This window comes from Lentzea sp. NEAU-D7, assembly GCF_026242055.1.
Classification (GTDB): Bacteria; Actinomycetota; Actinomycetes; order Mycobacteriales; family Pseudonocardiaceae; genus Lentzea.
In genome coordinates this window covers 54,823-109,659 of record NZ_JAPJDL010000003.1, presented here as the reverse complement: position 1 = coordinate 109,659, position 54,837 = coordinate 54,823, and the positions used below count along the sequence as shown (strand labels likewise).

The following is a 54,837-nucleotide window of genomic DNA, read 5'->3' as shown; positions in this document are numbered from 1 at the left end:
GACGACGAGGCGGGCAACTGCGACCTGATCGACGCGCTCGGCGCGGTTGGTGGTGGCCGTGGCCCGGCCAACGTGACCGACGCCAGGTCCGGGTTGAACGTCGTGGCGTTCTCGACGGGCTGGGGTGACGGGGTCTACCCGACCTGGGTCGGCCGCAACACCGCGGGCGAGCCGGTCGCGTTCGTGACTGACTTTTTCGTGATCACCCGCATCTGAGAAGCGTGGCGCTGCCTGCTTTTGGCGTTTCAACGCGTCAAAGGTGGGTACGCGTTGGTGATGAGCGAAGCAGAGGAGTCCGACCAGCGCAGACTCGCCCGCAACCTCAACGAGCTGCTCCAGGAGCTCCGCGTGGCCCAGGCCGGCGTGCAGATCCTGTTCGGCTTCCTGCTCTCCATCGCGTTCACCGAGAAGTACGCCGCCGTCAGCGGCTACATCCGCGTGACGCACCTGGTCACCGTGCTGTGCGCCGCCGTGGCCGTCGCGTTCCTCACCGCCCCCGCGGCGTGGCACCGCGTCCTGTTCCGCCAGGGCCGCCGCGAGGAGGTGGTCCGCTCGGGCAACACGTTCGCCCTGACCGGCCTCGCCTTTCTGGCGCTGGCGATGACGGGCACCGTCCTGCTGCTCGCCGAGGTGATCCTGGGCGGCTGGCCGGCGGTGATGGTCGGCGCGCTGGCGTTCGCCATCTTCACCGGCCTCTGGTTCCTGCTGCCCCTCGCCTCAGCCCATGGTGCTCAGGACGGCGAGCGCCCCTAGTCCCATCGCCACCGGCACCGCGATCACCACGTCCCTCCGCCTGGGTCGCGGCTGCTCCCGCAGTACCTGAACCCCCAGCGGCACCAACGCGACGCACAGACCGACAGTGCCGACGACCGACAGCGCCTCGGCGCCCTTGAGGACCCCGAGCGGCAGCAACCCCGTGGTCGCCAGCGCCACCGCCCGGACCTTGCCGAGCACGCCGCCGCGGTACGTCCCGATGGCCAGCACGAACCAGCCGAACATGATCGTGAACGACAGGAAGCTGAACAGGTGCAGGTCTCCGTACCCGCGCGCCACCAGCTCCGTCGCCCCCTCGACCCCCAGGTGCCGCGTGGCGCTGAACGCCGCCTGGTCGATCCCGGCGTGGAACGTCCGCGCGAAGAGCCCGACGGTCACCAGCACCCCGCCCCAGGCCGCCCACCGGGGACTCCGAGCTCCGATCCGCTGCGCCAGGTGCGCCACCGCCGCCCACATCACGACGTTGCCCGCCAGGAACGCGGTGTAAGCCGCCTTCACCAAACCCGGATGCTCGGCCACCGCCCGCAGCTGGTCGGGGAAGAAGAAGTGGAACGGCGACCGCAACAGCGTGCCCGCCAGCAACAGCACAGGCCCGGCGATCAGTGCCGCGCCACCCACCCACCCGTTCGGAAACCTCATGGCGTTAGACGCTGTCACCGTCGTGGCGACTTCTGATCGGCCCGCGGTCCGAACGCCCTCTCGGCCCGTGGTCCTAGACCCCTAGGTGGCACCCTGCTTTGTCCCTGATTCCCGCAAGCGTTTCCCCGCAACGGGTCGCGCGCTCTCTACCGTCAGCGCATGAGAGCCGCCGTGCACACGAGTTTCGGCCCGCCGGACGTCGTCCAGGTGGTGGAGAAGCCACTGCCGACCCTGCGTCCCGGCGACGTCCTGATCAAGGTCCACGCCACGACCGTGACCTCGGCCGAGTGCGCGATGCGCCGCGGCGAACCGTTGTGGGGCCGCGTGATCCTAGGCCTGCGCCGGCCGCGTGCGGCGCTGCGCACCCTAGGCCTCGAAGTGGCGGGCGTGGTGGACTCGGTCGGCTCCGCGGTGACGGGTTTCCAGGTGGGCGACGAGGTCTTCGGCTTCACCGGTTTCGCGGTGGGCGCCCATGCCGACTACGTCCGACTCCCCGCCACCGGCTCCCTGGCCCTGAAGCCCACGAGCCTCACCTTCGTCGAAGCCGCCGCCGCGGTGGACGGCGCCACCACCGCACTGTTCTTCCTGCGCGACAAGGCAAAAGTCCAGCCAGGCGACCGGGTCCTGGTCAACGGCGCGTCCGGCAGCATCGGCACCTACGCCGTCCAACTGGCCAAACACCTGGGCGCCACCGTCACCGCGGTCTGCGGCCCGTCGAACGTGGAGTGGGTGAAGTCGCTGGGCGCCGACGAGGTGATCGACTACACCGAGCACGACTTCACCACCGACACCGACAGCTACGACGTCGTTTTCGACACGGTGACCAAGTCGTCGTTCCGCGCGTCCCGGCGTTCTCTGCGCGCCGGCGGCAAATACCTTCCGACCACCGGCCTAGCGAACAACCTCTGGGCCCTGTGGACGGCGCTGCGAGGCGGCAAGCGCGTCCTCGTCGGCATGTCCGTCAACAAACGCGCGGCCTTGCCGGTGATCAGTTCCCTGGTGGACGAAGGCAAGCTGCGCGTGATCGTCGACCGCACCTATCCGCTGGCTCGGATAGCCGACGCGCACCGGTACGTCGACGCAGGGCACAAGCGCGGCAACGTCGTGGTCACCGTGGCGGAGTGATCCGGTAGGCCGCCGACCCGTTGTGCAGGAACATCGGCCGCCCGCTTTCGTCCTCGCCGACCAGCGAGAACACCTGATAGCCGTCGCTGGTGGGCGTCACGGCGATGACCGAGCTGTCACCGTGCCGCACGACCTCGACGCGTTTCGCCCGGCCGAGTTCGGTGCGCGGCCGGTAGAGGAGGACAGTGCGGTCGTCCTCGGCCGTGAGCGTGATGTCGTACAACTGGTTGCGATAGGTGCCGAACATCCGAGCCGGGATCTTTCCGGGGTTCACCGCGGGCGTTGGCGGCGTGTCGGCGCTCTTCAACACCTCCGTGAAGACCTCGTGCGCCAGCGGTTCGCTGTCCGCGCTGTTGGTCAGCACGGCCACCGCGGTTCCGAAGTCCGGCGCCACCCGAAGAAAAGCCTTGTGTCCCTTCGCAACCCCGGTGTGGCCGACAACGCCGTCCCGGTGGAGCATCCATCCCAGACCCCACCCGACGACCCCGCTGCCGAAGTCCGGAACGGCCTCGACCTCCGTCTCCCGCAACACCGCGAGCCTCGGGTCGTCGAGGTGCAGTCGCACGAACAGCAGCAACTCGCGAGCGCTCATCGCGAAGTCCGACGCGCCGGGCGCCGTGCCGTGACCTACCTCGGTGACCACCGTCCGCAGCCCCAGCGGTGTGAGCAGGCGTTCGTGCAGCACGTCGTGGAACGGCTTGCCGCTCAACACCTCCACCAGCCTGCCGAGCACCACGAACCCGCTGTTGGAGTAGGAGAACACCGTCCCGGGCGGGATGGGGTGCTCTGCCGCCGCGAGTGCGTCGGCGTACCTCGCGAGCGCGTCGCCGCCGCGTCCGATGCCGAAGAAGTGGTTGCTGTCGAGCCCGCCCATGTGCGTGAGGAGATGACGCGCCGTGAGTGACGGCGTGAACCCCGGCAAGTACTGGCAGACCGGAAGATCAAGATCCAGGAGCCCTTCGTCCACCAACCGCTGCGCGAGCGTCGCCGTCCAGATCTTGGTGATCGAACCGACCCTGAACGCGGAGTCGCTCGTGACATGATCGCCGGCGTCCGACACACCCGCGGACTCGTCCCGCACCTCCCCGTCCGTGAGCACGGCCACCTGGGCACCCGGCACGTCGTACTTCGCGATCAGCTCCCCCAGCCCCATGCGGAAAAAACTACGGGCGACCGTGTCGATTCCAGGTCTGGCCGTTCGACGCACAGGTAGACGGACCGAAAAACCGGGATGAGACCAACGCGGCGATGAGAGAGACTCGGGTGTACCGATGAGTTCCTTCGACGCTGCAGGTCTTCTCCGGTGTCACGAAGAACCTGATGCCAGCAACCTAGTGAGGGCCTGACATGCCTGCTGCGATCCAAGACCGACCCACCGCGCAAGCGGGTAAAACACCGCTGGTGGTGCGCCTGCTGGTGCTGGCGACGTTCGTCGTGATCCTCAACGAAACCCTGATGATCAACGCGATTCCGCGCCTGATGGAGTCGCTGCACGTGACCGAGCAGGCGGCCCAGTGGGTCTCCACCGCGTTCATGCTCACCATGGCCGCCGTGATCCCCGTCACCGGCTGGTTCCTGCAGCGGGTCACCACCCGCCAGGGCTACGCGATCGCGATGGGCGTCTTCCTGGCAGGCACCGCCCTCTCCGCCGTGGCACCGACGTTCGCGATCCTGCTGCTGGGCCGCATCGTCCAGGCCGCGGGCACCGCCGTGATGATGCCGCTGCTCATGACCACGCTGATGACAGTCGTCCCGGAAAATGACCGAGGCCGAGTCATGGGCAACGTGACCCTGGCGATCTCGGTGGCACCAGCCCTGGGCCCGGCCTTCTCCGGCCTGATCCTGCAACTGGGCTCCTGGCGCCTGCTCTTCGTCGCCGTCCTCCCGATCGCCGGCGCCGTGACGTACTTCGGCCTCCGCCAGCTGAACAACATCGGCGAGCCCCAGGTCAGCACCCTCGACTGGGCATCGGCCGCCATGGCCACCCTGGGCTTCGGCGGCCTGGTCTACGGCTTGAGCCTGTTCGGCGAACGCGAGTCCCACCTCGGCCCGAGCATCGGCATCGTCGTGTTCGGCGCGGCCCTCATCGCGTTCTTCGTGCTCCGCCAGCTCAAGCTGCAGCGCACCGGCGCCCCGCTGATGGACCTCCGCACCCTGACCCACCGCACCTTCGCCCTGTCGCTGGCCCTCATGTGCATCGCGTTCCTGACGATGATGGGCTCGATGATCCTGCTGCCCCTCTACCTGCAGAACCTGCGAGGCCTCACCCCGTTGCAGACGGGCCTGCTCCTCATCCCCGGCGGCCTGGCCATGGGCCTACTCGGCCCCACCGTGGGACGCCTCTACGACCGTCTCGGCAGCCGCCCGCTGGTCCTCCCGGGCTCGATCGGCATCGTGCTCTCCCTGGCAGGCTTTACCCAGCTCTCGATGACCATGCCGTACTGGCAAATCCTGGCCCTGCACGTCCTGCTGATGGTGAGCCTGGCAGCAACCTTCACCCCGATCTTCACCCTCGGCATGGGCGCCCTCCCGCCGAACATGTACCCGCACGGCAGCTCGATCCTCGGCACCCTGCAACAGGTGGCAGCGGCCCTGGGCACCGCCCTGGTCGTCACCGTCATGTCGGCCCGCGCCAGTTCCCTGGTCGCCGAGGGGACCGCCGCGGGGGCAGCGCAGTTGAGCGGCATGAGGCTCGCCTTCGTGGTCGCGACCGTCCTGGCCGTGGTGACGATCGTGGTCGCGTACCTGCTGCCGAGCCGCACCACCACGTCCGGCGACGTGGTCGCCCACTGACTCGTCGGTCGTCGCCTACCTTGAGGCCGTAGGAACCGTGCTGGCCCTGCACGGTTCCTACGGCCTCTACCGTTTTCACGCCGGTGTCGGGGTGGTCGATCCGTGTGAGGAACTTGGGCAACGTCTAGTCGAAGCCGAAGGCGAGAGGTTCAAGCGTGAGGTTGTGGGCGGCTTACGACCGCGGCGGCTATGAGCGCGACGAGGTTGTCGGTCCAGCAGTCGGACTCCTTGGTGGCGACCTCGGCACCGCAACCTGCGCAGACGACGTTGGGACCGTCTTGGCCGTCAAGTCCGCAGCAGCCGTTGCGCCGCCTGGCCTCGGGATGCAGAGCAGTGCCCGGCACGTCGTCAGGATGCAGGATGAACAGCGTGGCATCGTGGTTGATCACGTAGGTGCCCTGCGCCACCAGCGGGTCTGCGATACGCGGGAGGGACAAGTCATCAACAGCCAGGAATGCCTCTGACTGCAGGAGATCGCCGGTGAGGGGATGCTCGCAGTTCGCGCAGACGTAGAGGGTCACCGGGACATTGTGCGGAATCATGACCCACGCCTGGGGCGAGATCGCTCACCTGACCGGCGCAGCGGGCCGTCGCGGACCAACGCGGGCACGCGTGGCGTCCATGATCCAGGGCATCAAAGGTGTGCCAGTGATCTTGAAATACGAAACCCCCAGGTCTGTGACCTGGGGGTTTGGTGGGCCGCCAGGGACTCGAACCCTGAACCCGAAGAGTAAGAGCCTTCGCTTGGTGTTGTTCGCCGATCTTCCTCGACAGTGCTCGCTAGCTGCACAGATGCGGTGTTGATCTGAGCACTGTAGACAGTGGGTTCTCGACGTCTGTCGTCGTTTTGTGAGAGTTAGGTGTGGGTTGATCTTTACTCTTCCAGTCCTGGCCATCTCCCTGCCAGACACTGAAGTCGAACGCGTTGGTCGATCGAAACCCCGCTCAAGCGGAGCAGGGAACTCCAAGATCAACTTCCAAGGCTAGTTACGAAACATTACGTCCCGATGCACTTGGTGCAAGTGCACTCGTATCCTGCGGAAGTAACGGTTTTAGTGTCGGATACTACGTCTTCATGAATTGGTGTAGGATTCGACAACTCGATACGGCCGCTCGATTAGGACAAGTATGGCGCGCAAGAAGTTTAACCTTAAATATTGGGCAGGTGACGCCCGGCAACTCGTCTTCTGGGTCACGGTCGCCCTGACTGTTGGCGCAATCCCCGATCTATCGGTCAACGTCAGCGTTGTACTGCTACTTGTTCTATGGATCGCGGCGGTCATCGTCGCGGCTGTGATGTGGCGCCTTGATAAACGAAAAGAAGGAATTGGTGTCTTCGTCCAACTTTCGCGTCCCGGAGATAAAGCCGCATCCGCTGAGGTCCCCCTAGTCGATATACACGAGAAGATGGATCGAAGGCATAGGGACTGGTTCCGTTCGGGGCCGGATCGTGTGGCTGGCGATGTACGCGCGCAAGTCGACTGGGCGCTTACTAGTATCGAGTTTCGACTTGACGAGACCAAGATCCAGGCCGACTACGACCCTAAAGTATTTCTATATTTGCACTGCCGCCTTGAAGAAGCCTTCATTCTGGGGCAGCGAGTGGCGGCAATTTGGGACAATCCTAGCCCATTTTCGTCGCTCAGTGATGAGGTGTCGTTTAGGGGGCAGCTTAATCTTGCTGTCCGTGTACGGTCGATCTCAACTTATGAGAGAGAGAAGGGCGAAGTATTCGAACTGGACTTCAATAAGGTGAGTCAGGCGGCGGTGCCTGGTCTGGTAGCCGTTCAGGCTGAGACCGAGGAGCTCTCCCCGGAGTCGGACTCGCAAATCAAGAAGCCGCGGCTTGCGGTCGTGCTCTATGCGGCTGAGCAAGAAGGAAACTACAAATCTTTCAAGAACGCGGCGCTCAGTGCCGCGAGTGGCAAGCACGCTAGCGGATATGCCATGAGTGCGGACGACCTATGCGATCACGCACTAGTGCTCTCTATCACCTCGGATTCTCTAATTACAAGTCTCCGCAACGGCGATGGCGAGAAGTTTGTTCGAGAGATCAGAAAAGTTTGTCGGGAGTACAGCAAGCAAGCTTATGGAAGCGAAGATGTCCCGATTCGCCTGTTCATGAAAGGGCCTTCGATTCTTGCCTTCGCGGCTGGGGTGATCTTCCCGGAGGGAAGCAAATTGATCCCGTGGGATCCGCGCATGGCTGAAGCGACGGTGGAGGACGCTCCGGCCGAGCATGAAATCATCGCGATAATTGATGGAGATGACGTAGGCACCGGAATGGAACGAAGCTTGCTAGCCGGAGATTTGATTGCTGCCGCGCAATATAGCAAGCAGGTCGACCTTGTTCTCAAGGAAGTCATCGAGAAGGCCGCCAGTGTTCACGGCGTTAAGCTGATATCGTCTGGTGGCGACAGTGCCATTTTTGGCCTAGCGCGGACCTCTCTGAATGCTTTCGAACATGCGATCAGCGCATTCCGAGCAGAGAGCGGATTTAAAGTATCCTGTGGGTACGGGGCCGATTGTCAGCAGGCATTTTTTGCGCTGCGGCTAGCGAAGACTTCGGGTAAAAATGTCACTCTTGGTGCTCTGTGAAAGCGAGCTATACGCGCAGCCGGTGGTAGCTCGTTGAGGTGGCCGGTTCCTCCGGTCTTGACGCACCGATGGCTGCTGTCAGGACCGGGGAGTCTGACAGCAGCCATCGAGGTATTTCCGCGGCTTCGTCTGGACACCTGATCGGTGGCAAGGCGGCGCAGCCGTCGCGGCAGTCGAGCGCCGTGCGCAGCCGGCCTGTGGTGACCGCGCTGGCGCTCGTCGGGAGCCGGGGACGATATTAGGCTCGGATCGGGTGGGCTGTCAGCTGGCGCTTGAGGTCCGGCGCGCAGCGCCGCCCGGTCGACCGGCGCAGCGAAGCGGATGCCGGGAGTGCCGGGATGGATGCTGGTGCAGCGCCAGACCGCACGCGCCGCCAGCGGCGGCGCCTTGATCCCTTAGAGGGTAATTCGGCAGTAGATTGACTTGCTTCCGATGGTCGATCGCAGTCATCGTTGCGGGCCAAGATTTCGTGTAGAAGGGACCTGGGTGTCTGGTCGTAGCGGCGAAAAAGAACCGCAAGAGAAAACTGCCCTTAGTAACCGTGCAGAATTGATAGTCGCAATATCTATTGTTGCGGTCACTGCAGTAGCGCTGTTTGTGGTGTACTTCTGGCCGGTCCCGCCTGACGCAAATATAGCTAGAGTCCAGTTGGAGGCTGTCCGGACTGCGCTTAGCTTTGGTGCTGCGCTAGTCGCTGGCGTCGCGCTATGGCTAGCTATTCGACGCCAAAGGTCCACTGAAAAAGATGTGTCGCAGAAGGAAGCCGCTCATGAGCTTCAGGTTCAGGTTGCGGAGACTAATCGGTTGCATCAAGAGCGTGTGGCGGACGCAAATGAACGCGACTCAAAAGAAAGACGATTGGTAGAAGTTTATGCCAAGTCTATTGAAGAGCTGGGAAGTGACAAAGCTGCGGTTCGACTAGGTGGAGCGTATGCCTTGGAGCGGCTTGCTGATAGCGAAAAAGCCTTGCGGTCGAATGTTCTTGAGATATTGTGTGCCTACCTTAGGATGCCGCTTGAAATAAACCCCGCGATCCTGCATAAAGACATGGATAGGCTTAGCGGAGGGCAATTTGATCGCCTCGAAACCTCTCTTTCTGTTCGCGAGGAGGTGCAAGTTAGGATCGCGATCCAAAGAATAATACGTCGTCATTCTGCGCGGGCTAAGATCCAGTCTTGGGTAGCGAAGGAGTTTTCTGACACCAGATGGAATGGGGTGAATCTGGATCTTACCGGCGCTACTCTTATCGGATTTGATCTGTCGCATTGTGAATTGGACGGCGCATCGTTCGCGGGTGCGCACTTTGTTGGCGACACGAATTTCGACGATGCAGAATTCTCGGGCTTCACTCACTTCAATTCGGCCAAGTTTTATGGCTATTCCACCTTCGACAACTCCCTGTTTTCCGGTCCTTCGCTGTTTAGTGGATGCACCTTTGTTGGTAAGGCATATTTCGACAAAGTGCGGCTCAGGAGCGACGATCTTGCTTTCTACTCATCGGAATTTCACAGCGGCATAGAGGTGCGAGACGCTCGCAAAGCTGAAGGTTTGAAGATTGATTTCGGTAACTGTCGATTTGAAGGACCTCTAGCTATTGAGCGAGTAGAGAACGTTGATTTGGACGGCGCGCGAGTCAAGGTTGATAGCTCAGAACGCATCTGGCCCACGGGATGGGTCGAGCTGCCGTCGGATAGTGCAGATAATGACGGGTATGTGGCGATTGTGTCGGTAGACGGGTACTCTGTCTCAGACTTTGAATAATAAGCCACTGACTGGGCTGGTGTCGTGATCGCATCTGTTAGGGCTCACGAAATTGCGCGGAATTTGCTGTCTGGGGTCCTGCCTCAAAGATGGGAGCATGTTCAGGGCGTCGCGCTAAGGGCGCGAGAAGCTGCTCCGCTATTCGAATCGCTTGAGGGCGAATTGCTGGTTTCGGCGGCGGTTCTGCATGATATTGGGTATTCTCCAGACATCGCGGTCACTGGCTTCCATCCACTTGATGGTGCTGCCTTCCTATCTTCGAATGGGGTGGATCGGCGGCTCTGTGCTCTCGTAGCACATCACTCATGCGCTTATCGCGAGGCTGAGTTGCGCGGTCTATCTGCGAAGCTCGCGGGATGGACTGATGAGGCAACAGCGCTTCGCGACGCGCTGTGGTGGGCGGATATGACTACAACGCCTAGTGGAAAAACGACCAACGTGCATGATCGAATCGAGGAGATCCAAAAGCGCTACGGCCCCGAAGACCTGGTAACGTTCTTCGTTAGGCAGGCCAAGCCGGAGTTGGTCGCTGCGGTCGAGCGTACGGAAAGGCGACTTCGCGCGGCTGGCGTCGACTATATTGCAAAATAGGGCGTGGTTCGGCTCTCGAACCCATGCTTTATTCGGAGCCAAATAGATGGGTGGATTTTGAGCGCGTCGAGGTCTCCGCGGTTTACCCAGCGAACTTCGCTCGACTCGTTGCTAGTCCGCAGTTCGCCGCCGATCGGCCGTGCCCGGAAGCAGATGGAGAACTGCTGCCGTACCTCGCCGTCGGTGTACGCGATGACGTGAGCAGGGTCGGAGTACACGCCGATGATGTCGACGGGCTCGACGTCGATCCCGGTCTCTTCCTTGACCTCGCGGATGACGGTGTGGCCGATGGTCTCGCCGACGTCCTGCGCTCCGCCGGGGATCGAGTACAGGTCGTTGTCGGTTCGCCGGATCATCAACAGCCGGCCTTGCTCGTCCTGCACGAACGCCGTCACCGCCACGACGATGTTGGTCGCCTTCGGTGCGTTCGGGTCGTTGTAGTGATCAGTGCGAGCCATGCCTACCTGCCTACCACTTCGGCGGCTTTGCGCCATCCCAGACGCCCTGGAAGCTCTCGGCGTACGTCTCGAACAGGTCGCCACCGGACAATCGGCGCAGGTGCAGGACCGGGGCGTGAGCTGCCATGAAGCCGTGCACGTGCGTGTTCACGAGCATCTCGTCGTCGAAGCGGTAGATCGAGTTGTAGAGCGTCGTACCGTGAAGTCGGATCTCGACTCCTGACACCTCGGCCAACGGCTTGTAGATCGCGAGGGCGTTCCGGATCTTCGCGCCAAGCGTGGTCTTGCCGATGCCCTCTTCCTCGCTGCGGCGTGCGACTTCCCGGCTAGCCGGGTCTCCGAGCAGCAACCGGATCCGAACGCCGTTCTCCGCCTTCTGGCGCAGCGTCTTGATCAAGGCTGGGTTGTCCACGAGGAACATGCCGGCATAGACCAGGATCGAGATGCTGATCTTCGACTGTTCGATCAGGTGACGCCAGATGTCGTGAGACACCGCGTGGCGGTGTGCGTAGACCTGGACGACCTCGGACTCGTTGATCTCTTTCTTCTTCTCCGGCGCGACGGCATCCGGCCAGAGGTAGGTCTCCGTCTCGCGGACCATCGCGGCGATGGCGTGCCGGTGGCGCGGGTACGGCGTCCGGTCCTGCGTGATCCACCGTTCAACCGTCTTCGGGTCTACGCCAGTTGCCTTGGCGACTTCATCGAAGCCCAAAGTGTTGCGCAGCAACGCATCTCGCAGGCGTTGGTTCGGCATGGCCCACCCTCCGTACAACTAGGGACGACTTCAATGTAGTCGAGACGTCTGTAGTTGTCCTGATGTGTGGTGTTGACGTCCTGCCGATTCGTCGAAAGTCGTAGGTGTCGAAACGTCGGGGACCAGCCCCGACCGGTACGAACGACAGGAGAACGACGATGGCGATCACAGGTGGGAGCAGGCTCCCGGCGGGTCACGACTTCGTGTTCCCGAGGGGCGCGCTCGTGATGGGCGTCGAGCCGGTGCTCAAGTTCCAGTCGGCGGAAGACCGCGCCAAGGGGCTCCCCGTCGAGCAGGAGGTCGACAAGGACAACGGGCTGCTCGTGTGGTCCGTCCTCGTGATCGACCAGGCGGCGGAGCGCAAGACGGACGCGGCGGTCACGGTCAAGATCTCCGCGCCTCACCGGCCCGTTCCGCCCGAGGCGATCCCCGGCACGGACATCCGGCCCGCCGTGTTCGAGGGGCTGACGGTCACGCCGTGGATCGATGACAAGGGCTGCCGTGGGGGCCACGTCGGCGAGCGTCACCGCTGCCGGGCCAAGCTGGGCTACAGCCTGCGCGCCACCGGCATGAAGGCGGCCGTTGCGGCCAAGCCCGCACCCAAGGCGGCATGATCCGTGGCCGACTTGATGCGCCTGCACCTGACGGCGAACCTGCCGATTCGAGTGGAACCGCTCGTCTTCGCTGGACGAGTTGAGTTCCGGCTGGGCAACGCGTTCCCGGCCGTCCTGGTGGTCGACGCGGAGGCACTGCCTCGCCTTGCTGAGGCTGTTGCTGAGGGACAGACGGCTCTCGATGCGGCGCGGGGTGGTCAGTGATGGGGTTCAACGCCACCTGTACGCCCGGTCAAGACGCTGGCGCGGCCATGATCCGAGTGACGCCTGAGGTCCCGGCGCTGGCCATCTACCTCGACCCGGTCAACATCGCGATCCAACTCCCGCCCTTCCCCGGCGGCTCGGACGTGCTGATGCGGTTCTGCTGGGAGTTGTCGCGGGAGGCGGCCAAGCTGGCTGACCACCTCGGCAACCAGGAGGGGCGTCACGCGCTCGCGGAGGAGGCTCCCGATGTCCGCGGTTAACGCCATGCACTGGGGCTTGGCGGAACAGGCTCGGACGCTGAGCGAGGCGCACGACGTCTTGAGCAAGCTCCTGCCCAATCCCAAGTCCGCGCCCGAGGTGCTGAGGAACTACTACCTCCGCTCGGCCGCCATTTACGCCCGCGTCGCCGAGACCGATCGCAGCCACCACCACGAGGCCATGTACTGGGCGAACCGTGAGCGCGAGAAGGGGGAGGCGATCAAGGTCACCAAGACGGCGAAGAAGTAGCGGAAGTCCTCATTGGACATAGCGCGTGACTCTGCTGGGTCACGTGGCGATGCCGCACGTCTTGTTGCGGCGCAAAGAGAACATGAGACACAGGAGCGGAAACCGGCTACCAACCTTGCCGCTCCTGCGTTGTCCACCCAACTCAGGAGTGAACAACGATGAGCGTAGAGCCTGAGCGCATTCGTGCGCTAGACGGGGATCAAATGATCTCCACCAGGCAGACCGTTTCCACCTACGCCGTGATGCTAGACGGCGGCTCGCTGGAGACGATGGAACTCACGGCGGCACAGGCTCGGGGCTTCGAATGCCTCACCTGCCGGGCGCAGCACACCGCCACTTCCGGAGCGTTCCAGCCTGTTGGGCGCATCCCGAGTGTGGGCAGCGTCTTCCAGTGCCTCAAGTGTGCTGGTGGTGCGCGATGAAGGGCAACCGTTGGGTTGATCCCGCACCGTTCGAGGGCGCACGTCCACGGGTTCCGTGGTGGGTGTGGCTTCCCGGCTGGATCAAGGTTCTGCTCGCGCCGGTCGCGGTGATCTGGTTCGCCGGCCGACTGGCCGTGAAGCTCGTTGTAGTGACGGTCCGGTACCCGGTCGCGGTCACGGCCTGCCTCGGCGGGTACATCGGTTATCGCGAGTTCGGGCTGTCGCCTCTGGTCCTGGCGCTGTTGTCGCTCGTGTGCGCCCTGGCGGTCTGGTACGGCCTCGATCGCGGCTCGTTCCTGCGGCACGGCTGGTACCGCGTCCTGACCGAGTGGCGGCGGCTCACGGTGTACGTGCCGCACTGGCGCACCGTGATGCGGCTGGCAGAGCTGGCCAAGGACAACCGAGACAGGGAGTACCGCCCGAAGCTGCGCCGCGTCCGGTCAGAGGGCTGGCGGGACAAGGTCCGGGTTCGCATGATCCCGGCGCAGTCTCCAGAGCAGTGGGAAGCGCGGCGCGACAACCTGGCGCACTCGTTCAACGCGCGGTCCTGTCGTGTGCGGGTGCTGCGGCCGAGCGTGCTTGAGCTCGACTTCATCCACTCTGATCCGCTGTCGCGTCCGGTCGTGGTGCCGCAGCTCGCCGCAGTCGGGGACGTTGACCTCAAGCGCGTTGTCGTCGGCCGTACCGAGACCGGGAAGCCCTGGCGGCTCAAGCTGCTCGGCTCTCAGGTGCTTGTGGTCGGGGTGCCTGGCGCTGGCAAGAGCTCGGTTCTCTGGTCGATCGTCTGGCAGCTCGCCCCGGCTATCAAGGCGGGCATGGTCCGGCTCGTTGGGATCGACCCCAAGGGCGGCATGGAGCTGGGTCAGTGTCCCGACGCGTTCGAGAAGGTGATCTACGACAACGGGCCGGAAGCTGTTGCGCTGCTCGAAGAAATCGCGGCAGAGGTCAAGGAACGTGCGGCGCGGTACCGGGGTATCCGGCGTCTGTGGGCGCGCGGCACGGGTGAGCCGTTCACGGTCCTCATCGTGGACGAGTTGGCGGACCTGATCGCCTACCAGCCGGACCGGAACCTCCGCGAACGTGCGACGCGTGCCGTCCAGACGATCACCTCGCAGGGGCGCGCTCCGGGCTACGCCGTCGTCGGCCTGGTCCAGGACCCGCGCAAGGAGGTCGTCTCCTTCCGGCACCTGTTCACCACCCGCGTTGCGCTGCGGCTCGACGAGCCGGTTCAGGTCGACATGGTGCTTGGCGATGGCGTTCGGCAGCGTGGCGCGGCTGCTCATGAGATCAGCGAGAACACGCCTGGTGTCGCCTGGCTCAAGGAGGACGGGCAGCGCGAACCGGAGCGTGCGAGGGCCTTTCACGTCACGGATGCGGACTTGGTCGAGCTGGGTGTTTACCTCGCCCCGGCCACCGTGCACGAGTTCCCGGCCAGCGGTGAAGGGAGGGCGGCAGCGTGACCGAGTACCTGACTCGCTCGGAGCGGATGAAGCAGCCGGCCGCGCTCGACATCGCTCGGGCCGTCGCTGAGGAACACGGCGTCTGCATCCGGCCGTTGGCCAAGGAGCGGATCGACCTCGACACCGGACGCGTCGACATCGTGCCTGTGCCGTGCGGCTCGACAGTCGCGAGTGTCTGCCCCACCTGCGCTGAGAAGAACCGGCGTCTGCGGATGGCGCAGTGCCGCGAGGGTTGGCACCTGACGGAGGAGCCCGACTTCACGCCGGACGCTCCGAGTGACGATCAGCGGGAGCTGACCGCCTACCGGGCCGACCTCGTGAAGGCATTCCGCCTGGCCCTCGATGAGGGTGACGAGGTCGGAGCCGAAGAGGTCCGGGAGGAGGTCGCGGAGGTCGACGCCGAACTTCGGCAACTCGGAGTCCGCGGTTCACTCCCCTCTCTGGAAGTGCCGCTCAAGGCAGCTCGTAAGCGGTCGACCAGGCGGCGGCAGGACGCGCCCAACCTGCCTCGTCGGCCGGTCAGCAAGCGCACGGTCGGCAAGGTGTTCGGAGGCAAGTACCAGCCCTCGACGTTCCTCACGCTGACGCTCGATACCTACGGCAAGGTGCGCAGCGACGGCACGCCCGTTGACCCGGCGACCTACAACTACCGGCGTGCGGCTCGGGACGCGGTGCACTTCGCTGCGCTGCTCGATCGGTTCGTCCAGAACCTCCGGCGCTGTGTCGGCTGGGAGGTCCAGTACTTCTCGACGGTCGAGCCACAGAGGCGGCTGGCTCCGCACTGGCACGCGGCGGTTCGGGGCTCCATCTCACGGGCTGAGCTGCGGGCAGTCGCTGAGGCCACCTATCACCAGGTCTGGTGGCCTGCACATGACGAGATCAAGTACAGCGGCTACAACCTGCCGGTCTGGGATGTCCGGGCCAAGGGCTTCGTTGACCCGCAGACGCGGAAGGCCCTGCCTACCTGGGAAGACGCGCTCGACCAGGTGGAGCGGCCCGCGCACGTCGCGCGGTTCGGGGTGCAGGTGCACTCCAAGGGCATCCTCGGCGGGACCGAAGAGGCTGGCCGCCATATCGGCTACCTGACGAAGTACCTCACCAAGAGCATCAACGAGTGCTTTGAGGCGCAGACCGAGCGGCAGGAGGACCACGCCGAACGCCTCTGCGCTGAGCTCGCGGTCACGCCCTGTTCGCCGCAGTGCCCCGTGTGGCTGTTCTACGGCGTCCAGCCTCGGGGAGCGCGGCTGTCCACGGTGCCGGGTAAGTGCAAGGGGAAGGCACACAAGCGGACCACGCTCGGTGTTGCTGGTCGACGGGTGCTCGTGTCGCGGAAGTGGTCCGGGAAGTCGCTCGCCGACCACAAGCACGACCGGAAGACGTTCGTTCGGCAACTGCTCGCGGACGTCGGCATCAAGCCCGAAGACCAGCCCCAGCGGGTCGTCTGGAACAACGTCGAGCCCGGCGACCCGAACGTGCCGCCTCGAGCACACCTCCTGCTGAGTGCCGTCGCTGAGCGGCGCAGGTGGAAGGCCGAATACACGGCCGCGCTGCTCGCATCTGCCGGACCTCCGGGGAGTTCGGCAACTCCGCACGCTGCTTGATCAAAGGGGGAACATCATGGAGACACACCAGTTTGAGCCACTGTGGACAGTCAGTGATGTTGCGGCTTACCTGAACGTCCCGGTTCACACGCTCTACGGCTGGAGGACCAAGAACTACGGGCCGCCTGCTCGGCGAGTCGGCAAGCACCTGCGGTACCTGCCGTCCGAGGTGCGGAGCTGGTTCGAGCACCTGCTTGAGGAGGCGGCCTGATGGGACGTCCACCTCTGGACCTCGGCACGTACGGCGCGATTCGTTGCTATGAAACGGATTCAGGCTGGCGTGCCACCACGAAATATCGCGACTACGACGGCAAGACGCGGCCGGTCGAGCGGTGGGGGAAGACCAAGAGCGCAGCAGAGCGGAGCCTCAAGAAGGCGCTCGCGGAGCGGAAGGGACCGTCCGGCAGTTCGCTGACCCGCGAGAGCCGGTTCAAGGAGGCCTTGGACCAGTGGTTCACGAAGTTCCAGGCGCTGGCTGACGCTGGGAAGAGGTCTCCGAGCAGCGTCGACACGTACCGCAGCATCATGGATCGGCACGTGCTCCCTGGCCTTGGTGAGCTGCGGATTCGTGAGATGACGGTGGCGCGGGTCGACGCGTTCCTGGGCGCGTTGTGGCGGTCGGTCAGCGTGGACACGGCGAAGACGGCCCGGTCGGTGATCTCGGGTGCGCTGCGGATCGCTGTCCGGGACAAGGCGCTGGACACGAACCCGGTCAGGGAGGCGGAGCCGCTGGAGGCCGGCCGCAAGAAGAGTCCGCGGGCGCTCACGAGGGAAGAACGGGTCCGCTGGCTGGAGATGCTGGAGTCGGACCCCAAGGCCGTGAAGCGGGACCTGCCTGATCTGTCGCGCTTCATGATGGCCACGGGCGTCCGCATCGGTGAGGCACTGGCCGTCTACTGGGAGGACATCGACTTCAAGGCTGGCACGGTCGCCGTGAACTACACGGTGATCCGGGTCAAGGACATCGGGCTGATCCGGAAGTCGACCAAGACGGAGGCCGGTGAGCGAACGCTCCTGCTCCCACGATGGGCGCTCGACATGCTCCAAAGGAGGCGCAAGACCACCAGCTTCCCGAACGGGCCGATCTTCCCGGATGCACTCGGTGGGCTCCGCGACCCGTCCAACACCCGGAAGGACCTCCGGAAAGCGCGGGGCGGGGACGAGTTCGCGTGGGTGACCTCGCATGTCTTCCGGAAGACGGCGGCGACCATCCTTGATGAGGCGGGGCTCTCCGCGCGGCAGGTCGCGGACCAGCTCGGCCACGCGCGGCCGTCCATGACGCAGGACACCTACATGGGTCGGAAGCTGGTCGACCGGCGGGCCGCTGACGCCCTGGAGGACGCGCTCGGCGGACCAAAAGATGATCAAGCCGAGGACGACGAAGTTGAATGACCAGCGGTTTTGTGTGGGTTAAGTGTGGGGCCGCCCGGACAAAGCGAAACCCCCAGGCCTGTGACCTGGGGGTTTGGTGGGCCGCCAGGGACTCGAACCCTGAACCCGAAGATTAAAAGTCTCCTGCTCTGCCAATTGAGCTAGCAGCCCTCGCCGCGACAGCCTACCGATCTCCGCCTCCGCATGTCCTCCGGGTTCCCAACCTCACGGTTGACGCACCGCCGCCACGTCGAGGAGCACGACAAGAGCCCGCCGCGAAGAGGATCAGGCAAGAAGGCAGCTGGACCCGGAGGCGTCGAGAAGACGGGGTAGAGCCTGCTCCACCCCAACAACGGAGGCGTACGTGACTGCGCCGGCACCCCCTTCATTGGAAATCTGTCCTCACCACGGCAAGGGGAGGCACAGGATGAAGAAGACGCTGGTTGGAGTGCTGGCAACGGCGATGCTGTTCACCGGGACGGCGATGGCCGCGCCGGCGAGCGACGTTCAGAAGCAGCTCGACGGGCTCACGAAGCAGCACGAGTTCCCGGCCGCGCTGGCGACGATCACCGACGGCAACGGGCGGGCGACTGCCTACACCTCGGGTACGGCCGAAGTGGGCAAGCGGACGCCTGTCCCCAGGAACGGGCAGGTGCGCGCCGGGTCGAACACCAAGGCGTTCGTCGCCACCGTGGTCATGCAGCTCGTCGGTGAGGGCAAGGTCGAGCTCGACAAGCCGATCAACCACTACCTGCCCGGCGCGATCAAGGACGACCGGATCACGGTCCGGCAGCTGCTCAACCACACCAGCGGGCTCGCGAACTACACGAACTACCTGGGGCTGGAGAAGTTCGAGGAGGTGCGGCACCGCTACCTCGAGCCGCGTGAGCTGCTCGACATCGGCAACGCGCATCCCGTCACCAACCAGCCCGGCGAGAAGTTCAAGTACAGCAACACGAACTACGTGCTGCTCGGTCTGTTGATCCAGAAGGTCACCGGGCGTCCGGTCGCGGAGAACGTCGACCAGCGCATCGTGCGGAAGCTGAACCTCAACGACACCTACTGGCCCGGTGTGGGTGAGCAGGGCATTCGGGGTAAGCACGCGCACGGGTACGCCAAGACCGGCAACGGGATCGAGGACGTGACCGTGCTCGACCCCAGCTGGGGCTGGGCGGCCGGGCAGATCATCTCCACGACCAAGGACCTCAACACCTTCTACCGCGGTCTGTTGAAGGGTGAGCTGCTGAAGAAGGCGCAGCTGGACGAGATGAAGAAGACCGTCGACACCGCCGGCGAGATGTGGCCGGGGGTCGAGTACGGGCTCGGGATCGCCAGCTCGCCGCTGTCCTGTGGTGGCCGGTCCTGGGGTCACGGGGGTGACATCCACGGCTACGAGACGCGGGGTGGGGTCACGGACTCCGGTCGCGCGTTCTCCGTTGCGATCACGGCGCTGCCCGGTACGTTCCAGGACACGGCTGAGGAAGCCGGCAAGGCACACGACGCTGTTCTGGCCACTGTGGACGCTGCTCTGTGTGGTGCCAAGTGATAGCCGTCGCCGCGGTCACGGCGCTCTCGCTGCTCGTTCCCCAGCAGCTCGACCAGATCGTCCACGAGGGCACGCCCGGCGTGGAGGCTCATGTCAACGGACGTGACCACGTGGCGGGCAAGGCGCCGCTCAACGGGCAGGTGCGGATCGGCAGCATCACGAAGTCGTTCGTGGCGGTCGCCGCCCTCGAGCTGGTCGCGGAGAACAAGGTCACGCTCGACGGGCCCGTGAACAAGTACGTGCCGCACATCAAGGACGAGCGCATCACCGTGCGGCAGGTCCTGCAGCACACGAGTGGGTTGCCGGAGTACGTGCTCGAGATCGGCGTCCCGAAGATCGCCGACATCCGGGACCGCTACTTCGCGCCGCACGACCTGCTGGACGCCGCTCTGCGCCTGCCGCCGAGCTTCCAGCCGGGCGAGAAGTACTCGTACAGCAACACGAACTACGTCGTGGCCGGGCTGCTGATCCAGAAGGTGACCGGACGCCCGATCGGCGAGGCGATCCAGAAGGTCGTCACCGAGGCCGGTCTGAAGGACACGTACTGGCCGAGCCAGGGCGAGCAGCGCATCCGCGGCCGTCATGCGCAGGCGTACGCGCTGAGCGACCTGCTCGACCCCAAGTCCGCGGTCGTCAACGCCACGGAGATCGAGACGTCCGCTGCCTGGGCGTCCGGTGCGATGGTCTCGACGCCGGCGGACGTCGCCAAGTTCTTCAAGACGCTGCTGAGCGGCGGGCTCCTCCCAAAGGCGCAGCTCGACGAGATGCGCAGGACCGTCGCGATCGACGAGAAGAGCGCCTACGGGCTCGGCCTGGAGAGCACCAGGCTCAGCTGCGGCGGGGTCTGGTGGGGGCACGGCGGGTCGATCCACGGCTGGGCGTCGCTCGGCGGTGCGACCGACGGCGGCAAGAACGCGGCGGTCACGCTCACCGCGCTGCCCGGCACGTTCGGTGACGACCCGGCGAAGAAGTTTCAGCGGGTGTTCGACGTGATGGACACCGCGTTCTGCAAGAAGTGACGTCAGCGGGCGTACCGGAGCACCCAGAGCATGTCCTGGTCTGTCACCGGTCCGTCCGCGACGCACGCCAGCAGCCAGTCCGTCAGCGCCTCCGGATCGATGCCCGCCCCGATCAGCACCAGCTGCGTCGGGGCGTCGTCGACCGGCTCGAAGGAGACGTAGGCGCCGACGGTGTGCAGCATGAACGTGCCGCCGGGGAACCTCACGAAGCCCTTGGCGCGGAACAACCCCTCCGGCCGCGCGCTCAGGAAGTCCATGAACAGCTTGGGGTGCAACGGATCCGGTGACTCGAACGACACGCTGTCGTAGCGGGCGTGCGCGTGCGTGGAGTGGTCGTCCAGGTCGTCGAACGACAGCTGCCGCGGCCCCAGGTCCGGCGGCCGCACCTCGAACAGCAGCGCCGGGTCGATCTGCCCGTACGTCACGGGGAGCACGGGAGCCGAACACGGCAGCGAAGGCAACGACGGGACCCGGTCGACCTTGTTCAGCACCACCAGATCGGCCAGCGCCAGGTCGCGCGAGAGGTGCGGCACGGCGTCGAGCTCCACGGCGTCGACCACGTAGATCAGCCCGCCGTAGGACACGCCCGGCGCCTGCAGCACCATCCGCACCATCGCCGCCGGCTCGGCCAGACCGGACGCCTCGATCACGATGACGTCCAGGTCCGCCGAAGCGAGCTTCGTCAGCATCCCGTCCAGCTCGGTGCCGTCGACGGCGCAGCACAGGCAGCCGTTGGACAGCGACACCATCGAGTCGACCTGGGCCGAGACGGCGAACGCGTCGATGTTGATCTGCCCGAAGTCGTTCACCACGACGCCGATCCGCGTGCCGCCGGACGTGCGCAGCAGGTGGTTGAGCAGGGTGGTCTTGCCGGAGCCGAGGAAGCCGGCGAGCACGACGACGGGGATCACGACGTTCCAGGCTAGCCGGTGAACTCCGCGTTCCTCTCCAGCACCTCGTCCACGGTGCCGTCGAACATCGGCGGGTAGATCACCAGCTCGTCCACGCCGAGGTCCTCGTACTCCCGCACGACCGGGGCGGACAGCGGGACCTGCGCGGACACGCTGATCCGGAAGCCGTCCGGCCGTGCCGGGAACCGGGCCAGGTGGCCGCGGACGTCGTCAGGCGTGCCGATGCCGAACCAGCCCTGCGCCCGCGTCACCGCCCGCCGGAACGCCGCGGGGCTGTGCCCGCCGACGACCACGCGCACGTTCGACGGACGCGGATGGGCGTCGACGCCGGAGAACGACACGAACCTGCCCGAGAACGACGGCGCCGGCGCGTGCCACAGCTGGTCCATCGCGTCCAGGTACTCGTCGGTCCGCGCGCCGCGGTCGTCGAACGACACGCCGATCGCGTTCATCTCCTGCGGGAGGTAGCCCGCGCCGACGCCGAGCGTGAACCGCCCGCCGCTGAGCAGGTCCAGCGACGCCACCTGCTTCGCGAGCACCAGCGGGTTGCGCTGGGGCAGGATCACGATCCCGGTGGCGAGCTCCAGCGAGGACGTGACCGCCGCCACGTAGCTCAGGTGAGTCAGCGGATCCACGATCACGGCGTCCGGTTCGGACGGTGACGGGTCGACGCGCGGTGACGGCAGCACCACGTGATCGGACGCCCACCACGATCGATAGCCGAGCGACTCGGCCAGCTGGGCGAGCCTCCGCGTCTCGTCCGGCCCTGCCGTGTCACCGATGTTGAGCCCCTGCACCCCGATGTCCATGACCGGGCCAACGATCGATTTCCATCGATCATTCCCGAAACTGCAACGGAACAGGCACCTCGCGCATCAGAATGACGAGAAGGGGGGCGATGATGACGGAGTTCCTGGCTGCCGCAGTGGCGTTTCCGACCGTGGTGTTCAGCTTCCTGTTGCTCGTGGTGCTGGCGTACTGGCTCACGGTGGCGTTGGTGGGCCTGGACTTCGACGCCCCGGTGATGCCGATCTCGGTCTCGATGTTCGTCGTGGTCACGTGGTTCGCCGCGCTGGTCGGCACGGTGCTCACGCCCGAGGGGTCGCTCCGGTACGCCGTCCTCGCCGGTTCGCTGCTCGTGGGCGCGCTCGTCACGAAGATCCTTCTCATCCCGGTCAAGAACTGGACGAAACCGGAGAAGCCGGCGTCCCGCAACGACTTCGTGGGCCGCACCGCGATCGTCAGGACCTCCAGGGTCACCGAGCAGTACGGGCAGGCCGAGGTGACCGCCGACGACGGCGGCACGGCGGTCGTGCAGGTGCGAGCGGCGCAGAGCACCGAACTGAGGGCGGGACAGACCGCGCTGATCTTCGACTACGACGCAGAGGGCGAGTTCTTCTGGGTCGTGGACATCACCACAGGGGGCTGACATGGGTGCGATCTCCACCGGGCTGATCGTGATGATCGCCGTGATCGCGGTTGTGCTGATCTTGGCGCTGATCACGCTGAGCAGGCTGTTCAAGAAGTGCGAGCAGGGCAAGGCGCTGATCGTCTCGAAGATGCGCAAGGTCGACGTGACCTTCACGGGCACAGTCGTGCTACCCGTTCTGCACAGATGCGAGACGATGGACATCTCGGTGAAGACCATCGAGATCCGCAGGGCCGGCAACGAGGGCCTGATCTGCAAGGACAACATCCGCGCGGACATCCGCATCACGTTCTTCGTGCGGGTCAACAAGACCGTCGAGGACGTCATCAAGGTCGCGCAGGCGATCGGCACCGAGCGCGCGAGCCACGAGGCCACGCTGCAGGAGCTGTTCAACGCCAAGTTCTCCGAGGCGCTCAAGACAGTCGGCAAGCAGCTCGACTTCGTCGACCTCTACACCCACCGCGACGAGTTCCGCGACCGGATCGTGCAGGTCATCGGCACCGACCTCAACGGCTACAGCCTCGAGGACGCGGCGATCGACTACCTGGAGCAGACGCCGCTCAAGCAGCTCGACCCGGCGAACATCCTGGACGCGCAGGGCATCCGCAAGATCACCGAGCTGACCGCGATCGAGCACGTCAAGACCAACGAGTTCACCCGCAACGAGGAGAAGGAGATCACGCGCCAGAACGTCAGCGCGCGTGAGGCGATCCTCGAGCTCGAACGGCGCCAGGCCGACGCGGAGATCAAGCAGAAGCGCGAGATCGAGACCGCCCGCGCGCAGCAGGAGGCGGAGACGCAGAAGGTGCAGGCCGAGGAACGCCTCAAGGCCAACACCGCCTTCATCCGCACCGAGGAGCAGCTCGGCATCCAGACCGAGAACAAGGCCCGCGAGATCGCCGTCGCCGAGAAGAACCGCGAGCGCGTGATCGCCGTCGAGACCGAGCGCATCGAGAAGGACCGCATGCTGGAGGTCATCGCCCGCGAACGCGAGACCTCGCTGCGCATGATCGAGAAGGACAAGGAGCTCGAGCACGAGCGCCGCGCGATCGCCGACCTGGTGCGCGAGCGCGTCGCCGTCGAGAAGACGGTGGCGGAGCAGGAGGAGAACATCAAGCGCCTCCGCGCGGTCGAGGAAGCCGAGCGCGACCGCCAGCAGCTCATCATCAGGGCCGAGGCCGAGGCGCAGGAGTCGCTGGTCAAGGACATCAAGGCCGCCGAGGCCGCGGAGCAGTCCGCGCAGCACAAGGCCAGGGAAGAGGTCGTGCTCGCCGAGGCGCGCAACAAGGCCGCCGAGCTGGACACCCGCTCCAAGATCCGTCTCGCGGAGGGCACGCAGGCCGAGGCCGCGGCCAAGGGCCTGGCGGACGCGCTGGTCAAGGAACGCGACGCCGCCGCGTCCGAGGCACTGGGCCGCGCCGAGGCCGTGGTCGACCGCGAGAAGGCCCTGGCCGACGCCGAGGGCATCAAGGAACGCCTGAAGGGCGAGGCGGAAGGCCTGTCGCACAAGGCGGAGGCGATGGCCGCGCTCGACACCGCGACCCGCGAGCACGAGGAGTACCGCCTGCGGCTCGAAGCCGAGAAGGAGATCCGCCTCAGGGGCATCGACGTGCAGCGCGAGATCGCCGAGGCCCAGGCCATGGTGCTCGCGGCCGGCCTGGAGAAGGCCGACATCGACATCATCGGTGGCGACACGATGTTCTTCGACAGGATCGCCAGCTCCATCACCGCGGGCAAGCAGGTCGACGGCTTCGTCGGCGGCTCCGACGTGGTGCAGGCGCTGGGCTCGAAGTGGATGGACGGGTCGGCGAACTTCCCCGAGGACCTGACCAAGATCCTCAGCTCGTTCACCACGGGTGACGCGCAGAACATCGCCGCCGCCATCGCGCTGACCCAGATGGCCAAGAACAACGGGCAGAACGCATGACGGTGTCCACTGCCTCCGGGCTGGACGCCGGCACTTACGAGGTGTTGCGGGCGAGGCTGGCCGACCAGGCCGGCGAGCTCGCCCGCAACACCGAGGCGCTGAACGCCCAGCGCGTCGAGACGTTCGGCAGCACCGCCCTCGAACTCCTCGCCACCGAACGCGTCCGCACCGAGAACAACTGCGTGCCGCGCGACATCGTCGCGCTCGGCGACGTGATGCTGTTCGGCTACAACGTGTTCATGGGTCTCAAGCCCGAGACCAAGGTCAGCGACGTCTTCGCGGTGCACGGCAGGGACTTCGGCACGGTCGAGGCGGAGTTCCTGCAGGACCCGAGGTTCCGCAACGACTTCGCCGAGCTGTACCGGTACTACCGCGAAACGCGGCTGCTCCAGCTGCGCACGGTCGAGTCGCGGCTGCTCGCGGTGTTCCAGACCGGCGCGCGGATCGAGGACATCCGCGTGCTGCGCTGGGACATCGAGGTCGACGGCACGGTCACCTACGTCGACAACCGCGGCGACCGCGACCACGTCTTCCCGCCCTCGCACGACTTCACGTGGGTGGAGACGACCCGCGAGCAGCACGTGCTGGGCCGGCACCCGCACATCGCGATCGACGACGAGGTCTTCGTCGAGACCGTCGGCGGCACGCTGACCGTCAAGATCGAGAACAACACCGAGTCCGGCCAGGGCGTGTACGAGGAGCCCGTCGACGAGCCCCTGCAGAGCCTCGCGGATGCCGACGTGCACTACGCCCGCGTCGGCCCGCTGATCCTGCTGCGCGTCCTGCCGTACAAGGAGACGGTGTGGCGGCACCTCGTCTTCAACACCCGCACCAAGGTGGTCACGCGGCTCGACGGCATCGGCCAGGCCTGCCAGCGCCTGCCGGAGGACCAGGGGATCATCTTCCCCGGCGGCTACTACCTGGTCACGGGCGCGGACAAGACCTTCGACGTCGACACCGACGAGCTGGAGTTCGAGCGGGTCGTGCGGTCCGCGAACGGCGAGGACGTGCTGTTCGTCTTCCACGCCCGCCGTGAGGGCCGCAGCCTCCTGCTGCCCTACAACGTGATCCGCAAGGAGGTCGCGACCCCCATCACCTGCCACGGCTACTCGCTCTTCGCCGACGGCACGCTGGTGGTCTTCCGCGAGACCGGCTCGGAAGCCGTGCGCGTGCACCCGATGCAGGTGTGGCGCACGCCGTTCGTCCTCGACGAGGTGCTGCCCGACCAGGCGGGCCCGCTCGCCCGCATCGGCAACGCCGAACTCGTCCGCGGCATCTCGGACTGCCTGTCCATCACCAGGATGAGCGCCGAGATGACCCCGAGCGTGCCGGTGTTCGAGGGCCTGATCGCCCTGTGCACCAGGGTGATCGACGGTGTCCACTGGCTCGGCGAGCTGGGACTCAAGCAGGACGTCCAGGCCGTGCGCGCCACGGCCGAGCAGGTGCTGGACGAGTTCGAGGCCGTCCGCACGCTCACCGAGCACGCCGCCGGGCAGCTCCACCAGGCCGCGGAGAAGCTGGCGAGCCTGATCAGGCTCGCCAGGTCGGCCGCGCCGCGCAGCGCCGACGAGTGGGTGCGTCTGCTGGCCGACCTGCGGTCCGCCCAGGGCCGGTTGATCACGCTCAAGGACCTGAACTACGTCGACGTCGAGGAGATCGACAGGCGCGAGGCGGAACTGGTCGAGGAGCTCGGTGCGTCCGCGCGCAGGGCCGTCGCGTTCCTCAGCGGTGAGGCCGCGTTCGCCCAGTACCACGAGGACATCGACCAGATCGCGGCCGCCGAGCTGAGGACCGCCGCCGAGGCGAAGCCGTTGCGCGAACGGCTCGCGCAGCAGCAGGCCGGGCTGGAGGTGCTGACCGAGGTCGTCAGCACCCTCGACGCCGCCGACACCACGACGCGCACGCAGATCCTGGCGAGCATCGGCGAGGTGCTGGCCGCGGTCAACCGCGCACGCGCCACTGTGGACGGTCGCCGGGCCCAGCTCGCGAACGTCGAGGGCCGCGCCGAGTTCGCCGCCGAGTTCGCGCTGCTCGGCCAGGCCATCACCGGCGCGCTGTCGGTCGCGGACACCCCGCAGCGGTGCGACGACCAGCTCGGCAGGCTGTTGCTGCAGCTGGAGAACCTGGAGTCGCGGTTCGGCGAGTTCGACGACTTCCTCGCCCAGGTCGGCGCCAAGCGCACGGACGTCTACGAGGCCTTCTCGGCCCGCAAGCAGACGCTGCTCGACGAACGCGCCCGCAGGGCCGACAGGCTCGTGCAGTCCGCGGAACGGGTGCTCGGCACGATCCGCCGCCGCGTCGGGAAGCTGACCTCGACCGACGAGATCAACACGTACTTCGCCGGCGATCCGATGGTCGCCAAGGTCCGCGCGGTGGCCGAGCAGCTCAGAGAGCTCGGCGACGTCAGGGCCGACGAGCTCGACGCGAGTCTGCGCGATGCCCGGCAAGAGGGAGGCCGGGCACTGCGCGACCGGGCCGATCTGTACGACGGCGCGTCGATCGTGCTCGGTCGCCACCGCTTCCCGGTGACGACCGAGCCGATGAACCTCACCCTCGTCCCGCGCGACGGCAGGCTGTTCTACGCGGTCACCGGCACCGACTACCGCAGCGAGGTCACCGATCCCGCGTTCGGGGCCACCAGGCCGTTCTGGGACCAGCTGCTCGTCTCGGAGACGCAGCACGTCTACCGCTCCGAGTACCTCGCGGGGAGCCTCCTCACCGCGGGCCGCACCGACGTCACGAACGCCGCCGCGGAACGCTACGACGAGGGTTACGAGAAGGGCGTTCACGACCACGACGCCGAGAGGATCCTCGCTGTCCTGCAACGGCTCCACGCCGGTGCAGGACTGCTCAGGTACCCGCCGCCGACCCGTGCGGCGGCGCAGATCTTCTGGGCCGAGCAGCCCGAGGAGCAACGCCAGGTGTGGGCGCGCAAGGCCGAGTCGCTGGCCCGCGCTCGCACGATCTTCGGTGGCACGCACGGGATTCCCGAGCTGTGCGGGCAGTTCGGGCTCGAAGAGCTCACCGCCGAGTACCTGTTCGAGGAACTCGCCTGCGAGCCTCGGGGGTTCGTCACCAGCAAGGCCGCCCGCGCGGTGATCGACAGGTTCCGCGCCGTGGTCACCGAGGAGCTCCACGACCGCGACCTGATCGAGGCGTGGCTCAGCGCGTTCCTGAAGGACGAGGACTGCCCGGAGTTCCCCGAGGTCGTGGCGATCCTGCTCACCGACCTGCCGCGCTACGACTCCAGCGCGGCGCTGACCGAGACCGTCACGGGCCTGCTCGGCACGCACCCCCGCGTGCGTGACCAGTCGATGGACCTGCGCCTCGACGAGACCCTGACCAGGCTCAGGGCTTTCACGACCGAGCAGGTGCCGGCTTTCCGCGCGTACCAGCGCCGGCGCGACGAGCTGCTGGCCGCGGAACGCCGCAGGCTCAGGCTCGACGACTACCGGCCGGCCGTGCTGAACACGTTCGTGCGCAACAGGTTGCTGAACGAGGTCTACCTGCCGCTGATCGGCGACAACCTCAGCAAGCAGCTGAACGACGGCACCGGCCTGCTGATGCTGATCTCCCCGCCCGGCTACGGCAAGACGACGCTGATGGAGTACGTCGCGAACCGCCTGGGCATGGTGTTCGTCAAGGTCAACGGCCCGGCGCTGGGCACCGGCGTCACCTCGCTCGACCCGGAGGAGGCACCGAACGCCACCGCGCGCCAGGAGGTCGAGCGGATCAACTTCGCGTTCGCCCTGGGCAGCAACGTCCTGCTGCACCTCGACGACATCCAGCACACGTCACCGGAGCTGCTGCAGAAGTTCATCTCGCTGTGCGACGCCCAACGCAGGATCGAGGGCGTCTGGGACGGCGAGCCGCGCACGTTCGACCTGCGGGGCAAGCGCTTCGCCGTGTCCATGGCCGGCAACCCGTACACCGAGACCGGCCGGGCGTTCCGGGTGCCCGACATGCTCGCGAACCGCGCGGACGTGTGGAACCTGGGCGACGTGCTGTCGGGTCGCGACGCCCTGTTCGCGTTGAGCTACCTGGAGAACGCCTCCGGCTCGAACCCGGTTCTGGGCGGCGTCGACGTGGAACCGCTGGTGCGCCTGGCGAACGGCGAGAGCGTCCGGCACGAGTACGAGACCGTCGAGCTCGAACGCATGCTGTCCGTCGTGCGGAAGCTGCGGCGGATCCAGCAGGTCGTGCTCAAGGTCAACCAGGCGTACATCGCGTCGGCGGCGGAGGAGTCCGAGCGGCCGTTCCTGTTGCAGGGCAGCTATCGCAACATGAACAGGATGGCCGCGCGGATCGTGCCCGCGATGAACGACGACGAGGTCGAGGCGTTGATCGACGACCACTACCTCGGCGAGGCGCAGCTGCTCGGCGCGCTGGCGGAAGCGAACCTGGCGAAGCTCAGGGAGCTCAAGGCCTAGTTGTCGTCACAGCTCAGCTCGAACCGGTCGAACCGGCCGCCGTCCGGCCCGCGCAGGTCGATCGGTTCGAGCTGGTGCTCCTCCAGCAGTTCGCAGAACTCCTTGGCGTTGAGCGGCCACTTCAGGCAGTGCTTGAAGTCGTCGCCGAGGAGCTTCGAGTCGCAGCGCAGCAGGTCGAGCAGGTCGGGCCGGGGCTTGCCCGGTCGCGGCGGCGGAGGCGGCGGCCGGTGTCCGGGGCGCGGAGGCGGCGGCCGGTCGGCGGCACCGGGTGGAGGCGGCGGGGGCGGTGGCGGAGGCGGAGGGTGCGGCCGCTCGGCCCCGACGGCGGAGACGGTGGTCGTGGCGGTCGCGGTGATGACCTCGGGCGGCAGGGGCGGCGGTGCGACCAGCCGGATGTCGACGGGCTTGTCCGGGGGTGCCGAGAACAGAGCCGCGATCAGGGCAGCGCCCATCACCGCGACCGCGGCTGTGAAGTAGCCGCGGCGTCTGACACCAGTCATCGCTTCCGCTCCCCAGGTTCCGCCTGCCCGGTAGCCGCCGTCCCCGTGGAATCGTTGCGCCCGCTAACGGTGTTACAGGCTCAGCCCGTCTTGTCCGGCCCGGCGGAGGTCAGCGAAATCCGCAGGATCACGCGTTGCTCGCGCTTCATCGCCGCGCGGTAGTCGTTCCAGTCGGCGTGCTCGCCGGAGATCGTCCGGTAGTACTGGACCAGCAGGTCCATGGCTTCGGGCAGCGGCACGACCGTCGCGGTCCCGTTGAGCTGGATCCAGCGGCCGAAGAAGCTGTCCGGCAGCACGCACAGCGAGACGTGCGGATCGCGCTCCACCTGCTTCGTCTTGTACGCGGTGGCTCGCGTGGAGACGAGCACGTCGCCGTTGTCGTCGAGCGCGACGAGCACCGGCGACATGGCCGGCGTCCCGTCGGACTTCAGTGCGCAGAACACCGCGCGGTGCTGACTGCGGAGAACTTCCCGTGCCTGGTCCAGGTCCATGGTCCTCATCCTGGCGAGGCGGGACGATGTCCGCATGCCCGATCCGAACTCCGTCAGCTGGCAGATGCACGCGGACCCGACGATGTGGATCGCCGGGATCGCGAGCCTCTACCTGCAGGCACTGCACCCCGAGGCGGTCGCGGGTGTCGTGCAGAACTCGAACTTCCAGGCCGATCCGCTCGGCAGGCTCAAGCGCACGGCGGACTTCGTCGGCCTCGGCGTCTACGGCACCGACGAGGAGATCGCCGTCGCCGCGGCGAGGGTGCGGGCCACGCACCGGAGTCTGCGCGGCGTCGTCGACGGCCGGACGTTCCGCGTGGACGAGCCCGAGCTGTTGCTCTGGGTACATTGCTCGGAGGTTTCGTGTTTCGAAACAGTGCTCGACCGCGCGGGGTACGGACTGTCCGACAGGCAGAAGGACCTCTACTACGCCGAGCAGCGATCCGCAGCGGCTTTGGTCGGATTGCACCCGGATGAAGTACCGGGATCCAGGCGTGAAATGACCGAGTACTTCGATCGGATGCGTCCCGTTCTGCGCCGAACGACCGATTCCGATGTGATCTACGACTTCTTGCACGGTCCGCCGGTGCGAGGCTGGGTCCGCCACGGACTGCCCGTGTACCGGGTTCTGGTGGGCCACCTGGCCTATTCGGTACTACCCGACTGGGCTCTCGAACTACACGGCCGCGAGCCGTACGCGCATGCCGACCTGTGGCTGCGAATGATGCGCCGAGCTGCGCTTTTGGTGCCTGGCAAGATCAGAAGGCTCGCTCCTCCCGGCCATCTCAGGCGCGCGATCGAGCGTCACGGAAAGCATGTGACACCGAGCAGAGCGAGGCTTCCGTAGTTGTCATACATCACAGTCGATCATCGCCGCAGGTCCGTAGCATTGCGCACGAATCCACAACACCCCCGGAAGGCCTGTCGTGATCCGTCGTGCCGCGCTACTGACTGCCATTGCGGTGTTCGCCACCGCCTGTGGGAGCGGTGACACCAGCACAGTCATCGGACGTGCCGACTCCGGGAAGCTGACGATCGGCATCCGCTACGACCAGCCCGGCATGAGCCAGCGGCGGCTCGACGGCCGGTACGTCGGCTTCGACGTGGACGTCGCCAAGTACGTGGCGAACGAGCTCGGGGTGGAGGAAGGTGGCATCACCTTCAAGGAGGCCCGCGGCGCCGCCCGCGAGTCGATGCTCGAGACCGGCGAGGCCGACCTGATCATCGCCTCGTACTCGATCACCGACGCCCGCAAGGAGAAGGTCGCCTTCGCCGGCCCGTACTTCGAGACGGGCCAGGGCATGCTGGTGCGCTACACCGAGAACTCGATCCAGGGCCCGGAGACCATGAACGGCCGCAAGCTGTGCTCGGTCAAGGGATCCACCTCCGCGCAGAAGGTGAAGACGGACTTCTCCCAGCAGGTGCAGATCGTCGAGTACGGCCAGTACTCCGACTGCGTGATCGCTCTCATGGCGGGCAACGTCGACGCCGTCACGACCGACGAGGTCATCCTCGCCGGGTTCGCCGCGGAGAACCCCGAGCTGCTCAAGCTCGTCGGCAAGACGTTCTCCAAGGAGCGCTACGGCGTCGGTGTGCCGAAGGGCGACGCCGAGTCGCGCGACGCCGTGAACAAGGCGATCGAGAAGATGATTTCGAGCGGTGAGTGGAAGCGGGCCCTCGAACGCAACGTCGGTCCGTCGGGTTACGAGATCCCGCAGCCACCCCAGATCACCGAGAAGTCCTAGCCGACGGCCGCGGACTTGGCGGTCCAGGCCGCCCAGTCGAGCGTCCACTGCCAGTAGTCGCCGTGCGCCGGCCCGTTCGGGTCGGCCAGGCCGAGCTGCACCGAGGAACCCACGACCTCGACCGGGTCGCCGACCATCGTCAGGTCGAAGAAGACCTTGGCGTTGGGACCGGACAGGTTCGCGCACCCGTGGGACACGTTCTCCTTGCCCTGCTGGGGGATCGTCTTGTCGTTCTCGTGCACGAACTCGCCGTTCTGCGAGATCAGCACCGCCCACGTGACCGCGACGTCGTAGTTGTAGACCCTGCTCTGCATCCTGCGCGAGGCTTCCTTCTGCTGCACCACGTGGATGCCGGACCGGGTCACCCTGCCCGGGTCGCTCTCCTTGCCGTACGAAGCCGGGAAGTCGTGCAGCAGAACGCCGTCGCGGTAGATCTCGAACCGCTTGGTCTGCGTGTTCGCCTTGGTCACCAGCGCGCGGTCCGCGATCTTGAACTGCGCGTGCACGTCCTCCTTGCCGAAGGCACCCCCGCCGAACGGCACGCCGTAGACGGCGACGTCGAGGAAGACCTCGGTGTTCGGCTTCCAGTACTCCTTCGGCCGCCAATGCGCCTCGGTGTCGGACAGCCACGCCCACGCGCCCTCGGTCGGCACGGACGTCTTGACGGACATCGCCTTCTGCACGGAGGCCTTGTCCTGCACGGGCGCGCTGAAGGTCACCTTCAACGGCATCGCGACGCCGTAGGTCTGGTTGTCGCCGACGTTCAGCTTCGCGCTGGTGAGCCGCTGCGGCTTGACGGTGCGGAACGACCCGGTGACCGGGACGTCGGTCCCGTCCTCACCCTTGGCCGAGCCGGACCAGGTGTAGGCCTTGCCGTAGGCCAGGTCCTCGGTGGCGACCCAGCGCCCGGTGGAGAGCTCCCCCTTCACCACCCGGCCGTCGGAGCCCGTCAGCACGACGGAGGTCAGCGCGCCACCGGTCATTCCGACCTCGAATGGTCCGGCCGGGCTGATCCCCTCGCCTGATGACGGGGTAACGGTGAGTACTGCCTTCGCCTTCTGCTCCGCGGCCGGAGCGGTGGCTTGTGAACCGGCCCCAGACGCACCATCGGGTGCGGCGCTGCAGGCGGTCAATCCCAGTAGTAGAGCCAAAACCAGTGGCCGGAACACGTTTCTCCCCAAGATCCCCTCGTCCAACGAACATGAGGACGCGCGGCCGTGGAACACGTTGCTCGGGAAATTGCGTTCACCCACCCGGACCAGCGGGTTTCCTCCTGTTGAGGCACGCAACCGGCCAGTAATGACCTGTAGTGCTATGACCAATCACACGTTAGGCTGACCCGCGCAGGCCGTGGTTTCTGTGTTCGTGCTTCACACGCTCGCGGAACGACACGCGGGCGTGCGGTGCGCTCTCAGCGAGTTTGCCTAACGCCCCCGGGACGGCCGGGGTTGCACGGTGCAGCCCCAAGCTTTCCTGCGATGGAGGCAGGTACATGGCACAGGGCACTGTCAAGTGGTTCAACTCCGAAAAGGGCTTTGGCTTCATCGCCCAGGACAACGGCGGCGCTGACGTCTTCGTCCACTACTCGGAGATCCAGGGTCAGGGTTTCCGCACCCTGGAGGAGAACCAGCGAGTGGAGTTCGAGGTCGGCCAGGGCACCAAGGGTCCGCAGGCCCAGAACGTCCGCGCGGTCTGAGGTTTGTAATACGCCGCAATTGAGTCGTACGCGAGAAGGACCCTCGACCGGGCTTGGTCGAGGGTCCTTCTTCGTCTTCGCTCTGGACTAGTGGCCGCGCTGACGCGCTTCCCACTCCAGGCGCTGCATGACCCACTCCGTGGCGAGAGCCTGCGGGGAGGTCTGGCGCTCGGCAGCGAGTTCCTTGAGCTGCTCGTTGGCCATCAGCTGCAGCCGCAGTTGGTACACCTGAGCGCTGCCGAAGCCCGAGGCGGTGGTCTCGTTGTCCGCGTCCGGGGCCAGGGCGGCCAGGTAGGAGGTCAGCTCGTCGTCGTGCGACGTCTCCGGCTGCTGCGGGTCGTCCGCAGGGCGGTGACGGCCGGACTTGGAGCGTCCGAGGGATCCGATAGGCACCGGGACACGATAACGGCTCGGTCACGGAAGCCAAACCCCTGTGAGCCGGGTCACCCCAAGGTGTCACCGGCACCCACTCTGAGTGGATCTCCCGCACCCGCCACGAGGTCGTGCGTTCCAGCGACCGCAGAGCTGCGGAGGCCCCCGCGCCAGGGGGAGGAACGCGGGGGCCGGAGGGGATCTCCACAGGCGCTGACCGGGGGTGTGTCAGCTTTTGGATTGTTGCACGCGCACGCGCTCGTTGGGGAGTGTTCGCAACGAGATTCTTATGCCGCCGATGCGCGGAAACCCCGTAGTCGCAAGCTGTTGGTAACAACGAACACGCTGCTGAAGGCCATTGCGGCGCCCGCGATCATGGGGTTCAGCAGACCCAGGGCCGCGAGTGGAAGTCCAGCGACGTTGTAGGCGAACGCCCAGAAGAGGTTCCCCTTGATCGTGCTCAAAGTCTTGCGGGACAACCGAATCGCATCCGCCGCCACGCGCAGGTCACCGCGCACCAGGGTCAGGTCGCTCGCCTCGATCGCGACGTCGGTCCCGGTTCCCATGGCCAGCCCCAGATCCGCGGCGGCGAGGGCCGGCGCGTCGTTCACGCCGTCGCCGACCATGGCCACAACTCGGCCCTGTGCCTGGAGATTCCGAACCGCTTCGACTTTGCCGGACGGCAGGACATCGGCAATGACCTCGTCGATGCCTACCTCGGCCGCGACCTCGGCGGCCACGAAGGCGTTGTCGCCGGTCAGCAACACCGGCCGCAAACCGAGTTCCCTCAGTTCCCGAATCGCTTGTGCGGACGTGGGTTTCACGACGTCCGCCACGACAATGGCGCCGACAACCTTGTCATCAAAGGAAACCGCGACAACAGTCCGAGTTGTGTGGGCAAGCAGGGCCTCAGTCAATTCCCGGGAAAGCACGACGTCGCGCACACGGCCCACGACGACGCGCCGGCCCTCGACCGTTCCGCTGACGCCCACGCCGTCCGTGGAAACGAAGTCGGACACCGGGGGAACGTCGCCGGCCGCGCGGACGACGGCCGCGCCGATCGGGTGCTCGGACGCGCTCTCGACGGCCGCCGCGAACCTCAGCACCTCGTCCCGATCCACCCCCGCCGCGGGGATCACGTCCACCAGCGCCAGGCGGCCGGTCGTGACGGTGCCGGTCTTGTCCAGCACGACGGTGTCCACCCGCCGCGTCGACTCGAGCACCTCGGGGCCCTTCACCAGGATGCCGAGCTGGGCGCCGCGGCCGGTGCCCACGAGCAGCGCCGTCGGCGTCGCGAGGCCCAGGGCGCAGGGGCACGCGATCACGAGCACCGCCACCGCCGTCGTCACCGCGAACTCCAGCGGCCGCCCGGCGAGCAGCCACGCGCCGAACGACGCCAGCGCGATCAGCACGACGACCGGGACGAAGACGGCGGACACCCGGTCCGCGAGCCGCTGCACCTCGGCCTTGCCGGCCTGGGCCTGCTCGACCAGCCTGGCCATCCGCGCGAGCTGCGTGTCCGCGCCGACGGAGGAGGCCTCGACGACCAGCCTGCCGCCCGCGTTGACGGTGCCGCCGACGACCTGATCGCCCACGCCGACCTCGACCGGCACCGATTCCCCGGTGACCATCGAGCGGTCCACGGCCGAGCTGCCGTCGACCACTAGGCCGTCGGTGGCGACGCGCTCACCCGGACGGACCACGAAGCGGTCGCCGGCCCGGAGCCGGCCGATCGGCACGCGGGTCTCGACGCCGTCGCGCAGCACCGCCACGTCCTTGGCGCCGAGCGCGAGCAGCGACCGCAGGGCCGCGCCCGCACTGCGCTTCGAACGGGCCTCCAGCCAGCGTCCGAGCAGCAGGAACACGGTCACTCCGACCGCGACCTCGAGGTAGATGTCGCCGGAGGTGCCGAGCCGGGGCAGCAGGCTGAACTCGTGCCGCATCCCTACGGTGCCGGCCTCGCCGAACACCAGCGCGTAGAGCGACCAGAGGTACGAGACCGTGACGCCCATCGACACGAGGGTGTCCATGGTGCTGGCGCCGTGCCGAGCGTTGACGAAGGCCGCGCGGTGGAACGGCCAGCCGCACACCCACACGACCACGCTCGCCAGCGCCAGCGACACCCACTGCCAGGTCGGGAACTGCCACGCCGGGATCATCGAGAACGCGATCACCGGCATGCCGAGCGCCGCGGCGAGGGTGACCCTCAGCCGCAGCTCACCGGCCTCGTCCACGTCGGGAGCCTCGGGCCGGGGCTCCTCCGCGTCGTAACCCGCCGCCCGCACGGTCGACACGAGGTCGTCGACCCGCAGGGTGCCCGGGAACTGGACGCTGGCCTTCTCGGTCGCGTAGTTCACGGTCGCGGAGACGCCGTCGAGCTTGTTCAGCTTGCGTTCGACGCGGTTCGCACAGGAGGCGCACGTCATGCCGCTGATGCTGAGCTCGACGTGGCGAGGCTCGGTCGTGGTCATGCGACCTGGTACCCGGCCTCGGTGACGGCGGCGACGACCTCGGCGCGGTCGAGCTCGCGGTCGCTGGTCACGGTGACCGCGCCGGTCTCCAGGACGACGTCGACACCGGTGACGCCCGGGACCTCGGTCAGCTCCTCGGTGACGGAGCTGACGCAGTGGCCGCAGGTCATGCCGGTGACGGTGTAGGTGGCGCTGACGGACATCGGAGCCCTTTCTCTCTTCGGGCTTCCGAGTCTATACCCCCCTGGGGTAAGCGTTCTACTGAGGACTGTCGGGTTTGGGCTGGTCCAGGTTCTGCAGGTCGCTCTCGATCTTGTTGACCAGGTCGTCGAGGCCCTCGAGCATCTTGTCGAGCTCGGCCATCCGCGAGCCGAACGCGGACTCGATGTCGGCGTCGATGGTGTTCAGATCGATGCCGCTGAGCGCCTTGAAGATCGCCTCCTGGTCGGGTGGAGGAGGTGTTGGGGACGCGTTTTGGCCCTCTGCATCGGGGGAAGGCTCCGGCGTGGGGTCGGTCATCGGTCCATCATCCACTGGCCAGTTCCCCACCGGTGCGCACGGCACCAGTACGGAAAGTAACGCTGGGTGTCGGTGGAATCACTCTGCGGGGGGCTGCGGCCGTTGTCCCAGGTCGCTTAGCCTCGCGCCAACCTCAAGTCGGGGAGGGTGCTCATGAGCGGGTCACTGGAAGTGCGGAAGTTCCTGTTCACGCAGGACGACAGCATGTCGCGACAGGGCGGGCCGAACGTGCCGGCCCAGCGCAGCGGAGAACCCTCGCGGATCTCCGACGAACAGGTCCACCGGGCCAGGCTCGCGGTCGCCAGGAGTGCACTGGGCACCGAGGACTGCCGGACGCTGCTGGACATGCTGGGCCTGTCACCGGGCGAGGACGGCGGGGTGCCCCCGGTTCAGCGGTGAACGTCGTGCACACGCGAAAGCGGCCCTGACTCCAGGCGCGCACCCCCCGGAGCGCGTCTGCAGAACAGGGCCGCATCTCGAAACATACCCACGGGTCTCTTTAGCGGCAACGGCTAACCTTCACCCATGCCCCAGCAGGACCGGGCGTACGCGACACGTGAGGCGATACTCCACGCCGCGGCGGAGGAGTTCGACCGGCTCGGGTACGAGCGCACGTCGCTGACCGCCGTGCTCGCGCGCGCCGGACTCACCAAGGGCGCGTTCTACTTCCACTTCCCCTCGAAGGAAGCGGTCGCCGATGCCCTGGTCGAACGGCAGAGCGAGCTGTGGGCGCAGGTGAGGGAGTCGTGGCGGCTGCGCGCAGTCGACCCCCTGAGCGCCCTGCACGGCATGTTCGCCGAGTCGGCCGACCGGATGGCGGCCGACGTGGTGCTGCGCGCCGGCGTGCGGCTCGCCGCCGATCGCGAGGTCGGTTATCCGGGCGTCCCGAGCGCGCACGTCATGTGGGAGAAGCTCATCGCCGCCTACGTGATCGAGGCGGCCGAGCGCGGAGACCTGCGGGCCGGTGTCGATCCCGAGGCCGTGGCGCGCACGTTGTGCGGCGCGGCGCTCGGTTCGCGGTTGATCTCCTCGGCCACGACCGCGTGCGCGGATTTCCCCGTGCGGATCCGCGAGGTTCTGGGGCACGTGCTGGCCGGCGTCGCGTCTCCCGGCTGGAAGTTGTCTGGATCACAAACTGCTTCTGAACCGGCGTGACGGGCCCGAACGGCCCTGAACAGGCATTTGTTGATCTGGGCGATCCGGCCTGGAAGGGGGTTTCAGCAGGTCAGCGCATAAGTGGGACCCCCGTTTTGGAGGTGCGCGGACCTATGGCATATGCTTACGATGCTTCCAGAGACCAGCTAGTCCCCATCATCTAGCGGCCTAGGATCCCGCCCTTTCAAGGCGGTCGCGCGGGTTCGAATCCCGTTGGGGGCACGCAGTAAAGTACGGTACGGTAAGACAGCACGAAGCAAGGCCCAGTGGCGCAGTTGGTTAGCGCGTCGCCCTGTCACGGCGAAGGTCGCGGGTTCGAGTCCCGTCTGGGTCGCTTTACTTTCTCATGGCCAGGTAGCTCAGTTGGTACGAGCGACCGCCTGAAAAGCGGTAGGTCGGCGGTTCGACCCCGCCCCTGGCCATACCTTCTTCGAAAGAAGCCCCACAGAGTTTCTGTGGGGCTTCTTTCGTCATGCGCTGAAGGTGATTCGCGCGATCGCCTGGTCGTCGTGCGTTTTGTGCCGGGGCCAAAGCCGGTGTTCCGAATCATCGCGTTCTGCTTCGCGGATTCGGTCGAGCACTTCGCCGAGCGGCAATTGCTCCAGGTCCTCCCAGGAGAAAAGCCCGTACACGGACACTCCACAGGAGACACCGTCCGTGAGAGCGATCACACTCTCGGTCTCCTCGCGGCGCCAGGTCGCCGTCAGGGCCTGGTGTCCCGCTGCGGGATCGGCCTCCGCGACCCAGTACCCGCCCGCTTTGTTCTTCCACCTGAGGATGTCCGGATCGGGCCGGAGGTCTTCAAGTCTGGTGTCCTCGAGCACTCGGGTCGACCGTCCGAACGCGACAACCGGGCTGTCGCACAGCACGAGCGCCTCGATCGTGTCGTCGTTCCAGCGCACCACCGAGGCGGTCGCGGCGGGCGAGTCGCCCGGGACGAGGTCGTGTTCCGCCACGAGGTTCGAGATGGCTCGGGCGAGCAGGTCCGTCAGCGGATCGGTGCCGTCGAGCAGCCGGACCAGTTCGTCGGCGAGTTTCGAGGCGTACCAGCCACCGTTGCGATCGGGTGGCCTGGTTCGCGAGGTCACGCCGTCGAGCACGACGACGGCGTTCGGCAGCACGCGGATTCGATCTTCGGTGACTCGGCCCGGAGCCCCCTGCTCGGCGGTCTCGATCTTCACGCTCCCACGGTACGTGTCAACTTCGGTTGACGGATGCCGGTTGTCAACGTAGGTTGACGGCATGACAGAAGCGACGGATCTCGCCACAGCGGCTGGGGATCGCGACCCGAAGGTCGGGTTGCGGGCCGTCAGCGCGTTGCGGCGACTGCTCGAACACCTGGAGGCGGCCCAGGTCCGCAGTGCGCGGGCGCAGGGCTGGTCGTGGCAGGACATCGCGGCGGAGCTCGGGGTGTCCCGCCAGGCGGTCCACAAGAAGCACGGGGGGCGATGATGATCGCGGAACGGTTCACGAAGGAAGCCCGCGAGGCGGTCAAGACCGCGGTGCGGGAGGCGGAGCAGATCCACGCCGCCGAGGTCGGGGTGGAGCACCTGCTGCTGGCGTTGCTCGACTCGCCGGCGCTGGCCGGGTTCGACCTGCCGCGCGGCGAGCTGGAGACGGCGTTCCGGGACTACCGGCGCAAGGGCGGGCTGACCAAGGCCGACGCGGAAGCGTTGCGCGGCTTGGGAATCGACGTCGACGCGGTGATCGAGTCGGTGGAGCAGTCACTCGGGACCGGGGTGCTGCGGCCAGGCCCGCGCCGGCGGTGGTTCGGGATGCCCCTCGAACCGGCCGTGAAGAAGGCGCTGGAGAACTCGTTGCGCGAGTCGCGCGACCTCGGCCACAACTACCTCGGTGTGGAGCACATCCTGCTGGCGTTGTTGCAGGGCAAGGGAATCGTGGCCGAGGTCCTGACGGAACGAGGTGTCACGTACGAGGAAGTTCGCAAGCGGGCCGCGAGCGCTCGCGCCAGGTGAGCGCGGGCAGGAACAGCTGCGCGAGCGGGCCGATGCCGAGCGCGTAGAGGACCGTGCCGATGCCGACCGTGCCGCCGAGCAGCCAGCCGGTGCCGAGCACGAGCAGTTCGAGCACGGTCCGCGTGAGCCGCAGGGAGATGCCCGTGCGGCGGCAGAAACCGGTGACCAGGCCGTCGCGCGGACCTGGTCCGAGCCGGGAACCGACGTACGCGGCGAACGCGACGGCGTTCAGGACGATGCCCAGCGTCAGGAACACGATCCGGGGCAGGAGTCCTTCCGGCGCGGGCAGGAGCCAGAGCGTGACGTCGACGCTGACCGCGATGAGCACGACGTTCGCGATCGTGCCGATGCCGGGCTTCTGCCGGAGCGGGATCCAGGCCAGCAGGACGAGCACACCGGTGATCGCGGTGATCAGGCCGAAGCTCAGGCCGGTGATCTTCGCGAGGCCCTCGTGCAGCACGTCCCACGGGTTCAGGCCGAGCGTCGCTCGGATCTGCAACGCCATGCTCGCGCCGTAGAGCCACAGCCCTGCGAACAGCTGCGGGAGGCGACGGGCTGGTGAGATCCGGACGGAGACCTGGTGGAGTGCGGTCATGGAGGCCATGTGGCTATGTTGCGCTGCGATTGGCCTGGTAATCCATAGCCAATTCGGGATAATTGGCTTCATGCTCCCACCAGGTGGACGTATATCCGGTGCCCGGCTCGCCCGGCTGCTGGGGGAATGGCGGCGCGGCGGGGCCCGGCAGGGCTCCGCCGACCTCGCCTCGGCACTGAAACTGCTGGTCGCGGACGGCCGTCTGCCCGTCGGGACGCGGCTACCGTCCGAACGCGAGCTCACCGGCGCGCTGCCGGTGAGCCGCACCACCATCACCGCCGCGCTGGACCAGCTGCGCATCGAGGGGGTCGTTGAGTCGCGGCGCGGAGCGGGGTCGTGGATCAACGGTCCCGTCGGCGCCGGCGGCGGCATCACGGGCGGCGACGACACGTTGATCGACCTGACCCGCTGTGCGCCGCCGGCGCACCCCGGACTGCGCCAGGCCATGACCGCGGCGATGGCCCAGATGCCCGAGCACCTGGGGTCCCACGGCTACCACGAGCGCGGTCTGCCGGTGCTGCGTCAGGTGATCGCCGACCGCTACACCGCGAGAGGGCTGCCGACCTCCGCGGACCAGATCGTGGTCACGTCGGGTGCCCAGCATGCGTGGGCGTTGACGCTGCGGCTGTTCGCCGGGCCCGGCGACCGGGTTCTCGTCGAGCAGCCGACGTATCCCAACGCGCTGGAGGCGGTGCGGGCGGCGTCGGCGATCCCGGTGCCGGTGCCGATGACGGACGACGGCTGGGACGTCGACGCGTACGAGGCGGCGCTGAGGCAGGTCGGGCCCCGGCTGGCCTACCTCATCCCCGACTTCCAGAACCCGACCGGCTCGCTGCTCCCCTCCGCCGGCCGGGAAGCTCTCGTCGCCGTGCTGCGGAAGGCCCACACGCCGCTCGTCGTCGACGAGACGCTGGTCGAGCTGTCGCTGACCGACGAACCGATGCCGTTGCCGATGGCGGCGTTCGGTGGAGACCTGGTGGTGACGCTGGGATCGGCGAGCAAGTCGCACTGGGGCGGGCTGCGCGTCGGGTGGATCCGGGCTCCGGTGGAGATCGTGCACCGCCTGACGTCCACGCGGGCGGCGATCGACCTGGGGACGCCGGTGTTCGAGCAGCTGGTGCTGGCCGACCTGCTCAAGGACCCGGAACCCGTGCTGCGGCAACGGCGCCTGGAGTTCGCCGCGCAACGGGACGTCGCTGTGCAGGCGCTGCGCGAGCACTGTCCACAGTGGAGCTTTCAGGTGCCGGCCGGGGGTCTTGGGCTGTGGTGCACGCTCGACGCGCCGGTCAGCACCAGGATCGCGGTGATGGCGCAGAACCACGGCCTGCGGCTCGTTCCCGGTCCCCGGTGGGCCGTGCACGGAGGGTGCGAGCAGATGCTCCGAGTGCCGTACACGCAGTCGCCCGAAGTGCTCCGGGAAGCGATCGGCCGTTTGGGTGTGATAGCTGCATCCGTTGCAGGAACGGGATTTCCGGCGGATGCCGAGCTGTCGACACCGGGCGCGTGAGCCCCGCCGGCCCGGTCTCCCGCAGCGGGGGAGACCGGGCCGACGAACTTGCCAACGAGAGGCCTGCGGCGGGGGACGTCCCAGGGATTGACGTCCCCCGTCCGCAGGTTTCCCGTGTGGTCCGAGACTGCGGGGGCAGCGCGGCACTCGGACCAGACCCGACCTGCCAGGGCGCGGTTGGCAGGTCAGGAAGACTGGGGGTTCCTTGCGTACAACGGGAAATGACAGGAGGAGTTACTGGCGCGACGGAACGAGAGGGTTACAAATCGCGCAGAGGGCAGACTTGTCCTGTCGGACTCAGTCGGGTGACGTGCTGGGCAGACCCGGATCGCTGCCGGGCGCAGTGCCGTCGCGACGCTCCTCGACCGACCACGTGGCGGGCGGGAAGAGCGAGTTGTGCGACGTCAGAACAGCGAGCACGCCGCGCGTGCCGCCGGAGTTGTCGGTGTGGCCGGACGACGCGGTGGCCGTCGTGACCACGGGGGCCTGCTGCGGTGCGGGCAGCGGCGCGTCCGGACCGGGAACGGACCAGTTGTAGTCGTTCGCCGGTGCGGGTTCGGTCTTCACGGGAGCGGGCACCGGAAGATCGGGCAGGAGCTGCACGGCCTTCTTGGCCACCAGGACGGGCGCGGGTGGCGGAGGAGGAGGCGGCGGCGGGGGGAGCTGGGCCGCGAGCCTCGCGGCGATCTTGGCGGCGCGGACCTGGGCCTTGGCCGCGATGACCTCGGGCGGTGCCTCGTTCGAGATGGTGCCCGAGCGCGAGTTGCTGTGCGAACCGCCGGTGAAGTCGAGGATCGGGCCCTCGTCGGGCTCTTCCTGGGGCTCTTCCGGCTTGGTCGGCACCGGCGGCGGGACGAGCTTCTCCGGCTGGTGCTTCTCCGTCAGCGACGCGGTGAAGGCCTTCGCCCACCCGGCGGGGTCGTCGAGGAGCTGTGGAGCTTCGGCGGCGGCCTCGGTGGCGACTTCGGTGGTGACCTCGACGGCCGGGGGTTCCTCGGGGCTGGCGGACGCGGTCGTCCCGCTCAGCAGCCAGGCGCCGGCGGTGAGCCCGCCGAGGGCAGCAGTCCGCAGCAGCAGTGCACGCACTCCACCACCAGCCACAGGATCACCACCCGTCCACCGTTTCGGGTCACCCTCAACGCACAGCGCGCCATCGGAGGTCGACGTAGAGCTATGTCTAGCACCGGTGAGTGACTTTGCGAACCCACTCCGCGCTAAACACCCGGAAGGGCGGTCTTGTGCGGCTGTCCGTGTCGCCCTGATCAGGCATGAACACCCTCAGTGTCGTCATCGGATCGAGTGACGTTGCGCGTCGGTCCCCTGTGGACCGTGTCGCGGCGGGGGATGGTGTCCGTTGTGGACGCGCCCAAGCAGGTCAACAGCCTCTCTGAGCTGGTCGATCACGCCTCCGCCGCGCTCGGTCCGGTGGTCGTGCACGATCCGGCAGGTCCAAACGAGTGCTTGGTCCGTTCGGGGGAACTGGTCGTCCTGCCCGCGGACGCACCCACTGTGCGCAAGCGCTTGCGAGGGGTCTATTCGCACGAGGAGATCGCTTCGGGCGCCATCCGCATGCACCTGAAAGCGTCCGAACGAGCACGCGTCGTCGAGGTGGCCGCCGACGTGGGTGCCACTCCGAACCACGTCCACTTCGCCTGCCCGATCATGATCGGCACCTCCCGGCCGGTGATCGGCGAGCGCGTCCCGGAGCTGTTGGGCGAGGGCACGGTCGCGTTGCTCGACACCCCTCTCGACGCCCCGCACGGCGCGTTGGTCGCCGGTGTCCTCCGCCACCACGGCGCCCTGGTGCGCCCGTTCCCCGTCCTGGGCGCCTCGGGCTTCGGCGACGACCTCACCCTCGCCGCCGCGTTGCGCGCCACCCGCGACCTGCCGGTGGTGCTGGTCGCGTCCGGCACCTACTCGTTCGACGACCTCTGCCCGCCCGTCCTGGCCGGCTGCGGCCGAACCGTGGTGGCCGCGGCGGGCAACGGCGGTTCCGAACGCCCGTGGTGGCCCGCCGCCCTGCCCGCGGTGACGGCGGTGGGCGCCTCGGCCGCCTTCTCCGGCCGCGGGCCCTGGGTGGACGTGGTCGCGTCCGGGGTCGACGTGCTGGCGACGGTCGGAACCTCTCAGCTGCTCTGCACCGGCACGTCGTTCGCCGCCGCGCTGCACGCCGCCACCCTCGTGCCGGTGCCGTAGCAGCTGAAGCCCAGGTGGGCGACGGCCCGCGCCGCCTCCACCGGGTGGTCGACGAGGCGGTGGACCTCGGCCATGGCCGCGCCGACCCGCGCGTCCGGCACCGGCAGCACGCTCGCGATCACCGCCCTGGTTCCGGCGTCGAGGAACGCGCGGGCGAGGCCCGACTCGCAGGCCGACAGGACGACGGTCTCGGGCGGGTGCGCGATCCTCGCGATGTCGTAGCCGTAGAGCGGGCCGTCGCGCAGTTCGAGGTGGGAGAACAGCGGGTTGTCCGGGTGGACGTGCCCGTGCGCCGCGATGTGCACGATCCCGGCGCCGTCGAGCCGCGCCAGGACTGATTCCACTGTGGACTCCGCGATCGTGCCGCCGTGTTCCCGCTGCAGCGCGGGCACTTCGTCGTGGAACAGCCCCGGTCCGGTGACCCAGAGCCGGTGACCACCGCGACCGGAAGGCCTCCACCTGCTCAACGACGGGACGACGTGGACTCGGCGACCCAGCGCCGCCCACGGCATGTCGTTGAGCACCCCGTCGGGGATCACGACGACCTCCTCCGCATCCGGCAGCAGGTCGGTCGTGACGGCGCGCCCGGCCCGCAGCGCGAGCTTCGCGCTGCGGACGAGTTCGGAGGGATCGGGAACCACGCGCATCCGTGCACGTCCGTCGACGAGGGTGACGGCCTTCATCTGTCCCTCGTGGACGATGAAGCTGACCAGCGGCAGGCCCGGCGGTGCGGTGTTCGCGTCCACGCTCCTCCTGGACGCGAGGGTCAGCCTTCGCACGTTGCGCTCCCACGCCTCCAGCGGCAGGCCGAACGCCTTCGCCCGGCGCAGGTCGGTGAGCGCTCGCGCGAGTTCGGGGTCGTTGTGAGGCAGCGGAACCGAGGTCCGGTGCCGTTCTGACCAGTGCAGCACCTCACGAGCCGTCCTGGCGAGCCCGAGCGCGTGGCCGGTCAGTTCCCGTCGCGGCCAGTCGCCGTGGTGCTCGTCGAGCACCTTCAGGCCCGCCCGGCACGCGGCCAGCGCACCCCGCCGATCAGACCGCCTGGCCTGCGCGAGCCACCCGAGCGCCCGCGTCTGAGCGGGTCCGCGGAACCGGTGCGCCGCGACGGCGTCCAGCTTCCCGGCGGCCAGCATGAACTCGACGTCCGTGCCGCCGTGCCGGATGGCCGGGGCCGGATCCCCGTCGCGCAACGCACAACGCGCGCTCAGCACCGCCAGCTCGGGCACGTGCCGATCGCACCGCCGCAGCAACTCCACCGCGGGCGCCAGCACCCGTCGCGCGTCCGCCGTCAGCCCGGCCGCGAGCAACGCCTCTGCCCGGTCGACCAGTGCCTCCGGCCGGCTCGCCGAGTCCAGACCGGCCTTCGCGGCCTCCTCGTACCTGCGCAGGGCCAGCGGCAGATCGCCGGCGAGCATCGCGACGAACCCCCGGTTGTGCAGGCACATCGCCGCTCTTCCCGGCTCGCCCATCGCCCGCAGCAGCGTCTCCGCGGCCCTGAAGTCGGCCTCGGCGGAAGTCAGCCTGGTCGCGTTGCACCGCGCGATCCCCCGTCCGATCAGCGCGTTGGCCAGCCACCTCTCGTCGCCGTACCTGCGCAGCTCCCGGATGACCGCGGTGAGCTCGGCGATCGCCAGCCTGGGCTCGGCCTCCTGGCAGAGGTGCAGTCCGCGCAGGCACCTGGCCCTGGCGAGCTCCCCGCCGCGCAGCAGGGGTGTCGCGAGGCCGAGGTGCTCGAGGCGCCGCGGCCGGCCGCCCCCGCCCACCCCGCCCCCCGCGCGGGTGCGGGGGCCCCGCCCCCCCCGGGGGCGGCGCAGCCCGCGCCGGGCGAACCGGGCGGCGACGTCGAGGTGGCCGAGCTCGGCGTGGGCGACGCTGAGGTCGTGCAGGGCGTCGGCGCGCTGCGCCCTGGTGCCGCGGACCTCGGTCGTCGCGATGGTGGCCCGGGGGTCGGCGCTGGCGCTCATGCGACGAACCAGCCGGTCGTGAGACCCAGGCCGGGCACGGTCACGCACACCGGGCCCGGTCTGACGGTCGCGCGGAACCAGCCCTCGGGATCCGGCCGCAGCGCCTGGACGGACGACGGTGCGTGGATCTCGACGGCGAGGCCGCTGTCGTCCAGCACACCGGTCAGGTGGCCGGGGTCGAGCTGCAGGTGCAGGCGTCCGGCGCCGAGGTGGAACACGAGCTGGCGGGACGGCCCGCGGACCGGTTCGTCCACAGGGGCCATCGGTGCGAGGCCCGTCGGGCGCGGTGCGAGGGCGGGCGGCGGGGTGTCCGAGCCGAACAGGCCGGCGATCTCGTCGAGCAGCGGGTCCCTCATCGCGAACCTCCGGGGTGGAGCAGGCTGTGGACAACTGGCCGAGGCGGGGCGTCGGCCGCAGCCGGGGCAGCGAGCCGGGGCGGGGCGCCGGTGCGATCGAAGAGGCCGGCCAGCAGGGTCAGGAGGTCGTCGCTCATCGCAGGTCCACCAGCTTCCGCCGCAGCTCAGCGAGGCAACGGCTGCGCGTGGAACCAACGCTCCCCAGGTTCATCCCCAGGGCGTCCGCAACCTGTGCATAACTCAGTTCAGGGCTGTGGGCAGCGATCCTCAGCAGCCGCTGGCAGCGCTCGTTCAAGGTCATCAGCGCCGACCACAGCCGGCGCTGCCGATCGGTGGTGACGACGACCTCGTCCGGGGTCGGCAGGACCGAGACCGGCTCCCACAGGTCGTAGGAGACCTCGCGCCCCCGCGTGCGCAGGACCGCTATCGACTGGCGGGTGGCGGTACGGACCAGCCAGGTCGCGAGGTGCTCGGGTTCTCGCAGTCGGGTGAGGTGTTCTGCCAGGCAGAGCCACGTGCACTGGTAGACGTCGGCGGCATCGGTCCGGCTCAGGCGGAACGATCTGGGCACCGACCAGACCAGCCGGGAGTAGCGCTCGACGAGGGCGTCCCAGCCGGAGAGACCGGAACGCCACGCGGTGAGAACCTCAGTGTTCGAGTCCATGCCATTTGGAGTCGAACTCCGGCGCCACGGCTCCGCAGCTCACCCGAAAGTGGGTTGTCCACAGCTGTGGAGAAACTCATCAACACCTGTGGACAACTACAGCTTGTGGAGGCGCTCCACGGCTTCGTCGATCACGGCGTCCTGCTTGCAGAACGCGAACCGGATCAGGTGCTTCCACTGGTCGGGCCGGTCCGTGAACACCTGCACCGGCACGGCCGCGACGCCGATCCGGGCGGGCAGGTCGCGGCACAGGGCCAGACCGTCCGTGTAGCCCAGCGGCCGGACGTCCGCGCAGATGAAGTACGTGCCCTCGGACGACCGCACCTCGAAACCGGCCGCGCGCAGGCCCTCGGCCAGCCGTGCGCGCTTGGACGCCAGCGAGTCCCGCAGCCCGGTGACCCAGTCCAGCTCGGCCGTCAGGGCGTGGGCGACGGCGGGCTGGAACGGCGCACCGCCCACGAAGGTCATGAACTGCTTGGCCGCGCGGACCGCCGACACGAGTTCGGCGGGACCGCAGACCCAGCCGATCTTCCAGCCGGTGCAGTTGAACGTCTTGCCCGCGCCGGAGATCGACAACGTCCGCGTCGCCATGCCCGGCAGCGAGGCCAGCGGGATGTGGACGAGTCCGTCGAACACCAGGTGCTCGTAGACCTCGTCCGTGATCGCCAGCAGGTCGTGCTCCACGCACAGCGAGGCGATCGCTTGGAGCTCTTCCAAGCGGAAGACCGTGCCGGTCGGGTTGTGCGGCGTGTTGACCAGGATCGCCCGAGTCCGCGGCGTGACGGCCGCGCGCAGGGCGTCGACGTCCAGCGCCAACCGGCCGGACGCGTCCTCGCGCAGGCCGACGGTCACCCGCGTCGCGCCCGCCAGGGCAACGGAGGCGGCGTACGAGTCGTAGTACGGCTCGATCAGGATCACCTCGTCGCCGGCCTCGACCAGCGCCAGCAACGAGGCCGCGATCGCCTCGGTGGCACCGACGGTCACCAGGACCTCGGTGTCCGGGTCGTAGGAGAGGCCGTAGCGGGACCGGTGGGCGGCGACGGCGCGGCGCAGCACCGGCATGCCCGGACCGGGCGGGTACTGGTTCACCCCCGACGCGATCGCCGACTGGGCGGCCTGGAGCATCGACGCCGGGCCGTCGGTGTCGGGGAAGCCCTGACCGAGGTTGACGGCGTCGTGCTGCACGGCCAGCGCCGTCATCTCCGCGAAGATGGTCGACGTGAACGGCTGCAACCGGGGAACTAGCGCTGGTACCCGCACAACGCAGGATCTTCACGGACAATGTGCTTGTGGAGCAACTGACCGCCGCTGACCAGCAGAAGCGCACCGACCTGCGCAAGATGAAGCTCGTCGCGACGAGCTTCCTGATAGGCGCGACGATCATCTTCTTCGGCACGCACGCCTTCGAGGGCGCCTGGGTGGGCTACGTGCGGGCCGCCGCGGAGGCCGGCATGGTCGGCGCCCTCGCGGACTGGTTCGCCGTCACGGCCCTCTTCCGCAGGCCACTGGGGTTGCCGATCCCGCACACCGCGATCATCCCCGAACGCAAGAACATGTTCGGGCAGACGCTCGGCGACTTCGTGGGCGTCAACTTCCTGAGCCCCGAGATCGTCCAGGACAAGCTCCGCCGGGCGGGCATCGCGGAACGCGCCGGTGCGTGGATCAAGCAGCCCGCCAACGCCGAACGGATCACCAACGAGCTCTCGAACATCCTCAAGGGCGCCATCACGGTGCTCAAGGACGAAGAGGTCCAGGCGGTCGTGGAGCAGGCGATCGTGAAGCGGGTCACGGAGAAGCCGTGGGGTCCGCCGCTGGGCAAGCTGCTCCAGCAGGTACTGACCGACGGCGCGCACCACAAGCTCGTCGACCTCATGTGCGACCGCGCCTACGAGTGGGTGCGCGACAACTACGACAAGGTCAGCCTCATCGTCACGGACCGCGCGCCGACCTGGTCGCCCAAGTTCGTCGACGCCATGCTCGGCGACAAGGTCTACACCGAGCTCGTCAACTTCGCCTGGGCGGTCAAGACCGACGTCAACCACCCGATGCGCCTCGCCGTCGACCAGTTCCTGATCGAGTTCTCCGGCGACATGCAGACCGACGAGGCGACCATGCAGCGCGCCGAGCAGGTCAAGCAGCAGGTGATCGGCCACCCGGACGTCCAGAAGCTGATCAGCAGCGCCTGGGGCACGGCCAAGAAGATGCTGCTCGACGCCGCCGAGGACCCGTCCAGCGAGCTGCGCAAGCGCGTCACGCAGGGCCTGATCACGCTCGGCACCAACCTCACGGACGACCTGGAGCTGCGTGCCAAGGTCGACGGCTGGCTGGAGCAGGCCGCCGGGTACGTCGTCGGCAACTACCGCGCGGAGATCACCACGCTGATCACGGACACGGTCGAGCGCTGGGACGCGGAGGAGACCTCGCGCAAGATCGAACTGCAGGTCGGCAGGGACCTGCAGTTCATCCGGATCAACGGCACCGTGGTCGGCGCGCTCGCCGGCCTGGTGATCTACACCGTGGCCAACGTGCTGTTCTGAGGCGTGTTCTGGGCTCTTGTTCGTTTTCGGAACGTGCGGGCCTTCTCGCGGTTCCCGCACACCTGCATCGAGCACCAGGTGCGCGAACGGTTGCGCGAGCGGTCGAAGAACGCACGCTGGCAATCATCGGCCGGACAGATCTTGAAGCGTTCCCAGGAGCCCAGCACCGCGAGGCGGGCCGACGCGGCGAGCACCGCGCCGAGCGCGTCCGAGCTCGACAGCACCGGAACGCCGTCGGTGAGCTCGATGTGGACGACGCCCGCTGCCGTCTGAGGGCCTGACGACCCCTCGATGGACGACCGCAGCGCCGCACGAGCGGCGCGCGCCTGCGCGAGTTCGCTGCTCCGCCCGAGGCCGCGCTCGGTCACCCACGCGCGCCAGGAGGCTTCACTGTCCAGTACTTGTCGAGTGTTCAGGAAGTCGAGCAGCAGCTCGACGTCGTGATCCCAGCCGACAGTCAGACCAGTCACCCCTCCACTGTAGGCGCCACGGCGGTCACCCGTCAGGGCATCCGGGGAATACACCCGGTGTATACATCGTGTGTATAGTGCTGCTCATGTCGATCGGACACGCACTGTTGGGCCTGCTAGAAGGCGGTCCAAGGCACGGATACGACCTCAAGCGCGCCTACGACGAGCGTTTCGGGCACGACCGCCCGTTGCACTACGGACAGGTGTACTCGACCCTGTCGAGACTGCTGAAGAACGGCCTCGTGAGCGAGGCGGGCGTGGAGGCGGGCGACGGTCCGGAGCGCAAGCGGTACGCGATCACCGACGCCGGGGTCACCGATGTGGAGCGCTGGCTCGGCACGCCGGAGAAGCCCGAGCCGTACCTGCAGAACACCCTCTACGCGAAGGTCGTGCTCGCCCTGCTGTCCGGCCGCAGCGCGACCGAGGTGCTCGACGCGCAACGCTCCGCGCACCTCACCGCCATGCGCGAGCTCACCAGGCGCAAGACGGACGGCGACCTCGCCGACCAGCTCATCTGCGACTTCGCCCTGTTCCACCTCGAAGCGGACCTGCGGTGGCTCGAGCTGACCGCGGCCCGCCTGGACAAACTCGCCGAGGAGGTGGCCCGATGACGTCACTGCTCACCGCCGAGGGCCTCTGCAAGTCGTTCGGGAAGACGAACGCGCTGGACGGTGCCGGCATCTCGATCCGGGAGGGCGAGGTCGTCGCGATCATGGGCCCGTCCGGGTCCGGCAAGTCGACCCTGCTGCACTGCCTCGCGGGCATCCTGCCGCCGGACTCCGGCACGGTCACCTACCGCGGCCGCGACCTGACCGCGATGAACGACGGCGACCGCAGCGAGCTGCGGCGCACCGAGTTCGGGTTCGTCTTCCAGTTCGGCCAGCTCGTGCCGGAGCTCACCTGCCTGGAGAACGTCGCGCTGCCGCTGCGCCTGAGCGGCGTGAAGCGCAGGGACGCCGAGCGCGCGGCGAAGGAGTGGATGGCCCGGCTGGAGGTCGACGCGGTCGCGGACCAGCGGCCCGGCGAGACCTCCGGTGGTCAGGGGCAACGGGTCGCGGTGGCCCGTGCGCTGGTCACGTCGCCGAAGGTGGTCTTCGCCGACGAGCCGACCGGCGCGCTCGACTCGCTCAACGGCGAGCGGGTGATGCACCTGCTCACGACCGCGGCCAGGGAGACCGGCGCGGCCGTCGTGCTCGTCACGCACGAGCCGCGGGTCGCCGCGTACTCGGACCGCGAGGTCGTGGTGCGCGACGGCCGTTCACGGGACGTGGAGTTCGTCAGGTGAACCGCGTCCTCAGCGACCTCGCCCTGGGCGTCCGGCTGGCTGTCGGGGGCAGCCGGAAGTCCTGGGTGAGGCTCCTGCTCCAAGGCGCCGGCATCGGGATGTGCGTGGCGGTGCTGCTGCTCGCCGCGTCCATCCCGACCGCGTTCGGCAACCGCGACCAGCGGGGAGACGCCCGCAACCTCGTGGAGGAAGGCACCGGGGCGGCGCCGCTGCTGCTGGAGAACGGGTCGGTCGCCTACCGGAGCTACTTCGTCAGCGGCGCATACGTGCGCGCCGTGGTGGCGGACGCGCCCAAGCCGCCCGGCGTCGAGCGCCTGCCGGGAGACAACGAGATCATCGTGTCGCCGAGGCTCGCGGACCTGCTGGCGAGCCCCGAGGGCGAACTGCTGCGGCCGAGGTTCCCGCAGGAGGTCATCGGCACGTTCGCGCCGGAGGGCATGGACGGGCCGCAGGACCTCAGGTTCCTCGCGGGGGACTCGAAGATCCAGCCGAACGACGGCAACCAGGTCTACGCGTTCGGCCACGGGTACCCCGGCGGTGGGCTGCCGACGATCCTGCTGATGCTCAGCATCGTCGGCGCGGTCGTGCTGCTGTTCCCGGTGCTGGTGTTCGTGAGCGTCGCGACCAGGCTGGCCGCCGCTCAGCGCGATCGCCGGCTGGCGGCGTTGCGACTGGTCGGGGCGGGCGCGACACGGGTGCGGCTGATCGCGTCCGGTGAAGCCCTGGCCGGTGCGGTGGTGGGGCTCGTCGTCGGGTTCGGGCTGCTGTTCGCGCTCAGGCCGCTCGCCGACGACATCCCGTTGCCCGAGGTGGCGGTGTTCCCGAGCGACCTCACGCCGACGTTGCCGCTGACGCTCGTCGTGGTGGTCTCCGTGCCGGTCCTGGCCGTGCTGACCTCGGTGTTCGCCATGCGCCGCACGATCGTCGAGCCGCTCGGCGTGGTCCGCGAGCAGAAGCCGGTGCGGCGCAGGCTATGGTGGCGGATCGTGCCCGCGCTCGCCGGCGCGGCGCTGCTGGCGAGCCAGTTCGGCAAGTTCGGCGGGCAGGCGAAGCCGGAGGAGTGGCCGATCATCGCCGGTGTCGTCCTGCTGATGTTCGCCGTCCCGGCGTTGCTGCCGTGGCTGGTCGAACGGGCCGTTCACCGGCTGAGCGGCGTCACGCCCGCGTTGCAGCTGGCCGTGCGCCGGTTGCAGCTCGACGCGGGCACGGCGGCACGGGTCGTCGGCGGGGTGGCGGTCGTGCTCGCGGGCACCGTGACGCTGCAGGTGATCCTCGCGGGCGTCGAGAACGACGTGAAGGCCGAGGACGCGCGGGCGGTGAACAGGAACTCCCTCAGCGTCTCGGTGAACGAGACCACCCCGCTTCCGGACCTGCCGGACGTGCTGGCCAGGACACCGGGTGTGGTCGCAGTGCACAGCCTCCAGCGCGTTTGGGCAGCGACGCCCGACAACGACAACACCACCATCGCGGTCGGAACGTGCGCCGCGCTCAAGACGGTGGTGGACCTCGCGGACTGCACGGACGGCAAGGCCTACCTCGTGCCGACCGGCCACGGTTTCCGCGATCCCGAGGCCGGTGACGTTCTCCGGTTCGAGCAGACCGGCGACACCTGGACGGTGCCGCCGCTGGAGCGCAGGACCGGTACCCGCCTCGGGATCTTCGTCACCCCGGCCGCGGCCGGGAACCTCGACCTGACCCGCGCGCACGCCGAGATCCAGGCCGAGATGGACATGACGCGGCCGGACGTCGCGGAGCACGTGCGCAACGCCCTCGCGCCCTACTCGTGGCGGGTCTACACCGTCTTCTTCGGTCAGGACAACTCGTCCGAGGTCGAGCAGGTGTTCCTGGCGGTGCGCAGGGCGCTCTACGGGGCCGCGCTGCTCACGTTGCTGCTCGCGGGAGCGTCACTGCTGGTCGTGGGGCTGGAGCAGGTGCGGGAACGTCGCCGTCCGCTCGCGGTGATGGCGGCCAGCGGGGTGCCGCGCGGCACGCTGGCCCGGTCACTGGTGTGGCAGAACGCGATCCCGCTGGTGATCTCCACGGTGGTGTCGGTGGGCACCGGCGTCCTGCTCGGAGTGCTGGTCACGAGGTCGTTCGACGCCGAGGTCCACTACGACTGGGCGGGAATCGGCTTCGTCACCGGCATCTCGGTGGGGATGGTCGTGCTGGTCACTGCTCTGACGTTGCCTTCGCTGAGAAGGGCGACCGGAGCACTGGGCCTGCGGACCGAGTAGTCCTGGACGTCATCTCGTGCTCTGCCAGGCGGTCCTGCACCAGTCCGTGCCGGAACTGGTAGCAGGCTCCCGCCCGGCAGAGCACGCCGAGCTTGCGCGCGTCCTCCAGGAAGACCATCAGCTCCCAGGGCAGCTTTCCGCGCAGTGCCAGCCAGATCCGGGCGACGGTGAACCACCACCAGCGCAGGTGCAGCACGGCCAGTGCGAACCCGAGCATCAGCCCGGACGCGAGCCCCAGTCCGACCATGCCGGTCTGGGTCGGGCCGAAGACCAGTGCCGCCGCCGATCCGAACACCACGGCCAGCACGAGGGAACCGGTCCAGACGGCGATCCGGTCGCGGGCCATCGTCCACTGAGGACTGGAGGCCTGCGACAGCTCGGCGGCGCTCGACAGCGCGAACCGCAGCGCGATCGCGACGGCGAGCCCGAGCCCGACCACGAGTCCGGCGGAAAGTCCGTACAGGGCACCGAAGACGAGTCCGGCGGCGAGCCCGAGGACACCCGGAACGAGCAGCAGGCTGCGCCAGATCCCGAGGCGCGGCTTGGCTTTGCGTTCGTGCGACGCGGTCAGCGCGGCGGCGCCGACACCGATGCCCGCGACCAGACCGGTGATCGGGGCGAGCGACGGCGTGATCGAGTACGCCATCAGCCAGCCGACGCCGAACCCGCCGATCGCGCCCAGCACCAGCGCGCCGAGCACGGCGAGCCACGTGTTGCCGACCGACCGGCGCAGCTCCCACCAGGCCAGTTCGCGGATGCCGCGGTCGCGCATCTCGTGGGCGAGGAACTCGAGCCACTTGCGCGCCCTGTCCCGCGGCCAGACCTGCGAGGCCCTGGCGTGGTGCGCGAACGCCCTGTTGCCGAACGCCCGCGACACCAGTTCGTCGCAGAGGTGGTCGGAGATCGCCCGCGCGTCCGGGAAACGGCCGCGGTCGAGCAGTTCGGTCGGCTCCGCCTCGCTGTCCGCGTAGACCATGCTGGCCAGCCACATCGTGAGCGGCGTCGACAACGCGTCCGCGAGCCTGCCGTCCGGTTCCTCGCGCAGCTGGATGAACACCGGCTCCCAGCGCGCGGCGCCCCAGCTGTCGGCGCTCGCCCGCAGGTAGGCGGCGACCTCGTCCAGGTCGAGCGGGGCCAGTTCGACGACGTCCGCGCCGGGCAGCGGGCCCG

At 67.8% G+C, this 54,837-nt stretch carries 55 protein-coding genes and 5 tRNA genes (2 of these 60 cut by a window edge); 35 read left to right on the top strand and 25 right to left on the bottom strand.

What is annotated here, in order from left to right; translation table 11 throughout:
* Together ORI60_RS07360 and ORI60_RS07355 are read left to right on the top strand one after the other, a co-directional pair.
* On the top strand, window positions 1-216 hold the end of the coding sequence (locus tag ORI60_RS07360; RefSeq protein WP_266035665.1) for a DUF4241 domain-containing protein. 465 nt of this gene lie to the left of the window's left edge; 216 of the gene's 681 nt are visible here — the last part of the coding sequence; the start codon falls outside the window, past its left edge; its stop codon occupies window positions 214-216.
* A gap of 60 nt (window positions 217-276) precedes the next feature.
* The gene (locus tag ORI60_RS07355) at window positions 277-753 is read left to right on the top strand and encodes a DUF6328 family protein (RefSeq protein WP_266035663.1); all 477 of its coding nucleotides are present in this window, start codon (window positions 277-279) and stop codon (window positions 751-753) included.
* On the opposite strand, the gene ORI60_RS07350 is transcribed toward ORI60_RS07355, so the two are convergent.
* Window positions 718-1,413, bottom strand: coding sequence for a hypothetical protein (locus tag ORI60_RS07350; protein ID WP_266035661.1), 696 nt, complete (start codon window positions 1,411-1,413; stop codon window positions 718-720). The two genes, ORI60_RS07355 and ORI60_RS07350, sit on opposite strands and share 36 nt — an antisense overlap.
* Window positions 1,414-1,572: 159 nt before the next feature.
* Here ORI60_RS07350 and ORI60_RS07345 point away from each other — a divergent pair, with 159 nt between their 5' ends.
* Window positions 1,573-2,538 (top strand): NAD(P)-dependent alcohol dehydrogenase, encoded by a 966-nt coding sequence (locus ORI60_RS07345; RefSeq protein ID WP_266035659.1) that lies wholly within the window; start codon window positions 1,573-1,575, stop codon window positions 2,536-2,538.
* Here ORI60_RS07345 and ORI60_RS07340 read toward each other — a convergent pair.
* The gene (locus ORI60_RS07340) at window positions 2,522-3,691 is read right to left on the bottom strand and encodes a serine hydrolase domain-containing protein (RefSeq protein WP_266035657.1); all 1,170 of its coding nucleotides are present in this window, start codon (window positions 3,689-3,691) and stop codon (window positions 2,522-2,524) included. The genes ORI60_RS07345 and ORI60_RS07340 overlap by 17 nt on opposite strands.
* A gap of 248 nt (window positions 3,692-3,939) precedes the next feature.
* Here ORI60_RS07340 and ORI60_RS07335 point away from each other — a divergent pair, with 248 nt between their 5' ends.
* Window positions 3,940-5,331 (top strand): MDR family MFS transporter, encoded by a 1,392-nt coding sequence (locus ORI60_RS07335; protein ID WP_266035655.1) that lies wholly within the window; start codon window positions 3,940-3,942, stop codon window positions 5,329-5,331.
* Window positions 5,332-5,480: 149 nt separating this feature from the next.
* Here the strand turns inward: ORI60_RS07335 and ORI60_RS07330 are convergent, their stop codons facing one another.
* Entirely contained in the window at window positions 5,481-5,852 is a 372-nt protein-coding gene (locus tag ORI60_RS07330) for a hypothetical protein (protein WP_266035653.1), read from the bottom strand.
* A gap of 171 nt (window positions 5,853-6,023) precedes the next feature.
* A tRNA-Lys gene (locus ORI60_RS07325) sits at window positions 6,024-6,121 on the bottom strand.
* A 338-nt stretch (window positions 6,122-6,459) separates the two neighbouring features.
* Between ORI60_RS07325 and ORI60_RS07320 the strand changes: the two genes are divergently transcribed.
* From ORI60_RS07320 to ORI60_RS07310, 3 genes are all read left to right on the top strand, one after another.
* Window positions 6,460-7,929 (top strand): hypothetical protein, encoded by a 1,470-nt coding sequence (locus ORI60_RS07320; protein ID WP_266035651.1) that lies wholly within the window; start codon window positions 6,460-6,462, stop codon window positions 7,927-7,929.
* Between the two features lie 486 nt (window positions 7,930-8,415).
* Window positions 8,416-9,690: a pentapeptide repeat-containing protein gene (locus ORI60_RS07315; RefSeq protein ID WP_266035650.1), complete on the top strand. Its 1,275-nt coding sequence runs from the start codon at window positions 8,416-8,418 to the stop codon at window positions 9,688-9,690.
* Between the two features lie 24 nt (window positions 9,691-9,714).
* The gene (locus ORI60_RS07310) at window positions 9,715-10,281 is read left to right on the top strand and encodes an HD domain-containing protein (protein WP_266035648.1); all 567 of its coding nucleotides are present in this window, start codon (window positions 9,715-9,717) and stop codon (window positions 10,279-10,281) included.
* Here the strand turns inward: ORI60_RS07310 and ORI60_RS07305 are convergent.
* Window positions 10,266-10,739, bottom strand: a complete 474-nt coding sequence (locus tag ORI60_RS07305; protein ID WP_266035646.1) for an NUDIX hydrolase — start codon at window positions 10,737-10,739, stop codon at window positions 10,266-10,268. The two genes, ORI60_RS07310 and ORI60_RS07305, sit on opposite strands and share 16 nt — an antisense overlap.
* 10 nt (window positions 10,740-10,749) lie before the next feature.
* Window positions 10,750-11,493 (bottom strand): DUF5919 domain-containing protein, encoded by a 744-nt coding sequence (locus ORI60_RS07300; protein ID WP_266035644.1) that lies wholly within the window; start codon window positions 11,491-11,493, stop codon window positions 10,750-10,752.
* A 158-nt stretch (window positions 11,494-11,651) separates the two neighbouring features.
* On the opposite strand from ORI60_RS07300, the gene ORI60_RS07295 reads away from it, so the two are divergent.
* The 7 genes from ORI60_RS07295 to ORI60_RS07265 all read left to right on the top strand — a co-directional run bounded on the left by ORI60_RS07295 (window position 11,652) and on the right by ORI60_RS07265 (window position 17,693).
* Window positions 11,652-12,107, top strand: a complete 456-nt coding sequence (locus ORI60_RS07295; RefSeq protein WP_090102262.1) for a hypothetical protein — start codon at window positions 11,652-11,654, stop codon at window positions 12,105-12,107.
* Window positions 12,108-12,358: 251 nt separating this feature from the next.
* Window positions 12,359-12,571 carry a hypothetical protein gene (locus ORI60_RS07290; RefSeq protein ID WP_266035639.1) on the top strand — a complete coding sequence of 71 codons (213 nt, stop codon included), beginning with the start codon at window positions 12,359-12,361 and terminating at the stop codon, window positions 12,569-12,571.
* Window positions 12,558-12,818, top strand: a complete 261-nt coding sequence (locus ORI60_RS07285; RefSeq protein WP_266035637.1) for an AMED_5909 family protein — start codon at window positions 12,558-12,560, stop codon at window positions 12,816-12,818. Before ORI60_RS07290 ends, ORI60_RS07285 begins: the two co-directional genes overlap by 14 nt.
* A gap of 418 nt (window positions 12,819-13,236) precedes the next feature.
* Window positions 13,237-14,700: an FtsK/SpoIIIE domain-containing protein gene (locus ORI60_RS07280; protein ID WP_266035635.1), complete on the top strand. Its 1,464-nt coding sequence runs from the start codon at window positions 13,237-13,239 to the stop codon at window positions 14,698-14,700.
* Window positions 14,701-14,726: 26 nt separating this feature from the next.
* Window positions 14,727-16,301, top strand: coding sequence for a replication initiator (locus tag ORI60_RS07275; RefSeq protein ID WP_266036580.1), 1,575 nt, complete (start codon window positions 14,727-14,729; stop codon window positions 16,299-16,301).
* Between the two features lie 16 nt (window positions 16,302-16,317).
* Window positions 16,318-16,512 carry a helix-turn-helix domain-containing protein gene (locus tag ORI60_RS07270; protein ID WP_266035633.1) on the top strand — a complete coding sequence of 65 codons (195 nt, stop codon included), beginning with the start codon at window positions 16,318-16,320 and terminating at the stop codon, window positions 16,510-16,512.
* Window positions 16,512-17,693, top strand: coding sequence for a tyrosine-type recombinase/integrase (locus ORI60_RS07265; RefSeq protein WP_266035631.1), 1,182 nt, complete (start codon window positions 16,512-16,514; stop codon window positions 17,691-17,693). The genes ORI60_RS07270 and ORI60_RS07265 overlap by 1 nt, the downstream gene beginning before the upstream one ends.
* Window positions 17,694-17,767: 74 nt before the next feature.
* On the opposite strand, the gene ORI60_RS07260 is transcribed toward ORI60_RS07265, so the two are convergent.
* Window positions 17,768-17,843: transfer RNA gene (locus ORI60_RS07260), tRNA-Lys, on the bottom strand.
* Window positions 17,844-18,099: 256 nt separating this feature from the next.
* Here ORI60_RS07260 and ORI60_RS07255 point away from each other — a divergent pair.
* Window positions 18,100-19,218, top strand: a complete 1,119-nt coding sequence (locus ORI60_RS07255; RefSeq protein WP_266035629.1) for a serine hydrolase domain-containing protein — start codon at window positions 18,100-18,102, stop codon at window positions 19,216-19,218.
* Complete coding sequence (locus ORI60_RS07250; protein ID WP_266035627.1) at window positions 19,215-20,237, top strand: serine hydrolase domain-containing protein; 1,023 nt, start codon at window positions 19,215-19,217, stop codon at window positions 20,235-20,237. Before ORI60_RS07255 ends, ORI60_RS07250 begins: the two co-directional genes overlap by 4 nt.
* A gap of 2 nt (window positions 20,238-20,239) precedes the next feature.
* Here ORI60_RS07250 and ORI60_RS07245 read toward each other — a convergent pair whose 3' ends face one another.
* Window positions 20,240-21,148: a CobW family GTP-binding protein gene (locus ORI60_RS07245; protein WP_266035626.1), complete on the bottom strand. Its 909-nt coding sequence runs from the start codon at window positions 21,146-21,148 to the stop codon at window positions 20,240-20,242.
* Between the two features lie 11 nt (window positions 21,149-21,159).
* Entirely contained in the window at window positions 21,160-21,957 is a 798-nt protein-coding gene (locus ORI60_RS07240) for an LLM class F420-dependent oxidoreductase (RefSeq protein ID WP_266035625.1), read from the bottom strand.
* Window positions 21,958-22,049: 92 nt separating this feature from the next.
* Here ORI60_RS07240 and ORI60_RS07235 point away from each other — a divergent pair, with 92 nt between their 5' ends.
* From ORI60_RS07235 to ORI60_RS07225, 3 genes are read left to right on the top strand one after another with little or no spacing between them, the layout of a single operon-like run.
* Entirely contained in the window at window positions 22,050-22,577 is a 528-nt protein-coding gene (locus tag ORI60_RS07235; protein ID WP_266035623.1) for a hypothetical protein, read from the top strand.
* Window position 22,578: 1 nt separating this feature from the next.
* Complete coding sequence (locus tag ORI60_RS07230) at window positions 22,579-24,504, top strand: SPFH domain-containing protein (RefSeq protein ID WP_266035621.1); 1,926 nt, start codon at window positions 22,579-22,581, stop codon at window positions 24,502-24,504.
* Window positions 24,501-28,934 (top strand): DNA repair ATPase, encoded by a 4,434-nt coding sequence (locus ORI60_RS07225; protein WP_266035619.1) that lies wholly within the window; start codon window positions 24,501-24,503, stop codon window positions 28,932-28,934. The genes ORI60_RS07230 and ORI60_RS07225 overlap by 4 nt, the downstream gene beginning before the upstream one ends.
* On the opposite strand, the gene ORI60_RS07220 is transcribed toward ORI60_RS07225, so the two are convergent.
* Both ORI60_RS07220 and ORI60_RS07215 read right to left on the bottom strand, forming a co-directional pair.
* On the bottom strand, window positions 28,931-29,434 hold the full coding sequence (locus ORI60_RS07220; RefSeq protein WP_266035617.1) for a hypothetical protein: 504 nt from the start codon (window positions 29,432-29,434) through the stop codon (window positions 28,931-28,933). The two genes, ORI60_RS07225 and ORI60_RS07220, sit on opposite strands and share 4 nt — an antisense overlap.
* 80 nt (window positions 29,435-29,514) lie before the next feature.
* The gene (locus tag ORI60_RS07215; RefSeq protein ID WP_266035616.1) at window positions 29,515-29,925 is read right to left on the bottom strand and encodes a PPOX class F420-dependent oxidoreductase; all 411 of its coding nucleotides are present in this window, start codon (window positions 29,923-29,925) and stop codon (window positions 29,515-29,517) included.
* A gap of 34 nt (window positions 29,926-29,959) precedes the next feature.
* On the opposite strand from ORI60_RS07215, the gene ORI60_RS07210 reads away from it, so the two are divergent.
* Both ORI60_RS07210 and ORI60_RS07205 read left to right on the top strand, forming a co-directional pair.
* Window positions 29,960-30,772 (top strand): oxygenase MpaB family protein, encoded by an 813-nt coding sequence (locus ORI60_RS07210; protein ID WP_266035615.1) that lies wholly within the window; start codon window positions 29,960-29,962, stop codon window positions 30,770-30,772.
* Between the two features lie 82 nt (window positions 30,773-30,854).
* Window positions 30,855-31,670 carry a glutamate ABC transporter substrate-binding protein gene (locus tag ORI60_RS07205; RefSeq protein WP_416234378.1) on the top strand — a complete coding sequence of 272 codons (816 nt, stop codon included), beginning with the start codon at window positions 30,855-30,857 and terminating at the stop codon, window positions 31,668-31,670.
* Here the strand turns inward: ORI60_RS07205 and ORI60_RS07200 are convergent.
* Complete coding sequence (locus ORI60_RS07200) at window positions 31,667-32,839, bottom strand: L,D-transpeptidase (protein WP_266035612.1); 1,173 nt, start codon at window positions 32,837-32,839, stop codon at window positions 31,667-31,669. The genes ORI60_RS07205 and ORI60_RS07200 overlap by 4 nt on opposite strands.
* Before the next feature lie 323 nt (window positions 32,840-33,162).
* Between ORI60_RS07200 and ORI60_RS07195 the strand changes: the two genes are divergently transcribed.
* Window positions 33,163-33,366 carry a cold-shock protein gene (locus ORI60_RS07195; RefSeq protein ID WP_030477903.1) on the top strand — a complete coding sequence of 68 codons (204 nt, stop codon included), beginning with the start codon at window positions 33,163-33,165 and terminating at the stop codon, window positions 33,364-33,366.
* A gap of 87 nt (window positions 33,367-33,453) precedes the next feature.
* Here the strand turns inward: ORI60_RS07195 and ORI60_RS07190 are convergent, their stop codons facing one another.
* From ORI60_RS07190 to ORI60_RS07175, 4 genes are all read right to left on the bottom strand, one after another.
* Entirely contained in the window at window positions 33,454-33,759 is a 306-nt protein-coding gene (locus ORI60_RS07190; protein ID WP_266035609.1) for a hypothetical protein, read from the bottom strand.
* Window positions 33,760-34,025: 266 nt separating this feature from the next.
* Entirely contained in the window at window positions 34,026-36,209 is a 2,184-nt protein-coding gene (locus ORI60_RS07185) for a heavy metal translocating P-type ATPase (RefSeq protein ID WP_266035607.1), read from the bottom strand.
* Window positions 36,206-36,412 (bottom strand): heavy-metal-associated domain-containing protein, encoded by a 207-nt coding sequence (locus ORI60_RS07180; RefSeq protein ID WP_266035605.1) that lies wholly within the window; start codon window positions 36,410-36,412, stop codon window positions 36,206-36,208. The genes ORI60_RS07185 and ORI60_RS07180 overlap by 4 nt, the downstream gene beginning before the upstream one ends.
* A 55-nt stretch (window positions 36,413-36,467) precedes the next feature.
* Entirely contained in the window at window positions 36,468-36,728 is a 261-nt protein-coding gene (locus tag ORI60_RS07175) for a hypothetical protein (protein ID WP_266035603.1), read from the bottom strand.
* Window positions 36,729-36,881: 153 nt separating this feature from the next.
* On the opposite strand from ORI60_RS07175, the gene ORI60_RS07170 reads away from it, so the two are divergent.
* The 5 genes from ORI60_RS07170 to ORI60_RS07150 all read left to right on the top strand — a co-directional run bounded on the left by ORI60_RS07170 (window position 36,882) and on the right by ORI60_RS07150 (window position 38,305).
* Complete coding sequence (locus ORI60_RS07170; protein ID WP_266035601.1) at window positions 36,882-37,127, top strand: hypothetical protein; 246 nt, start codon at window positions 36,882-36,884, stop codon at window positions 37,125-37,127.
* Between the two features lie 126 nt (window positions 37,128-37,253).
* Window positions 37,254-37,883 carry a ScbR family autoregulator-binding transcription factor gene (locus tag ORI60_RS07165; RefSeq protein ID WP_266035599.1) on the top strand — a complete coding sequence of 210 codons (630 nt, stop codon included), beginning with the start codon at window positions 37,254-37,256 and terminating at the stop codon, window positions 37,881-37,883.
* Window positions 37,884-38,032: 149 nt separating this feature from the next.
* Window positions 38,033-38,105: transfer RNA gene (locus ORI60_RS07160), tRNA-Glu, on the top strand.
* Between the two features lie 38 nt (window positions 38,106-38,143).
* Window positions 38,144-38,217 (top strand) — tRNA-Asp (locus ORI60_RS07155).
* A 14-nt stretch (window positions 38,218-38,231) separates the two neighbouring features.
* Window positions 38,232-38,305 (top strand) — tRNA-Phe (locus tag ORI60_RS07150).
* A gap of 48 nt (window positions 38,306-38,353) precedes the next feature.
* Here ORI60_RS07150 and ORI60_RS07145 read toward each other — a convergent pair.
* Window positions 38,354-39,064: a protein phosphatase 2C domain-containing protein gene (locus ORI60_RS07145; protein ID WP_266035597.1), complete on the bottom strand. Its 711-nt coding sequence runs from the start codon at window positions 39,062-39,064 to the stop codon at window positions 38,354-38,356.
* Window positions 39,065-39,125: 61 nt separating this feature from the next.
* Between ORI60_RS07145 and ORI60_RS07140 the strand changes: the two genes are divergently transcribed.
* Both ORI60_RS07140 and ORI60_RS07135 read left to right on the top strand, forming a co-directional pair.
* Window positions 39,126-39,335 (top strand): helix-turn-helix domain-containing protein, encoded by a 210-nt coding sequence (locus tag ORI60_RS07140; protein ID WP_030473166.1) that lies wholly within the window; start codon window positions 39,126-39,128, stop codon window positions 39,333-39,335.
* Entirely contained in the window at window positions 39,332-39,859 is a 528-nt protein-coding gene (locus ORI60_RS07135) for a Clp protease N-terminal domain-containing protein (RefSeq protein WP_266035592.1), read from the top strand. The genes ORI60_RS07140 and ORI60_RS07135 overlap by 4 nt, the downstream gene beginning before the upstream one ends.
* On the opposite strand, the gene ORI60_RS07130 is transcribed toward ORI60_RS07135, so the two are convergent.
* Window positions 39,810-40,463, bottom strand: a complete 654-nt coding sequence (locus ORI60_RS07130; RefSeq protein WP_266035590.1) for a YczE/YyaS/YitT family protein — start codon at window positions 40,461-40,463, stop codon at window positions 39,810-39,812. The two genes, ORI60_RS07135 and ORI60_RS07130, sit on opposite strands and share 50 nt — an antisense overlap.
* A gap of 61 nt (window positions 40,464-40,524) precedes the next feature.
* Here ORI60_RS07130 and ORI60_RS07125 point away from each other — a divergent pair, with 61 nt between their 5' ends.
* Window positions 40,525-41,961 (top strand): PLP-dependent aminotransferase family protein, encoded by a 1,437-nt coding sequence (locus tag ORI60_RS07125; protein ID WP_266035589.1) that lies wholly within the window; start codon window positions 40,525-40,527, stop codon window positions 41,959-41,961.
* 297 nt (window positions 41,962-42,258) lie between these two features.
* Here the strand turns inward: ORI60_RS07125 and ORI60_RS07120 are convergent, their stop codons facing one another.
* Window positions 42,259-43,047, bottom strand: coding sequence for a hypothetical protein (locus tag ORI60_RS07120; RefSeq protein ID WP_266035587.1), 789 nt, complete (start codon window positions 43,045-43,047; stop codon window positions 42,259-42,261).
* A gap of 213 nt (window positions 43,048-43,260) precedes the next feature.
* Here ORI60_RS07120 and ORI60_RS07115 point away from each other — a divergent pair, with 213 nt between their 5' ends.
* The gene (locus ORI60_RS07115; protein ID WP_266035586.1) at window positions 43,261-44,157 is read left to right on the top strand and encodes a S8 family serine peptidase; all 897 of its coding nucleotides are present in this window, start codon (window positions 43,261-43,263) and stop codon (window positions 44,155-44,157) included.
* Here ORI60_RS07115 and ORI60_RS07110 read toward each other — a convergent pair.
* The 4 genes from ORI60_RS07110 to ORI60_RS07095 form a co-directional block, all read right to left on the bottom strand.
* Window positions 44,088-46,121: a CHAT domain-containing protein gene (locus ORI60_RS07110; RefSeq protein ID WP_266035584.1), complete on the bottom strand. Its 2,034-nt coding sequence runs from the start codon at window positions 46,119-46,121 to the stop codon at window positions 44,088-44,090. The two genes, ORI60_RS07115 and ORI60_RS07110, sit on opposite strands and share 70 nt — an antisense overlap.
* Window positions 46,118-46,477: a hypothetical protein gene (locus ORI60_RS07105; protein WP_266035583.1), complete on the bottom strand. Its 360-nt coding sequence runs from the start codon at window positions 46,475-46,477 to the stop codon at window positions 46,118-46,120. Before ORI60_RS07105 ends, ORI60_RS07110 begins: the two co-directional genes overlap by 4 nt.
* A gap of 133 nt (window positions 46,478-46,610) precedes the next feature.
* Complete coding sequence (locus ORI60_RS07100) at window positions 46,611-47,141, bottom strand: RNA polymerase sigma factor (RefSeq protein WP_266035582.1); 531 nt, start codon at window positions 47,139-47,141, stop codon at window positions 46,611-46,613.
* Between the two features lie 96 nt (window positions 47,142-47,237).
* A complete protein-coding gene (locus tag ORI60_RS07095) occupies window positions 47,238-48,401 on the bottom strand; it encodes a pyridoxal phosphate-dependent aminotransferase (protein WP_266035581.1) in 1,164 nt (387 codons plus the stop codon).
* Between the two features lie 29 nt (window positions 48,402-48,430).
* On the opposite strand from ORI60_RS07095, the gene ORI60_RS07090 reads away from it, so the two are divergent.
* A complete protein-coding gene (locus tag ORI60_RS07090; protein ID WP_416234369.1) occupies window positions 48,431-49,678 on the top strand; it encodes a DUF445 domain-containing protein in 1,248 nt (415 codons plus the stop codon).
* Here ORI60_RS07090 and ORI60_RS07085 read toward each other — a convergent pair.
* Window positions 49,651-50,148, bottom strand: coding sequence for a CGNR zinc finger domain-containing protein (locus tag ORI60_RS07085; RefSeq protein WP_266035580.1), 498 nt, complete (start codon window positions 50,146-50,148; stop codon window positions 49,651-49,653). The genes ORI60_RS07090 and ORI60_RS07085 overlap by 28 nt on opposite strands.
* 86 nt (window positions 50,149-50,234) lie before the next feature.
* On the opposite strand from ORI60_RS07085, the gene ORI60_RS07080 reads away from it, so the two are divergent.
* Genes ORI60_RS07080 through ORI60_RS07070 form a run of 3 tightly spaced genes read left to right on the top strand, consistent with a single transcriptional unit; the run spans window position 50,235 to window position 53,667 of the window.
* Window positions 50,235-50,759: a PadR family transcriptional regulator gene (locus ORI60_RS07080; RefSeq protein ID WP_266035578.1), complete on the top strand. Its 525-nt coding sequence runs from the start codon at window positions 50,235-50,237 to the stop codon at window positions 50,757-50,759.
* Window positions 50,756-51,433: an ABC transporter ATP-binding protein gene (locus ORI60_RS07075; RefSeq protein ID WP_266035576.1), complete on the top strand. Its 678-nt coding sequence runs from the start codon at window positions 50,756-50,758 to the stop codon at window positions 51,431-51,433. Before ORI60_RS07080 ends, ORI60_RS07075 begins: the two co-directional genes overlap by 4 nt.
* Window positions 51,430-53,667 carry an ABC transporter permease gene (locus ORI60_RS07070; RefSeq protein ID WP_266035574.1) on the top strand — a complete coding sequence of 746 codons (2,238 nt, stop codon included), beginning with the start codon at window positions 51,430-51,432 and terminating at the stop codon, window positions 53,665-53,667. Before ORI60_RS07075 ends, ORI60_RS07070 begins: the two co-directional genes overlap by 4 nt.
* Here ORI60_RS07070 and ORI60_RS07065 read toward each other — a convergent pair.
* Window positions 53,603-54,837, bottom strand: partial view of an NACHT domain-containing protein gene (locus tag ORI60_RS07065; RefSeq protein ID WP_266035572.1) — the 3' portion only. It continues 793 nt past the right edge of the window; the window shows 1,235 of its 2,028 coding nt (coding positions 794-2,028); its start codon lies beyond the right edge, outside the window; its stop codon occupies window positions 53,603-53,605. The genes ORI60_RS07070 and ORI60_RS07065 overlap by 65 nt on opposite strands.

What these genes read in the sequence shown, in the direction of transcription:
- ORI60_RS07270 (WP_266035633.1), top strand. Translation starts at nt 16,318, where the DNA reads ATGGAGACACACCAGTTTGAGCCACTGTGGACAGTCAGTGATGTTGCG.
- ORI60_RS07175 (WP_266035603.1), bottom strand. Translation starts at nt 36,728, where the DNA reads ATGACCGACCCCACGCCGGAGCCTTCCCCCGATGCAGAGGGCCAAAAC.
- ORI60_RS07340 (WP_266035657.1), bottom strand. Translation starts at nt 3,691, where the DNA reads ATGGGGCTGGGGGAGCTGATCGCGAAGTACGACGTGCCGGGTGCCCAG.
- ORI60_RS07075 (WP_266035576.1), top strand. Translation starts at nt 50,756, where the DNA reads ATGACGTCACTGCTCACCGCCGAGGGCCTCTGCAAGTCGTTCGGGAAG.
- ORI60_RS07355 (WP_266035663.1), top strand. Translation starts at nt 277, where the DNA reads ATGAGCGAAGCAGAGGAGTCCGACCAGCGCAGACTCGCCCGCAACCTC.
- ORI60_RS07225 (WP_266035619.1), top strand. Translation starts at nt 24,501, where the DNA reads ATGACGGTGTCCACTGCCTCCGGGCTGGACGCCGGCACTTACGAGGTG.
- ORI60_RS07235 (WP_266035623.1), top strand. Translation starts at nt 22,050, where the DNA reads ATGACGGAGTTCCTGGCTGCCGCAGTGGCGTTTCCGACCGTGGTGTTC.
- ORI60_RS07285 (WP_266035637.1), top strand. Translation starts at nt 12,558, where the DNA reads ATGTCCGCGGTTAACGCCATGCACTGGGGCTTGGCGGAACAGGCTCGG.
- ORI60_RS07275 (WP_266036580.1), top strand. Translation starts at nt 14,727, where the DNA reads ATGAAGCAGCCGGCCGCGCTCGACATCGCTCGGGCCGTCGCTGAGGAA.
- ORI60_RS07345 (WP_266035659.1), top strand. Translation starts at nt 1,573, where the DNA reads ATGAGAGCCGCCGTGCACACGAGTTTCGGCCCGCCGGACGTCGTCCAG.
- ORI60_RS07350 (WP_266035661.1), bottom strand. Translation starts at nt 1,413, where the DNA reads ATGAGGTTTCCGAACGGGTGGGTGGGTGGCGCGGCACTGATCGCCGGG.
- ORI60_RS07230 (WP_266035621.1), top strand. Translation starts at nt 22,579, where the DNA reads ATGGGTGCGATCTCCACCGGGCTGATCGTGATGATCGCCGTGATCGCG.
- ORI60_RS07100 (WP_266035582.1), bottom strand. Translation starts at nt 47,141, where the DNA reads ATGGACTCGAACACTGAGGTTCTCACCGCGTGGCGTTCCGGTCTCTCC.
- ORI60_RS07220 (WP_266035617.1), bottom strand. Translation starts at nt 29,434, where the DNA reads ATGACTGGTGTCAGACGCCGCGGCTACTTCACAGCCGCGGTCGCGGTG.
- ORI60_RS07105 (WP_266035583.1), bottom strand. Translation starts at nt 46,477, where the DNA reads ATGAGGGACCCGCTGCTCGACGAGATCGCCGGCCTGTTCGGCTCGGAC.
- ORI60_RS07255 (WP_266035629.1), top strand. Translation starts at nt 18,100, where the DNA reads ATGAAGAAGACGCTGGTTGGAGTGCTGGCAACGGCGATGCTGTTCACC.
- ORI60_RS07130 (WP_266035590.1), bottom strand. Translation starts at nt 40,463, where the DNA reads ATGGCCTCCATGACCGCACTCCACCAGGTCTCCGTCCGGATCTCACCA.
- ORI60_RS07135 (WP_266035592.1), top strand. Translation starts at nt 39,332, where the DNA reads ATGATGATCGCGGAACGGTTCACGAAGGAAGCCCGCGAGGCGGTCAAG.
- ORI60_RS07295 (WP_090102262.1), top strand. Translation starts at nt 11,652, where the DNA reads ATGGCGATCACAGGTGGGAGCAGGCTCCCGGCGGGTCACGACTTCGTG.
- ORI60_RS07180 (WP_266035605.1), bottom strand. Translation starts at nt 36,412, where the DNA reads ATGTCCGTCAGCGCCACCTACACCGTCACCGGCATGACCTGCGGCCAC.
- ORI60_RS07195 (WP_030477903.1), top strand. Translation starts at nt 33,163, where the DNA reads ATGGCACAGGGCACTGTCAAGTGGTTCAACTCCGAAAAGGGCTTTGGC.
- ORI60_RS07210 (WP_266035615.1), top strand. Translation starts at nt 29,960, where the DNA reads ATGCCCGATCCGAACTCCGTCAGCTGGCAGATGCACGCGGACCCGACG.
- ORI60_RS07320 (WP_266035651.1), top strand. Translation starts at nt 6,460, where the DNA reads ATGGCGCGCAAGAAGTTTAACCTTAAATATTGGGCAGGTGACGCCCGG.
- ORI60_RS07265 (WP_266035631.1), top strand. Translation starts at nt 16,512, where the DNA reads ATGGGACGTCCACCTCTGGACCTCGGCACGTACGGCGCGATTCGTTGC.
- ORI60_RS07165 (WP_266035599.1), top strand. Translation starts at nt 37,254, where the DNA reads ATGCCCCAGCAGGACCGGGCGTACGCGACACGTGAGGCGATACTCCAC.
- ORI60_RS07215 (WP_266035616.1), bottom strand. Translation starts at nt 29,925, where the DNA reads ATGGACCTGGACCAGGCACGGGAAGTTCTCCGCAGTCAGCACCGCGCG.
- ORI60_RS07290 (WP_266035639.1), top strand. Translation starts at nt 12,359, where the DNA reads ATGATCCGAGTGACGCCTGAGGTCCCGGCGCTGGCCATCTACCTCGAC.
- ORI60_RS07185 (WP_266035607.1), bottom strand. Translation starts at nt 36,209, where the DNA reads ATGACCACGACCGAGCCTCGCCACGTCGAGCTCAGCATCAGCGGCATG.
- ORI60_RS07170 (WP_266035601.1), top strand. Translation starts at nt 36,882, where the DNA reads ATGAGCGGGTCACTGGAAGTGCGGAAGTTCCTGTTCACGCAGGACGAC.
- ORI60_RS07140 (WP_030473166.1), top strand. Translation starts at nt 39,126, where the DNA reads ATGACAGAAGCGACGGATCTCGCCACAGCGGCTGGGGATCGCGACCCG.
- ORI60_RS07080 (WP_266035578.1), top strand. Translation starts at nt 50,235, where the DNA reads ATGTCGATCGGACACGCACTGTTGGGCCTGCTAGAAGGCGGTCCAAGG.
- ORI60_RS07240 (WP_266035625.1), bottom strand. Translation starts at nt 21,957, where the DNA reads ATGGACATCGGGGTGCAGGGGCTCAACATCGGTGACACGGCAGGGCCG.
- ORI60_RS07300 (WP_266035644.1), bottom strand. Translation starts at nt 11,493, where the DNA reads ATGCCGAACCAACGCCTGCGAGATGCGTTGCTGCGCAACACTTTGGGC.
- ORI60_RS07305 (WP_266035646.1), bottom strand. Translation starts at nt 10,739, where the DNA reads ATGGCTCGCACTGATCACTACAACGACCCGAACGCACCGAAGGCGACC.
- ORI60_RS07110 (WP_266035584.1), bottom strand. Translation starts at nt 46,121, where the DNA reads ATGAGCGCCAGCGCCGACCCCCGGGCCACCATCGCGACGACCGAGGTC.
- ORI60_RS07125 (WP_266035589.1), top strand. Translation starts at nt 40,525, where the DNA reads ATGCTCCCACCAGGTGGACGTATATCCGGTGCCCGGCTCGCCCGGCTG.
- ORI60_RS07280 (WP_266035635.1), top strand. Translation starts at nt 13,237, where the DNA reads ATGAAGGGCAACCGTTGGGTTGATCCCGCACCGTTCGAGGGCGCACGT.